The sequence below is a fragment of the Pantoea sp. UBA4549 genome (assembly GCF_002387285.1).
Taxonomy (GTDB): Bacteria; Pseudomonadota; Gammaproteobacteria; order Enterobacterales; family Enterobacteriaceae; genus Pantoea; species Pantoea borealis.
In genome coordinates this window covers 1-41,847 of record NZ_DGLH01000007.1, presented here as the reverse complement: position 1 = coordinate 41,847, position 41,847 = coordinate 1, and the positions used below count along the sequence as shown (strand labels likewise).

The window sequence follows — 41,847 nt, the reverse complement described above, 5'->3', positions numbered from 1 at the left end:
GCGGGGTATCGAACGGGCGTCATCGCGTTCCGCACGCGAATTAACCCAGGGGCGCATGAATGGCGTCATTAGGTTCCGCACGCGAATTAACCCAGGGGCGCATGAATGCGCCCCCTACGGGGGGGATAAATGTAGGGGGCGCATTCATGCGCCCCGGGTTGCGGGATATCAAATGGACGCATTCATGCACCCCGGGTCGCGGGATATCGAATGGGCGCATTAATGCGCCCCGGGCATCCCTAGGGTGCATACCCCTGTGCGGGCAGCGGCTGACCATCCAGCCAGGCCCTGCCGTCGCGCATCACCAGCCGGCCATCCATAAACCAGCCGATCGCCAGCGGGTAGATAGCATGCTCCTGATGCTGCACGCGCGCCGTTATCTCAGCTTCATCATCGCCGGCAAAAATCGGTACCCGCGCCTGCAGGACCACCGGACCACCATCCAGCTCATCGGTGACAAAATGCACCGACGTGCCGTGCTCCTTATCGCCGTTCTCCAGCGCCTGACGATGGGTATGCAGGCCAGGATATTTTGGCAGCAGAGAAGGGTGGATGTTCAGCAGGCGATCGTGGTAGTGCGCAACAAAGGCGCTGCTGAGAATGCGCATATACCCTGCCAGCACCACCAGATCGGGCTCGCAGGCGTCTATCTCCTGCATCAGCTGGCGATCAAAGGCTTCGCGATCGGGGAAGTCGCCGGGCGACAGCGCCAGGCCCGGCACGCTCGCCTGCTGCGCGCGCGTCAGGCCGTAAGCGTGCTCTTTATTACTGAAAACGGCAGCAACGCTGCCGTTGATCCGCCCGCTGGCGCAGGCGTCAAGGATGGACTGAAGATTGCTGCCGTTGCCGGAGATCAGTACAACCAGTTTTTTCATGAATGGATAACCACACGCTCTGCGGAATCAGACGCCTTAATAACGCCGATTTTCCACGCCTGCTCGCCGGCATCCTGCATCAGCTGGACCGCTTTGTCGGCTTCATCCGGGCTAAGGGCAATCACCATGCCGACGCCGCAGTTAAAGGTGCGATACATCTCATGACGGCTGACGTTCCCGGCCTGCTGCAGCCAGCTGAACACCGCCGGCCACTGCCAGCTCTGCTCGTCCAGTACCGCCTGCGTATTATCAGGCAGCACGCGCGGAATGTTTTCCCAGAAGCCGCCGCCGGTAAGGTGGGCAATGGCGTGAACATCCACCTGCTCAATCAGGCTCAGGATATTTTTTACATAGATGCGGGTCGGGGCCAGCAGGTGATCGGCCAGCGACTTACCTTCCAGCTGCTCGCGTTCCGGGTCGGTGGCGCTGACTTCCAGAATTTTGCGTACCAGCGAATAGCCGTTGGAGTGCGGGCCGCTTGCTCCCAGGGCAATCAGCACGTCACCATCCTGGACTTTACTGCCGTCGATGATCTCTGATTTCTCGACCACGCCGACGCAGAAGCCGGCAACATCATAATCTTCGCCGTGATACATGCCCGGCATTTCCGCTGTCTCTCCGCCAACCAGCGCACAGCCTGACTGCAGGCAGCCTTCGGCAATACCGGTAATCACCGCAGAGGCGGTGTCAACGTCCAGCTTGCCGGTTGCATAGTAGTCGAGGAAGAACAGCGGCTCAGCGCCCTGTACCACCAGATCGTTCACACACATTGCGACCAGATCGATACCGATGCTGTCGTGACGCTTGAGATCCATCGCCAGGCGCAGCTTGGTGCCGACGCCATCCGTTCCCGAAACCAGCACCGGCTCGCGATATTTCTGCGGCAGCGCACACAGCGCGCCAAAGCCGCCCAGCCCACCCATCACTTCCGGGCGGCGGGTTTTCTTTACTACGCCTTTAATACGGTCAACCAGATCGTTACCAGCATCAATATCAACACCGGCGTCTTTGTAGCTGAGAGAGGTTTTGTCGGTCACTGCGGAATCCCCACGCGATTGCGATTGGTGGCAAAAATTAAGCGCGGCAATTCTAACAGCGCAGGCAAACGTTTGCGAGTCTGATCTCGCGCCGGATATTCGTTGTGTCAGATTTTCGCAATTCCGCTATTCTCAGGACAGGCAGCCACCCCCCTGCGCAATCCGCTGTGGCGCAAAAGCAAAAAGGCGGTATAATCCGGCGATTTTTTTTAGCTCAACTCAATTCCGGGAGAACAATCATGAAAATCGTGGAAGTCAGACACCCGCTGGTTAAACACAAACTCGGCCTGATGCGTGAGCATGATATCAGCACCAAACGCTTTCGCGAGCTGGCCTCGGAAGTAGGCAGCCTGCTGACCTATGAAGCCACCGCCGATCTCGAAACCGAACGCGTGACGATTGAAGGCTGGAACGGCCCGGTTGATGTTGATCAAATCAAAGGTAAAAAAATTACCGTGGTCCCTATTCTGCGCGCCGGTCTCGGCATGATGGAAGGGGTGCTGGAGCACGTACCAAGCGCGCGTATCAGCGTGGTGGGCGTCTACCGCGATGAAGAGACGCTGGAGCCGGTGCCCTATTTCCAGAAGCTGGTCTCTAACATCGAAGAACGCATGGCGCTGGTCGTCGATCCGATGCTGGCGACCGGTGGCTCCATGATTGCAACCATCGACCTGCTGAAAAAAGCGGGCTGCAGCAGCATCAAGGTGCTGGTACTGGTGGCGGCGCCGGAAGGCATTGCGGCGCTGGAGAAAGCGCATCCGGACGTTGAGCTCTATACCGCGTCAGTCGATCAGGGGCTGAATGAGAAAGGCTATATCATTCCGGGTCTCGGCGATGCCGGTGATAAGATCTTCGGAACGAAATAATGTTTACTCCGGGGTATGTTGCTGGTCACTCTGCCTCCGGGCAGTGCCCGAAACCGTTGCCTGCGCCGGTACGCTCCGGCTGCTGCGCGCTGGCCGTGAACCCATTGCCGCCAGCAACACCCGGCCTGCGCCTGCAGGCAGAATATGCATTAGCATTTTTTAAAGAACAGTATTTGAGCAGCCGACCAGAGAGTCGGTTTTTTTTTAACAAAAAAACAGTAATTAACCGCCTGTAATACAGGAAGGGAAGGGGATACGATGACGAGACGTGCCATTGGGGTGAGCGAACGCCCGCCGCTGCTGCAAACCATTCCACTCAGCCTGCAGCATCTGTTTGCGATGTTTGGCGCCACGGTGCTGGTGCCGATACTGTTTCATATTAACCCGGCGACCGTGCTGCTGTTTAATGGCGTCGGCACGTTACTCTATCTGTTTATCTGCAAAGGTAAAATTCCCGCTTATCTCGGCTCCAGCTTTGCTTTTATTTCACCGGTACTGCTGCTGCTGCCGCTGGGTTACGAAGTGGCGCTGGGCGGCTTTATTCTGTGCGGTCTGCTGTTCTGTATTGTGGCGCTGATTGTGAAAAAAGCGGGCACCGGCTGGCTGGATGTGATGTTTCCACCCGCTGCGATGGGCGCTATCGTGGCCGTTATCGGCCTGGAACTGGCAGGCGTGGCGGCGAACATGGCGGGCCTGCTGCCGGCAGAAGGTACGGCACCGGACAGCACCACCGTGCTGATCTCCATGGTTACGCTGGCGGTCACGGTGTTTGGCTCCGTGCTGTTTCGCGGTTTTCTTGCCATCATCCCAATCCTGATTGGTGTGCTGGTGGGCTACGCACTCTCATCAATGCTGGGGATTGTTGACTGGCGCAGCGTGGAAAACGCCCCCTGGTTTGCGCTGCCGACCTTTTACACGCCGCGCTTTGAGTGGGCAGCCATGCTGACCATTCTGCCTGCCGCGCTGGTGGTGATTGCCGAGCACGTCGGGCACCTGGTGGTGACTGCAAATATTGTGAAGAAAGATCTGATCCGCGATCCGGGGCTGCACCGCTCCATGTTCGCCAACGGCCTCTCCACCATGTTCTCCGGCTTTTTTGGGTCAACGCCCAATACGACCTATGGCGAAAACATCGGTGTGATGGCGATCACCCGCGTTTACAGCACCTGGGTTATTGGCGGAGCAGCCATTTTTGCCATTCTGCTCTCCTGCGTGGGCAAGCTGGCGGCGGCGATTCAGGCGATCCCGGTGCCGGTAATGGGCGGCGTATCGCTGCTGCTGTATGGCGTGATCGGCGCCTCCGGTATTCGCGTGCTGATTGAATCGAAAGTGGACTACAACAAAGCGCAGAACCTGATCCTGACCTCAGTGATCCTGATCATCGGCGTGAGCGGTGCCAAAGTCCATATCGGCGCGGCAGAGCTGAAAGGCATGGCACTGGCTACGCTGGTGGGCGTTGCGCTGGCATTGATTTTCCGGGTTATCAATATCTTACGCCCGGAAGAGGTGGTGCTGGACGCGCAGGAACATCAGGATCGCTAAGCGCGTCCGCCGGGCAGGGACGCCCGGTTCATCTCTGCAGAGGATCGTGATAAACTTGCGCGGTTTTCTGCCCGCTCACTTGCTGAGGTACTTCTGAACACGCCGGCACAGCTCTCACTGCCACTCTACTTACCCGATGATGAAACCTTTGCCAGCTTCTGGCCAGGGGACAATCCGTCGCTGCTTGCCGCACTGCGCGGCGCACTGGCGCAGCAACACGGCAGCTATCTCTATTTCTGGTCACGCGAGGGCGGGGGGCGCAGTCACCTGCTGCACGCGGCGTGCGCTGAAATGTCCGCCCGCGATGAGGCGGTAGGCTATGTACCGCTGGATAAGCGTACCTGGTTTGTGCCGGAAGTACTGGAAGGCATGGAGAATCTGGCGCTGGTCTGCATCGATAACATTGAGTGTATTGCCGGAGAGGCGGAGTGGGAGATGGCGATATTTGACCTCTACAATCGCATTCTGGAAACCGGCAAAACCCGCCTGCTGATCACCGGCGATCGGCCGCCGCGTCAGCTCAATCTTGGCCTGCCGGATCTGGCATCCCGTCTCGACTGGGGGCAAATTTATCGTCTGCAGCCGCTCTCTGATGAGGACAAACTGCAGGCGCTGCAGCTGCGTGCCGGTCTGCGCGGTTTTGAGCTGCCGGAAGATGTCGGGCGCTTTCTGCTGAAGCGCCTCGATCGTGAAATGCGCACGCTGTTTGAAACGCTGGATCGTCTTGACCGCGCCTCTATCAGCGCCCAGCGCAAACTGACGATCCCGTTTGTTAAAGAGACGCTCGGGCTCTGACGTTATCCTTTCTGATACTGGCGGAAACGCCGCTGCAGCTCACGCAGCTGATCGATTCGGGCGTCATACCGTGCCTGCTTCAGACTGCCAAGCGGCACCTGTGCGCTGGCACTGCCCAGCGCGGTAATGGCCTGATCGAGCTGACCGCTGAGCGCCAGGCTCTCTGCCCGTGCCGACAGCTCTTCATCACGTAATCCCTGAGCCGCCGACGCCTGTGCCAGCAGATCCCAGGCGTTAAGGTCGTCCGGGTGGGCAAAGGTATAGCGGTTAAGAATGCGGCTGGCGCTGGCGGGCTGCTTCGCTTCCACATAAGCGTTAGCCAGGTTGAGCTGCAGCACCGGATCGCTGCCGCCGCCGCGGGCGCTGCTCAGCATGGCGATCGCCTGCTGCGGCTGGTTTAGCCCCAGATCGATATCGGTCATCAGATCAAGAAACCAGACGTTATCCGGCTGTTTCGCCAGCAGCGGCGCCAGCGTACGTCTGGCATTCGCAAAATCTTTGGCCTGCAGAAACTGCACCGCTTTGCCATACTGCGCCGCCTGCTGTTCACGCAGATTGCCTTTCGCATACTCATTCAGCAGATCGTCAGTGAGCTGATTGCGGCCGGTCGGATACATGCCCAGTACACGCACTTTCGCCATATAGAAATCCTGCGACGACTGGACCACCACCGGACGCATCTGGTTTGCGCGGTTGCGCGCGTCAGAGAGGCGGCTGTCAGGCAGCGGGTGCGTCAGCAGAATTTCCGGTGGCCGGGAAGAGAAGCGCGTCTGGTCGGCAAGCTTTTCCAGAAAGGCGGGCATCGCCTGCGGATCAAAACCGGCGCGCTGCAGCACCTGAATACCGATGCGATCCGCTTCCTGCTCATTACCCTGCGTAAAGCTGATGATGCCCTGCTGGGTGCCTGCCAGCGTACCGGTCAGAGCGGCCATTCCCGCCTGCGGATTTGCCATCGCCAGCAGAATAGAACCCAGCGCACCGACCCAGGTCAGCGGCGCACTGCGTTTCTGCTCCTCCATGGCGCGCGCCAGATGGCGCTGCGTCACGTGTGAAATCTCGTGCGCCATCACCGAGGCGAGCTGGCTTTCATTGTCGGTATAGCGAAACAGGGAGGCGTGCAGCACCACGTTACCGCCAAAAAAGGCAAAGGCGTTGAGTTCGTCGTTCTGGATCAGGAAAAAGTGAAACGGCGTGCGTACTGAACTGGCGTGCGCCACCAGACGCTGCCCCAGCGCATTAATGTACTGATTCAGCAGCGGATCCTGAATCAGCGGCGCACTGGCCCGCAGCTGGCGCACGTAAAAATCGCCCATCTGCAGTTCCTGATTAATGGATAGCGTGGAACCTGCCGTCGTGCCGATGTCGGGCAGGTTATCACTGAGATCGGCGCGTGCGCTGAAGGCTGGCGTCAGCAGCAGCGCAGGAATGAGGGTAGCCAGTACGGAGATACGCAGTCGGTTTAACATGCCTCGATCCTGATAATGCTCATCTGTCGCCGGACAGAAGAGAGGGTAAATGTTCGATGTGAATCGGATTTTCTGCTCTGCCGTTATCTTAACCGCAGGCCGCCGGGTTGCAAAGAGAGCGGCCACAGAAGCGCATAATGGAGCGTTTAGCAGTGTGAGTCGCTGTTTTGCCGCAAAAAACTGAACAGTAATGCAGCGACAGACGGGCGGATAAGTCACTATGAATTCAAAGTTACGTAAAGTTGCTCAAAAATATTGAATCTGGCATGGATTTTTCCAGGTATTCTCTGAAAAGCAGCGCGGCGCTGACCTCAACTATCACCCTGTTCCATCAGCTTTTTTTATCATCAGCGCCAGATAAAAACCGACCTTAACAGAAATTAATGGTCAGGATTAACCCGCTCGTCAACCCGCCTGGTAAGCATTGGTAAACCTGCTTTCCGGCCAGCCTATTCTGCAGCGCTGACGTCATGACCATCGAATTCCCTGTTTAATCAGCACAGCTAATTATGTTGCGCGCAACTAAAACGCGCTTATGCCGTGTGGGTCGGTCACGCCGTTCCGTATGCGCTGTGGTATAGATAAGGCACTTTTTTCCTTGTGGACTGTTAATACACGTGCCGTGTATGCCGGAGAGTTTGTATGCGTTCAGCAGTAAGCTATGCCCTGATTGCTGTTCTGGGAGGCGTGGTCGGAGCAGGAATAATCAAAGGAGACGACCTCTATCAGCGTGTGGCGAAACATTTTACCGCTGAGCCTGCCGATCCCGAGGGGTTCTGGAGCACGCCCGCCATTGAAGGCTATGGCAAGATTCACTACGAAGCAGATGCGGCCTTTAAGCCGGTGGCCGGCCTGAGCAATAAAGTCATTTTTCAGCTCACCAAAAATGAAGGCGATATCAAACGTCCTAACCTGGGCCTGGAACGGGTTGCGCGCGTGGTGAATCTCTATGTTGCCTCCGGGATCCCTGTCGATCAGCTGGCGTTTGTTGTCTCCATGACCGGCGATGCGACGCCTGCCACGCTGGACAACAGCCACTTCAGGCAATTTTATGGCGTTGATAACCCCAATCTGCCGCTGATCAATGCGCTGAATAAGCTGGGCGTAAAAGTCTCCGTATGCGATCAGTCTGTTGCCTTTCATCACTATCCCAACGCCTGGATCGATCGTTCAGTGATCCATGCGCTCTCCAGCCCGACTACGGTCTCCACGCTGGAAAATCAGGGCTATGCCCTTTTGCAGATGTAATCGTTTCGGTTAAGGAGAAACAGAATGCGTGTAGCGTCTTATATTGTTATCGCCGCGCTGGCAGGGTTTGTCGGCGGCAATGTGTTACAGCTTCCTGAGCTGGTGGATAAAGTCAGCGGTAAATTTGCCGATAAAAAAGCGGAGCCCGCTGACTTCTGGAGTACCCCGGCAATTGCCGGCTACGGCAAAATTCACTTTGTGAATACGCCGGACTACAACCCGGCAATGACGCCCGGGCTGAGCAACAAAATTGTGTTTCAGATCAACCGCAGCGAAGGTGATATTCATCAGCCTAATCTGGGTCTGGAGCGCGTGGCGCGCGTAACCAACCTCTATTACGCTGCGGGTGTGCCGCTTAATCAGCTGAACTTTGTGGTGTCCATTAACAGCGATGCGGTCCCGGCTGCACTGAATAATGAGCAGTTTCACAAGGCGTACGGTTTTGACAACCCGAACCTGAAACTGATTGATGAGCTGAAAAAAGCAGGCGTCAAAGTCACGATTTGCGATCAGTCCGTAGCATTTCACCAGCTGCAGCGTGACTGGATCGATACCCGCGTAACCCATACGCTCTCCAGCGGCACGACGGTCGCTACGCTGCAGAATGAAGGATACGCCTTTTTGATGCTGTGATTTCAGCCGACAGCGGCGCAGGCCGCTGTCACCTCTCTGCTTCAATCCGCAAACCGATCCAGCGTAAAAAAGAGTTCTGTTGCCAGTCCGGCGGGATGATCCGTGCTGAAACGACCTGAGCGGTGTACACTTGTGTGTCTCTCATAACAACAAGTGACCCCCTCAATCACCACAGCGTCAGGCACGTAAATCTATGAAGCAACCTATCCGCGCGGCGGCGTTATGCTGACGCGAATCCGGCCAAAAACTGACCTGCGGACGCTGATCGCGCTGCTGGCAATTATCAGTATTGTCATCACGCTGGCAAACACGCTCTATGCGACCTGGCGCGTGCAGCGCATGGTGCTGATTGAAACCACGCTGGAAGCCAACCGCGCCTACGCGACAAAGCTGGCAACCACCACAGAACTTTTCTTTCAGCAGGCGCAGTCGCAGCTGCACTTCAGCGCTAACCTGCTGGGCCAGGCGTTTGACGATGAGGCGCTCGCGCAGCAGGAAGTCAGCCGCCTGCGTGAGCAGACCAGCAGCTTCAATTCCGTCGCGGTGGTGGACAGTAACGGCATCGTGAAAGCGATCTCGCCGGAATCCCTGACGCTGAAGGGCATGCAGCTTACCAGCCAGGCGTCCCGGGAAGCGCTGACGCAGCGGCAGCCGCTGGTCAGCAGGGCGGTGATCTCAGCCGCGAACAATCTCATCGTGTTTGTTTCATGGCCTGTCTGGAATAGCGAAGGGCGTTATCTGGGTTACGTGGGCGGCACGCTCTATCTGAAGAAGAAAAGTATCCTGAATGCGCTGCTGGGCGAGCAATATTATCGCGACGGGACCCAGATTTTTGTCCTGGATCGTAACAATCAGGTGCTTTATCACCAGAACAGCCAGCTGGTGGGTAAAAGCGTGCCGGCTATTATCAGCGAACGCGAGCGGGAGGAGCGCAGCAGCGGCACCGCACAGATCACGGAGAACAACAGCAACAAGCTGATTGGCTACGCGGTGGTGCCGGGTACCGGCTGGATGGTTGTGGCGCTTAAGCCTGTGGCGGTTACGCTGGCTCCGCTTTCCGGCCTGCTGCTGAACGTGCTGAAGAATTCGGTGCCGTTTGCGCTGCTGACGCTGCTGGTGGCGATCGTGCTGGCCCGGCTGATTGCGCTGCCGCTCTGGCAGCTGTCGCGAAAAGCGAGCCAGATGGATACGCAGGGGGTGTCGGCAGAAATTGGCGGCATCCGCGCGTGGTATTTTGAGGCGGCGCAGGTGAAACGGGCACTGCTGACCGGTATCGGACTGGTACAGGATAAAATCGGGCGCCTTAAGTCAGAAGTGCAAAGCGATCCCCTGACACAGCTGCTCAACCGGCGCGGATTGCACGCCGTGCTCGACTATTTTGATGCGATGCAGCAGCCGTTTGCCGTGCTGGCGCTGGATATCGACCACTTTAAACGGGTCAATGATAATTTTGGCCACAGCGCGGGCGACGACGTGATTAAGCAGGTTGCGCAGACGTTGCGCAGCAACGCCCGTCAGACGGATGTGGTCTGCCGTAACGGTGGCGAAGAGTTTCTGATGCTGCTGCCGGCAACCACTATTGAAGAGGCGCGGGTTATTGCCGAGCGGGTACGCGTCAGCATTGCAGAGCGCTGGATTGATCCGCCCGGCCATATCACGCTCTCAGTGGGCATCGCCTGCTGGCAACCGCAGCAGGGCACGCAGGAGGAGAGTCTCAGGCAGGCGGATGCGGCGCTCTATCAGGCCAAGCACGCCGGACGAAACTGTGTGATGATTGCCGGCCATGACGCGCTGGTCAGCAGCATTATACGCTGATGCGTGCGGGTCGATAAGCGGACGGCTACGTGCCGTTCTGGTGCAGTAAAAGGATAAGGTTGATGTTGTCTTTGTTGTTTCAATGGTACAAGCGTCGCTTCAGCGATCCGCAGGCGATTGGCCTGCTGGTGATTCTGCTGGCGGCGTTCTGCATTCTGTTTTTCTTTAGCGGGTTGCTGGCCCCGCTGCTGATGGCGCTGGTGCTCGCTTATCTGCTTGAGTGGCCTGTGGTCCGGCTGCAGCGTATCGGCTGCAGCCGCAGCTGGGCAACCAGCATCGTGTTAATACTTTTCGCCGGCATTCTGCTGGTTATGGTACTGATAGTGGCGCCGGTTGCCTGGCAGCAGGGCATTAACCTGACGCGCGATCTGCCCAACATGCTTAACAAGCTCTATGTCTCTGCTGCTGCGCTGCCGCAGCGTTTTCCGGCGCTGGTGGATGCAGGCATTATCGATATTATCGTGGAAAATCTGCGCAGCCGCCTGACCGGCCTGGGCGAATCTCTGGTGCGCTATTCGCTGGCTTCGCTGGTTGGCCTGATGACGCTGATGATCTATCTGGTACTGGTGCCGCTGATGGTGTTTTTCCTGCTGAAAGATAAAGATCAGATGCTGAACGCAGTACGGCGCGTGCTGCCGCGTAATCGCGGGCTGGCAGGTACGGTATGGAAAGAGATGAATCAGCAAATCACCAACTATATTCGCGGCAAGGTGCTGGAGATGGTGGTGACCGGCGTCGTCAGCTGGATCGCCTTTCTGCTGCTGGGACTCAATTATGCGCTGCTGCTGGCGGTGCTGGTGGGCGTTTCGGTACTGATCCCTTACGTCGGTGCGCTGGCTGTCACGCTGCCGGTGATCGGCGTCGGACTGTTTCAGTGGGGGCTCAGCAGCGACTTCTGGACGCTGATGGTGGTGTATCTGGTGATTCAGGCACTGGATGGCAACGTACTGGTCCCGGTACTGTTTTCAGAGGCGGTGAACCTGCATCCGCTGGTGATTATTCTGTCAGTGGTTATTTTTGGCGGACTGTGGGGGTTCTGGGGCGTATTTTTTGCTATTCCGCTGGCCACGCTGGTGAAAGCGGTGGTGCGCGCCTGGCCGGAAACCATGCCGGAACGGCAGGTCACAGAGTAAGAGGTAACGGGAAGCGGTGCGCAGCAGAAGCGCACCGCTTGTGATCAGGCAGACTTAACGTAATCCAGCACGATATCGTGATGGTCTGAAGTTTTAAAGCTGTCGAACACCTTCTCCACTTTACCATCCTGACCAATCAGGAAGCTGATGCGGTGAATGCCATCGTAGCTTTTGCCCATAAAGGACTTTTCACCCCAGACGCCAAACTGCTCGCACACCTGGTGATCTTCATCAGAGAGCAGCGTGAAATTCAGCAGCTCTTTCTCAACAAAACGGGACAGTTTTTCCGGCTTGTCGGTGCTGATACCCAGTACCTCAACGCCCGCTTTTTTCAACTCATCCATGTTGTCGCGCAGGCCGCAGGCCTGAGTGGTACAGCCTGGCGTCATCGCTTTCGGGTAGAAATAGACCAGAACACGCTGTCCCTGGAAGTCGGCCAAATTTACTTGTTCGCCGTCCTGATCGGGCAAGCTAAATTTCGGTGCGGTATCACCGGCTTTCAGTGGATTCATCACAACTCTCCGTTTTTTGTTCATGCTGTGGGTATGACACCCGGCATCGCCTGCTGGCCTGCCGGACGTTTACCTCAGGGTTATTTCATAACACGTTATGTTGCCGCAACAGAGTGTGTGGCGAAATAACCCGGAGCCTGATTACAGGACACTGCTGCTGTCGTCGGTGACACTATAGAGGCGAATTGAGCCCTGTGCATGCAGTTCTTCACAGAGCTGATTAAACGCCTGCTCTATGGGCGCGCTGACCCGGTTAGCCGGGCTGTGTGCCGTCATCTGAATATAGAGTACCGGCTGTTCATTGTCCTGAGCCGGGTTGATACGCGATACCAGCTCAGCGATGTTCAGCTGGTGTTTATCAAACAGATCGGTAAAGCGCTCAATAATGCGTGGTGAATCCGGCACTTCTACCTGAACCCGGACCGTCACCGGCATCGGTGGCGTGGCGCGTGCATTCGTTCGCTTCATCACTATCAGCAGCTCCAGCTCAGCCCCTTTCATCGGCAGGGTGGATTCAATCAGCGTGATAGCGTTCCAGCTGCCGGAAAGCAGCATAATAAAGGTGAACTCATCGCCGAGCATGGCCAGACGGCTATCTTCAATATTACAGCCGCAACTGCTGACATGGCGGGTAATAGCGTTAACGATACCTGGACGATCAACGCCAAGGGCAGTGATGACCAGATGATGCGGCTGTGGCTGCGACAAAATGAGTTTTCCTGTACGTTCGCTAATAACTATAAGGTAAACATAAAAAAAACTGCTGACAAGCGCGGGAATGGGCTGGCTCGCTTGCTTTTCTTTCAAGGTAAAACGTAACATGAGGCACTTGTTTGTCGAGGGGATAGCCCATGTTCACCGGAAGTATTGTTGCACTCATTACGCCTATGAATGACCAGGGCCAGGTTTGCCGCCCGAGTCTGAAAAAACTGATTGATTATCATGTCGCCAGCGGAACCGCAGCGATCGTTTCTGTTGGCACCACCGGCGAATCTGCAACGCTCAGCCATGAAGAGCATGGTGATGTGGTTATGCAAACCCTGGAGCTGGCCGATGGCCGTATTCCGGTCATTGCCGGAACGGGCGCTAACGCCACTGCTGAAGGGATCTCTCTGACAAAACGCTTTACCGGCACCGGCGTAGTCGGCTGTCTGACCGTAACGCCTTACTACAATCGTCCGACTCAGGAAGGGCTTTATCAGCACTTCAAAGCGATTGCGGAAAGCACCGACCTGCCGCAGATGCTTTATAACGTCCCGTCACGTACCGGCTGCGACATGCTGCCGGAAACAGTGGCACGCCTGGCGGAAATCAAAAATATTATCGGTATTAAAGAGGCGACCGGGAACTTATCGCGCGTTTCACAGATCCAACAGCTGGTTGGTGACGAGTTCATTATTGTCAGTGGCGATGATGCCACCGCGCTGGATTCCATGCAGCTGGGCGGCAAAGGCGTTATTTCTGTCACCGCCAACATTGCGGCGCGTGAAATGGCTGAACTCTGCGCGCTGGCGCAGGAGGGCAAATTTGCCGACGCGCGCCGCCTGAATCAGCGTCTGATGCATCTGCACCAGACGCTTTTCTGTGAGCCCAATCCTATTCCGGTAAAATGGGCCGCGAAACAGCTGGGATTGATCGCGGATGACACGCTGCGCCTGCCAATGACGCCGCTGACCAGCGCGGGTCAGGAAAAAACAGCGCAGGCACTTATTAAAGCGGGTCTGCGTTAATTTAGGGAGAATCAATGAGTTTTTCAGTTAAGCGTTCGACGCTGGCAACAGTAGCGGGCCTGTCTACCCTGTTGCTGCTGACAGCCTGTTCCAGCGATCAGCGTTACAAGCGCCAGGTGAGCGGCGATGAGTCCTATCTTCAGACGCCTGAACTGCGTGATTTAAACGCGCCGGCAGGAGCAATACTGCCGATACAGAACGGCGACTATGAGGTTCCGCATCGCGTAGCCAATGGCGCACTGGGTAAAGCGCTTGATATTCGTCCGCCGGCGCAGCCGCTGGCGCTGATGAACGGTACCCGGGCGCAGTTCACCGGTAATACCGGCGTACTCGCGCTGGAAAGCAGCCGTGGCTCTATCTGGTCACAGGTGGTCAACGTGGTGCAATCCTATAAATTCCCGATTGCTCAGCGTAATGATGCCGGGCAGCAGCTCACTACCGACTGGGTGCAGTGGAACCGCGCAGATGAAGATAATCAGTATCGCGGGCGCTATCAGATCAGCGTCCAGAACCAGGGGTATCAGCAGGTTCTGACGGTGCGTCTGCTTGAGCTGCAGCAGCAGGGCCAGACGGTGACTTCACCGGCTCAGGTTCAGCGCTATACCGGCCAGATGCTTAACGATCTCAGCACCGGTCTGGATAAGATCGATACCGCCAGTCAGGATGCCGCCGCCGGGCGTGCAACCGGGCAGATCGATGTACAGAGTGGCGCGGATGACACCGGCCTGCCGCTGCTGATCCTGCGTTCGCCGTTTAACGTCACCTGGCAGCGACTGCCGGCGGCGCTGCAGCGTGCAGGCATGGAAGTCACAGATGACAACCGTTCGCAGGGCAGTCTGAAAGTGACCTACAAGCAACCGGGCAGCAGTGCATTTGACGCGATTGGCGCCAAAGATCCGGAGCTGCCGAACGGTGACTATAAGCTGCAGGTCGGCGACCTTGATAACCGCAGTAGTCTGCAGTTTATCGATCCCAAGGGTCACGTGCTGACCCAGGCGCAGAACGATGCGCTGGTCGCCGTCATGCAGGGCGCACTGAATAAATAATTGTGTAAAGGCCGGAGATTCTCCGGCCTTTTTGTTTTGATTTTGGCATAATGGCGCCCGGCGAGGTAAACGATTGCGTCACGCAGTCGTTGCGCGGTGGAACACCGCTGAACACGGGTTATTTCATGTCTGGAGTTAACAAGATGCAAAAGCGAGCTGAGTTGTATCGCGGTAAAGCGAAAACCGTATACAGTACCGACAATCCGGATTTGCTGGTACTTGAGTTCCGCAACGATACATCAGCAGGAGACGGAGCGCGAATCGAACAGTTTGATCGTAAAGGCATGGTAAACAACAAGTTTAACCACTTTATTATGACCAGGCTGCAGGAAGCGGGCATTCCTACTCAGATGGAAGCGCTGCTGTCTGATAACGAAGCGCTGGTGAAAAAGCTGGAGATGGTGCCGGTAGAGTGTGTGATCCGCAACCGCGCGGCCGGATCGCTGGTCAAACGCCTTGGTGTGGAAGAGGGCATGCTGCTCAGTCCGCCGCTGTTTGATCTCTTCCTGAAAGATGACGCCAAACATGATCCGATGGTCAACGAGTCGTACTGCGAAACCTTTGGCTGGGTCAGTAAAGCGAACCTGGCACGTATGCAGGAGCTGACGTATAAAGCCAACGAGGTACTGAGCAAACTGTTTGATGACGCCGGTCTGATTCTGGTGGATTTCAAGCTGGAGTTTGGTCTGTTCAACGGTGAAGTTACCTTGGGCGATGAGTTCTCACCCGACGGCGCGCGCCTGTGGGACAAAGAGACCATGGACAAAATGGATAAAGACCGTTTTCGTCAGAGCCTCGGCGGCGTCGTTGAAGCGTATGAAGCCGTAGCGCAGCGCCTCGGGGTAAAACTCGACTAAACCGCATCACGTGGCAGGTAATATCGGGCCGTCTCTGCAGACGGCCCTTTTTTATATCCGTCATCTGCCGGGCTGCAACGCTGGTGATTATGCCTGGCCCCATCTAAAATCATGCCTATCTGAAGAAAAATAAACAGGAGCAGGCCATGCGCTGGCAAGGGCGTCGTGAAAGCGACAATGTGGAAGATCGTCGCGGCGAATCATCAGGTTTTGGCGGAGGCGGGCGACAGATCCGGCTGCCGCGTGGCAAAGGCGGCATTATCCTGCTGGTGGTGGTAGCGATCGCCGGGTATTACGGTTATGACCTTACCGGACTGCTGGGCGGCGGGGGCGGCGCACCGGTGCAGCAGCGCCAGGTGGACTCCGCGCAGGATAACGAGGCGGCGAAATTTACCTCGGTGATCCTTGCGACCACAGAAGATACCTGGGACAAGCTGTTTAAGCAGATGAACAAACAGTATGTGCCACCAAAGCTAGTGATGTATCGCGGCGTGACGCGCACCCACTGCGGAACCGGCCAGGCGGCGATGGGCCCGTTTTACTGTCCGGCTGACCAGAGTGTCTATATTGATCTTTCGTTCTACGATGAGATGAAAACCAAACTTGGCGCAGGCGGCGACTTTGCGCAGGGCTACGTGATTGCGCATGAAGTAGGGCATCACGTGCAGAAACTGCTGGGTATCGAGCCGAAAGTACGTGAGATGCAGCAGGGCGCCAGCGAGAAACAGGTGAATCAGCTGTCAGTGAAAATGGAGCTGCAGGCCGACTGTTTTGCCGGCGTCTGGGGCCACTATATGCAGCAGCAGAACATTCTGGAAACAGGCGATCTGCAGGAAGCGCTTAACGCGGCAGAAGCGATTGGTGACGACCGCCTGCAGCAGCAGAGCCAGGGGCGCGTGGTGCCGGACAGCTTCACGCACGGCACATCTGAACAGCGTTACACCTGGTTCAAACGCGGTTATGACGGCGGCGATCCGGGCCAGTGTAACACCTTCGCCACAAACTGATGTCCTGTGCAGTGATCACGGCGGCGATGCAGCAGGCAGGCATTCGTCGCTTAGCGGTGATTGCGGGCGATGCACACTGGGTGCGCGAGCAGGCCGGTCTATGGCAGCAGGCGCTGCCGGGTGACTGGATCACGCTGAGCAGCGCCCGCGACCTGACGCCGCACGTTGCCCCGGCCGCGCTGCGTACGCTGCTGGGACGTGAGTTTACGCATGCGCTGTTCGACGCGCGATACGGCTTTCACGCTGAGGCATTTGCCGCGCTGGCGGGCACGCTGCGCGCCGGCAGCTGGCTGCTGCTGCTGACGCCGCCGTGGGAGAGCTGGGCGACAACTGCCGATGCAGACAGCCTGCGCTGGGCCGATGTTGCAGAGCCGATTGTCACGCCCCGCTTTATACATCGCCTGCAGCAGCTGATGCTGGCAGATGATCAGGTGCTGCTGCAGCGTCAGCATCAGCCGGTGCGTCAGCCCGCTGCAGGCGTCTGGCCGCAGTGGCAGTGTCGTGCGCCACAGCAGCAGGCGACTATTCTTGCTCAGCTGCAGGCGCTCACCTCCGGTGTGGCGGTGGTCACGGCCCCGCGCGGGCGCGGTAAGTCGGCGCTGGCCGGCATGCTGGCGCGTACTGTGTCACGCGTGCTGGTCACGGCTCCGGCAAAGGTGTCAACAGACGTGCTGGCGCAGTTTGCCGGCGAGCAGTTTTCCTTTATGGCTCCTGATGCGATCCTGCAGCAGCCGGCTGATCCGCTGCCTGGCTGGCTGATCGTTGATGAGGCTGCCGCGATCCCGGCGCCGCTGCTGCAGCAACTGGTCGCGCGTTTTCCGCGCGTGCTGCTGACCACAACGGTGCAGGGGTATGAGGGCACCGGACGCGGCTTCCTGCTGCGCTTCTGCGCCACCCTGCCTGACGTTCACGCTTTTACGCTGGATGAACCCCTGCGCTGGAGCGCTCAGGATCCGCTGGAGCAGTGGCTTAATCGCGCGCTGCTGTTCGAAGAAGCGGATCAGACTGAACCGGCATCAGAACCAATGCTCTGTAAAGTAACACCGGATGCGCATCCCGCTGCGCTGGAAGCGGGTTATCGTCTGCTGGCGAGTGCGCACTATCGTACCTCGCCGCTCGACCTGCGACGCCTGCTGGACGCGCCGGGGATGCAACTCTGGCTGGCCGGTACGCCGGAGAGCGTGGCCGGTGCGCTGTGGCTGGTTGAAGAGGGCGGGCTGGATACCGCGCTGGCGCAGGCGGTCTGGGCGGGTACGCGTCGCCCGCGCGGTAATCTGGTGGCGCAGTCCCTGGCGGCCCACGCGGGTTTCTGTACGGCGGCCACGCTGCGCTCCCTGCGCATCAGTCGTATTGCGGTCACCGCAGCCTGCCGTCAGCAGGGAGTGGGCCGTGCGCTGGTCGCACAGGCGCGTCAGCAGGCCGACGGCTGCGATTTCCTGTCAGTGAGCTTTGGTTACACGGCGACGCTATGGCGTTTCTGGCACGCCTGCGGCTTCACGCTGGTGCGGGTCGGATCGCAGCGTGAAGCGAGCAGCGGCTGCTATGCCGCGATGGCTATCTGCGCGCTGACGCCGGCCGGAAAATTATTGCAGATGCAGGCGGCACAGCGGCTGGCACGCGACGCCGTCTGGCTGCGCGACCTTATCGATTTACCGCTGCAGGGCGCGACAGCATTGCAGCAGGATCTTAATGAAGAGGATGTGGCATTGCTGGCCGGTTTTGCCTGGGCGCAGCGCCCGTTCGAAGCGAGCTATGCGGTGCTGCAGCGGCTGGTACGCGTACAGCCAAAGCCGTTAACGCAGGCCATACTGCTTCAGCAACAGACGCTGAGTGAGGCGGGCAGCAGCGCCGGTCTCAGCGGCCGCAAAGCGGTGATACAGCGGCTGCGTCAGGAGACGGCCGAGGCGCTTGAACGGCTCGATCCGCAGGCAGCGCAAGCCTGGCAGCAGCAGCTGACGTTGTTGCAATAAATCAGGGTTCTTATTCAAATTTTCCCGGTATCACTCTGCTGGCTGCGGCGTATAGTGATTACAGGAGGTCAGTATGGCTTTACGATATGTTGTTGTTCAGCAGCCGGTGCAGGCTGTACAGCTCTTTCTGCTTTATCACGGCGCGGATGATAACCCTGATGCGATGGCACAGATTGGCAGCTGGTTTGCGCAGGCGTTTCCGGACGCGCAGGTGGTGTCAGTTGGTGCGCCTTATGCGGGTAATGTGCCGCAGGGCCGCCAGTGGTTCATGGATTATCCTGCCCAGGATCGTTCGCCGCAGCAGTGTGTTGATGCGGTCATGCCGGTGTTTATTGAGTCTGTCCGGCACTGGCAGCGCGCCGCTGGCGTCCGGCCGGAAGCGACGGCGCTGGTAGGCTTCTCGCAGGGCAGCACCATGGTACTGGAGGGCGTAAAAGCGCAGCCGGAGCTTGCCGGACGGGTAGTTGCCTTTAGCGGGCGCTATACCACGCTGCCGGAACGGGCCAGCAGGCGTAATACTATTCATCTTATTCATGGCGACGATGACGAGCAGGTACCGCTACAGCATGCTGAAGCGGCAAACCAGCGTCTGACTGAGCTGGGGGGAGATGTGACGCTGGACGTGGTGGACGATCTGCCGCATGCGATAGATGAACGCAGCATGGCGCGGGCGCTGCATCATCTGCAATATACCATACCGCGCCGCTATTTTGATGAAGCGCTGAGCGGGGCAAAGCCAAACGACGACGACGTTGTGATGCTCCTGTAGGAGCGGGCGGCATGAATGCCGCCCCTGCGGGTGCCCGTAGGGGGCGCATTTATGCGCCCCTGGGTATTTACGCGTCCGTTGCCAAATTGCGGCCAGGGCGGCATGAATGCCGCCCCTACAACCAATCCGCCGGGACGGGCGGCATGAATGCCGCCCCTACAATTTTTGTAGGGGGCGCATTTATGCGCCCCTGATGTATTTATGCGCCCCAGGCCTATTTTTTCTTTGGCCAGTCATCTTCATCATCCCACTTATCGTTGAAATCACGATGCGGGGGCAAATCCGGCCGGTTATCCATATATTTCTTGTGATCGATGCGCTTGAGATCTTTATAGACGTTCATCAGCACGCCCACCATCAGCACAATCACCAGTATCCACCAGTACTCTTTTAACCACTCCATGCCCCGTCTCCTTGTTTGTGCGGTCAGGCGATCAGCTGCTCCATAATGCGCTGATACATGCGGCTCAGCAGCTGCAGGTCTGACGCTTTGACGCACTCATTGATTTTATGAATTGTGGCGTTAACCGGACCAAGCTCCACCACCTGCGCGCCCATACGGGCAATAAAGCGTCCGTCGGAGGTGCCACCTGTGGTTAACAGCTGCGGCTTAATTTCATTATAGTGCGTTACGGCGTTTACCACGGCGTCGACCAGCTTGCCGCGTGACGTCAGGAAGGGTTGTCCGGAGACAGTCCACTCCAGCGTATAGCGCAGCTGGTGGCGATCCAGCAGTTCCGTCACGCGATCTTTAATCATCTGATCGGTCAGCTCAGTGCTGAAGCGAAAGTTAAACTGCACAAAAAACTCACCCGGAATAACGTTATTGCTGCCGGTACCCGCCTGCACATTCGCAATCTGCATGCTGGTTGGCGGAAAGAAAGCGTTGCCCTGATCCCACTCGGTGGCCACCAGCTCATTCAGCGCCGGCATCGCACGGTGTACCGGGTTATCTGCCAGGTGCGGGTAGGCGACATGGCCCTGCACGCCGTGCAGCGTCAGGTTTGCGGTCATGGAACCGCGCCGGCCGTTTTTCACCACATCCCCGACAATTTCTGTACTGGAGGGTTCACCCACCAGGCAGTAATCCAGGCGTTCATGACGTGCCATGAGGCGCTCCACCACTTTGACCGTGCCGTTAACCGCGCTGGCTTCTTCATCGGAGGTAATCAGAAACGCCAGGCGGCCCTTGTGCTGCGGATGCGCGGCAACAAACCGTTCAGCGGCGACCACCATCGCTGCCAGCGAGCCCTTCATATCGGCGGCACCGCGTCCAAACAGCATGCCATCCCGGATAGTGGGCTCAAACGGCGGGTTGATCCAGCGATTTGCATCACCGGGCGGCACGACATCTGTGTGTCCGGCAAACGCTAAAGTTTCCCCGTGACCGCGCGTGGCCCAGACGTTCAGCGTGTCATTAATATGCATCTGCTCAATCTGAAAACCGATAGCCTCCAGCCGGGCGATCAGCAAGGCCTGGCAGCCCGCATCATCCGGACTCAGCGAAGGGCGACGGATGAGCTGCTGAGCCAGCTCAATAACCGGACAGAACATGTTATGACTTCTCCTGAATAAAGGCGTGGTAAAGATCGGCACTGTAGCCCGGCAGCAGGCTGCCATCGGGGGCGGCAAGCAGCGGACGTTTAATGATGGCGGGCTGTGCCAGCATCACGGCGCTGGCGCTGGCCGCATCATTAATCGCGGCACGCTCTGCTTCCGGCAGCTTACGCCAGGTCGTTCCACGCGTATTAAGCAGCGCTTCATAACCGAGCCGATCAATGAAGTGCTGCAGCAGCGCGGCATCCAGTCCATCCGCGCGGTAATCGTGAAACCGGTAGTCGATGCCGGACGCGGTTAATGCATTGCGCGCTTTTTTTACGGTGTCGCAATTTTTGATTCCGTACATCACCCACTGCGCTGTCATAGCTGTTTCCCGTTCTGCAAAAAAATCTGCGCGCGAGTTTACCACAGCGGGTTGCCTGCGGTGAGCGCCAGTGGATGTTGCCTGCATTTTTCATCATCTGCAGGCTTTAATCGAAAACGCTAATCAGGACCAGTAAACGCTTTCATTTTGAGCGCAAACTGCGCGCTGCCTGATTATCAGGCTGGTAAGGATTATCTTAATCACGGAATTGTGCTACAGCATGCGAAAAAAATTATTTTTCAGCCTGAACATCAGGTTGCAGGAATGTGCGTCAGGACACAAAAAAGAAAAACTGCAGCTTTTACCTGCTTCTGCCGATAGTGATAAGAGGTGAAAACGTATTCACCTGCAGAAAAAAGCGGCGTACAATTGCCATCACAATAAGAGAGGTTGTTATGGTTGAACATGAACTGGGGAACTGGAAAGAATTTATCGAAGCGATGTTACGTAAGTAACGCGTGACGAGGAAAGCAGGGTATTTCCCCCCTTGCTGTGATTCTGACCACACACATCAATAAAGCCGCCGGGAGCCTCTTCCGGCGGCTTTTTCATGCCGGTTAATCCTGTGGTTTCTCACGCAGCGGAAAGCGACGCCGGACCAGCACAAAGAATAAGGGTACAAAGAAGATAGCCAGCAGCGTGGCGGTCAGCATACCGCCCAGAACGCCGGTACCTACCGCGTGCTGACTGCCTGAACCTGCGCCGCTGCTGATCGCCATCGGCAGGACGCCAAACATAAAGGCCAGCGAAGTCATTAATATCGGGCGCAGGCGCTGACGCGATGCTTCAAGCGTAGCCTGCTTTAGTTCGCGGCCTTTACTGTTGATCTCATTCGCAAACTCCACGATCAGGATCGCGTTTTTCGCAGAGAGGCCGATTACCGTCAGCAGACCCACCTGAAAATAGACGTCGTTTTCCAGCCCGCGCAGCCAGGTTGCCAGCAGGGCACCCACGACGCCCAGCGGCACAACCAGCATCACCGAGAAAGGAATAGACCAGCTTTCATAGAGGGCTGCGAGACACAAAAACACCACCAGCAGCGAAATAGCATAGAGCGCCGGGGCCTGCGCGCCGGATAATCGTTCCTGATAAGATGCGCCGGTCCACTGGAAGCCAGTGCCCAGCGGCAGCTGCGCCACCAGCTTCTCCATCGCATCCATGGCTGTTCCGCTGCTGACGCCGCTGGCCGCTTCGCCAACAATTTCCAGTGATGCATAACCGTTGTAGCGCTCAAGGCGCGGCGAGCCGGTTTCCCAGCGGCTGGTAGCAAAGGCAGAGAAGGGCACCATGCCGCCGCTGCTGTTGCGCACGTACCATTTATTGATATCGCCGGGCAGCATACGAAACTCCGGCGCAGACTGCACATAGACCTTTTTGACCCGGCCGCGATCGAGAAAATCATTCACATAAGTCGAGCCCCAGGCAGTAGAGAGGGTCTGATTGATGGTGTCCAGCGAGACGCCGAGCGCCTGCGCTTTGCGCTGGTCGATATCAATCTGCAGCTGAGGCGTATCGTCCAGGCCATTATGCCGCACGCGCGACAGCGCCGGATCGGCCGACGCCAGCGCCAGCAGCTTATCGCGCATCGCCATCATCTGCGTATGCCCGATGCCGCCGTGATCCTGCAGCTGCAGGTCAAAGCCGGATGAGCTGCCCATACCGCTAATGGCTGGCGGACTGCTGGCGACCACGCGCGCTTCAGCAATGGCGGTAAATGCGCGGGTAGCGCGCTCAATAATGGCAAAAGAGGTGCGGTCGTCACCCGGGCGTTCATCCCAGGGAGTAAGGCGGACAAACAGCCGCGCCACGTTCTGACCGTTGCCGCCAGGCCCGGATCCAATGGTGGCAAACACCGACGTAACGTTCTCTTTTTCTGCCGTGAGGTAGTAATGTTCGACTTTCTCTACCACGCGTGACGTCTGCTGCAGCGTTGAACCTGGCGGCAGCTGAATCTGCGTCATGAATACGCCGCGGTCTTCCAGCGGCAGAAAGGAGGTCGGCAGGCGCAAAAACAGAAAGGCCATCAGGCCGATCAGCGCGGCATAGAGCAGCATCCAGCGGCCACTCTGGCGCAGCAGCCGCGCCACGCCCTGCTCGTAGCGCTGAGTGCCGGCGTTAAATGCGCGGTTAAACCAGCCGAAAAACCCACGCTGACCATGATGTTCGCCCTGTTTCAGTGGCTTAAGCAGCGTGGCGCAGAGCGCGGGCGTCAGGATCATCGCCACCAGCACCGACAGCACCATGGCGGAGACAATCGTGATTGAGAACTGGCGATAAATGGCACCCACCGTGCCGCTAAAAAAGGCCATCGGGATAAAGACCGCGGAGAGAACCAGCGCAATGCCCACCAGCGCGCCCTGTATCTGACCCATCGATTTTCGCGTGGCGGCGCGCGGCGATAATCCCTCCTCACTCATGATGCGCTCAACGTTTTCCACGACCACGATCGCATCATCGACCAGCAGGCCAATCGCCAGCACCACGGCAAACAGGGTCAGGGTGTTAATACTGAAGCCGCAGAGATAGAGCACGGTAAATGTACCCAGCAGCACCACCGGCACTGCGATCGTGGGAATAAGCGTGGCGCGGAAATTCTGCAGAAAGAGATACATCACCAGAAAGACCAGCAGAATGGCTTCCAGCAGTGTTTTAACAACATCTTTAATTGACGCTTTAACAAAAGGCGTGGTTTCAAACGCGATTTTCGCTTCCAGGCCGGGCGGAAAATAGTGCGCCAGCTCCGCGACGCGGGCGCGGACCAGCCGGTCAGTATTCATCTCATTCGCGCCTGAAGCCAGCTTGACGCCCAGGCCTGATGCCGGCTGACCGTTATAGCGGCTCAGATAGTCATATTTCTCTGCGCCCATGGCGATGCTGGCCACATCACCCAGCGTGACAACTGCACCGCTGCTGCTGCTTTTTAAGGTAATGGCGCGAAACTGCTCTGGCGTCTGTAGCATGGATTGCGCATTGACCGTGGCGTTCAGCGCCTGTTTTTCTATGGACGGTAATCCGCCGACCTGGCCTACGGCGACCTGCGTATTCTGTGACGCGATCGCCTGTATGATGTCGGCGGTCGTGAGCGCATAGCGGGTCAGTTTGGCGGGATCGAGCCAGATACGCATGGCGTATTGCGAACCATAGGCATCCACCTGACCGACGCCATCGATGCGGCTAAGCGGATCCTGGATGTTACTGGCAACGTAATCAGCAATATCCTGCTTGTCCATGCTGCCATCGGTGGAGACAAAGGCGATCATCAGAATATTGCTGTCGCCGGTTTTATTGACGTTAACCCCCTGCGCCTGAACGGCGGCCGGAAGTTTGCGCAGGGCGCTCTGCAGCTGGTTCTGTACCTGCTGACGCGCCTCATCGGGATCGGTACCGGCGAGAAAGGTCAGGGTAATCTGCACCTGGCCGGTACTGCTGCTGTTAGAGGACATGTACATCAGGTTATCGATGCCGGTCATATTCTGTTCGATAACCTGCGTCACGGTATTCTCCAGCGTCTGCGCAGAGGCGCCGGGATAATTAGCCGTGATCCGGACATTGGGCGGAGCGAGATCCGGGTACTGTTCAACCGGAAGGGAGGTAATAGCCAGCGTACCGCACAGACAGAGTAACATCGCCAGAACCCAGGCAAAGACCGGGCGGTCGATAAAAAAGTCCGACATAACTCTGTTACTCCTCAGCGGCAGCTTTTCATTATTATGTGAGCCGCGCACGGCAGGCGCGCTGGCAGGCGAGGCGGGTACACTCTGCAGAGACCAGCCTGCTTTACTTTACGCGGTGTAAATCAGAGAAACGTGGAGTAATTATGGAAGAAATGTAAATGTTACGCTGCCGGGCGGGCCAGTCTGAGCAGAACGCTTTCCTGTCGGCCACTCGTTTCCGGCGCGCTGCCTGAGAAAAAACAGCAGATATTCCCGACGGATACCCTCTGTTTTTCTGGCGTCCTCCCGACCGGTCGCGCTGCTGACCTGTTTTTTGTGCGTCACGACCGATTCTTACAAATCAGATCGTGCACCCAGCCAGTATATTTTGCTTCGTTCATGCAGAACGGGTAGGATTCATCGCCGTAATTTCCCGGGTCACCACGCGCATCGTTCCACTGCTCGGGTACCGGTTTTTTACTCCATTTCGCACCGCAGGCGCAAACGATTGGTCAGCCGGTGATTGATGGTCAGGACAAACAGGAAAGCTATGAAACATACTAAAAAAACGCCCGACGAACAGCGTGCTGCGAGAAGGCGCTGGCTGAACTCTCACGATACCGGTTACCACAAAGCGATGGGTAACCGACAGGTACAAATGATCGCCATCGGCGGTGCTATCGGCACCGGTCTGTTCCTCGGCGCTGGCGCCCGCCTGCAGCTGGCAGGTCCGGCGCTGGCACTGGTCTATCTGGTGTGCGGCATCTTCTCTTTCTTTATCCTCCGTGCGCTGGGTGAGCTGGTTCTGCATCGCCCCTCAAGCGGCAGCTTTGTCTCCTATGCGCGTGAATTCCTCGGGGAAAAAGCGTCTTATGTAGCCGGCTGGATGTATTTTGTGAACTGGGCGATGACCGGGATCGTCGATATCACCGCCGTGGCGCTCTATATGCATTACTGGGGCGCGTTTGGCGACGTACCGCAGTGGGTATTCGCGCTCGGCGCGCTGGCTATTGTCGGCACCATGAACATGATTGGCGTGAAGTGGTTTGCCGAAATGGAGTTCTGGTTTGCCCTGGTCAAAGTGCTGGCAATCGTGATCTTCCTGATTGTTGGCGTGGTGTTTCTCGGAACCGGTAAACCGCTCGACGGCAACGCAACCGGCTTCCATCTGATCACTGATAACGGCGGCCTCTTCCCGCATGGCCTGATGGCCGCGCTGGTGCTGGTGCAGGGAGTGGTATTCGCCTTTGCCTCGATTGAGCTGGTGGGAACCGCGGCCGGCGAGTGCAAAGATCCCAAAACCATGCTGCCGAAAGCGATCAACAGCGTGATCTGGCGTATTGGCCTGTTCTATGTGGGCTCCGTGGTGCTGCTGGTACTGCTGCTGCCGTGGAATGCCTACCAGGCGGGACAGAGTCCGTTTGTGACGTTCTTCTCGAAGCTGGGCGTTCCCTATGTCGGCAGTATCATGAACATCGTGGTCCTGAGCGCGGCGCTCTCCAGCCTTAACTCTGGTCTCTATTCAACCGGCCGTATCCTGCGCTCGATGTCGATGGGCGGCTCCGCGCCGGAGTTTATGTCGAAGATGAGCAAGCAGCAGGTGCCGTATGCCGGTATCCTGGTCACGGTAGCGGTTTACATCGTTGGCGTAGTGCTGAACTACTATGTGCCGTCGCAGGTGTTTGAGATTGTCCTGAACGTTGCTTCGCTGGGGATCATCTCCTCATGGGGCTTTATCGTGGTCTGCCAGATGCGCCTGCGCAAAGCGATCAAAGAGGGCAAGGCAGAAGATGTCAGCTTTAAGCTGCCGTGGGCGCCGTTCACCTCCTGGCTGACGCTGCTGTTCTTACTCAGCGTGCTGGTGCTGATGGCATTCGACTACCCGAATGGCACCTACACCATTGCATCCATTCCTCTGATCGCCGTGCTGCTGGTGCTTGGCTGGTTTGGCGTACGTAAACGCGTACAGGCAGAGGCGATGAAAGAGCATGAGGTGCACGCGGATGACAGCAGCGATGCGTCACCGCAGCTGGCGGACGAAAGCGGACGCTAAATCCTTCTCTGTAAAGTAACGGGAGCCTGCGGGCTCCCGTTTTTTTATCTGTTATACCTGTCGCCGCACAGGGAATTCAGATAGTTTTCCCCGCCGCTGCCGCCTATCATTTCAGCTTCTCTCAGCAAAGCAGCGGAGCGCTCATGGCATTCACCATCAACATCATTAAAAATAAAATCCTGTCTGAAAACTGGTTTGTGCTGCGCAATTACACCTACGAACTGACCCGCAGCAATGGCGAAGTGGTACGGCACAAACGTGAGGTCTACGATCGCGGTAACGGCGCAACGATTCTGCTCTACAATCGTGAAAAAAACAGCGTGGTGCTGACCCGTCAGTTTCGCATTGCCACTTATGTTAACGGCAACGAAAGCGGTGAGCTGATTGAAGCCTGCGCCGGACTGCTCGACGATGACACGCCGGAAGATTGCATCCGCAAAGAGGCGATTGAGGAGACGGGCTATCAGGCGGGAAAGGTAGAGAAACTCTTCGCCGCCTATATGTCACCGGGCGGCGTCACGGAACTGATCCACTTCTTTGCCGCAGAATATAGTGAGGCGACGCGCGCGAACAGCGGCGGTGGCGTTGAAGATGAAGCGATCACCGTACTGGAGCTGCCGTTCCCGGAGGCGCTGGCAATGGTAAAAGCGGGGCGCATTTGTGACGGTAAAACCATTATGCTGCTGCAGCATGCGCAGATAGCCGGATGGCTGAAGGCGTAACCGGGGCGCAGCGATGCACCCCGGGTGGCGGACCTCAGCCACTCAGTTACGCCACCGCGTCCTCTATCTCTCCGACCACGCACTCCGGATGCGCCTGCAGTCGCGCCAGCGCCTCTGCATATGAGGGCATGGAGTCGGCTGCGCCGGCGCGTTCGACGCAAAGCGAAGCAAACGCTGCGGCAAACCGCGCTGCCTGCGGCAAATCGTCGCCGGAGGCGAGGCGCGCGGCCAGCGCACCGTTGAACGCGTCACCCGCGCCGGTGGTATCGCGCGGCTGGGCCGGAAAGAGCGGAATACGCAGCTGCCGGTCGGGCGTTGAGAGCAGGGCACCGGCCATGCCCAGCGTAATGATCACCTGGCGCGCGCCCTTGCGATGCAGCACCCCGGCGGCACGACGCGCGCTGGCGAAATCGGTTACCGTTACGCCGCTGAGCTGCGTTGCTTCGGTACTGTTCGGCGTCAGCAGATCAACCTTTGCCAGCAGCGCATCGCCAATCTTCTGCCACGGTGCCGGGTTAAGGATGACAAAGGTGCCGCTGGCGCGGGCGTTATCGATCATGCGCTGGATAGCGCTGAGATTATTCTCCAGCTGCACCAGCAGAATGTCGGCTGCGGCGACCGTAGGCTGGCAGCGCGTCACCTCGGCTGCGGTCACGGTGGTATTGGCACCGGGATAGACTGAAATCATATTCTCTGCGTCATCGCCCGCGACATAGATCAGCGCATTGCCGGTCGGCTTCTCTTTACAGGTAAACAGCGTAATGGCATCAAACCCGGTTTTTTCCAGATGCCGGCGCGCAAACAGGCCAAAATCGTCATTGCCTACTTTGCCGATATAGTGCACCCGCGCACCCGCGCGCAGCGCCGCCGTGGCCTGATTCGCACCTTTGCCGCCTGCGCCCATCATGCTGTGATGCGCGGTCAGCGATTCACCCGGCAGCGGAAAGCGGCGCATCACCGCCACGATGTCGAGATTAAAGGAGCCAAAAACACACACCTTTCCTTTCATCTTACGCTCCTGAACAGGCGTTCTGCGGCCAGACAGGCACCGCGACAGCCCGTGTAGTCGGTTGAGTGACTGAAAATAATCTTCAGGTGTTCACGGGTCACCGGCGGCCGCAGATGCTGCTGGATCTGGCTGCGCAGCTGCGCCAGCGGAAAATCAGCCATCGCCAGTACACCGCCACCGAGGATCAGGTACTCCGGATCGAGAATATTCATTTCGGTTGCGATGAGTTCGGCCAGCCGCCGGACAAACGCCTGCAGTTCCGGCTGTTCGCCGTGGCGGGTAAACAGGGCGGAGATCGGCGTACCGGCGGCATTCTGTGCGGCCCAGCGGCTCAGCCAGTGGCCCGACGTCAGCGTTTCCGCACAGCCGTGGTTACCGCACGGGCAGGGCAGGGTGTTGCCCGCGACCGGAATATGCCCCAGCTCGCCGGCACCGCCATGCTCGCCGTGATAAAAGCCACCGTTCAGCCACAGGCTGTTGCCCATACCGGTGCCGGGATAGAGACCCACGGCGTTGTCCGGCAGCTGCTCCAGCTGCAGCAGATCCCACAGCATCAGATGGTTTACATCTTTGTCCATCGCCACCGGTACGCCGAGCAGCGCAGTGAGGCGCGCCGCGACCGGCTGGCCATCCAGGGCCTGAATAAAGGGCAGCGAAATGACCTGCTGCCGGTCGCGACTGAGAATGCCCGGCAGACCCAGCATAATGCCGCTTACCGGCTGCTGTTCCAGCGTGTCGCGGATGAGCTGAGCGAGCGCCAGCAGCGCGTCGGGCTGCTGCGCCCAGCTGGCGGTAGCGACTTTGCGAAAGCTGCTCCAGACGCCACCCTCTTCCATCAGCTGCAGCCGGGTACCGGTGCCGCCGATATCGATCCCGAGCCAGCGTGGTTTCATGCGGACACCTGCGTCAGCCCCTGGGCTTCATCAATGCTGTCGCGCATCATTTCCCAGGCGGTCGCTAAATCATCATGAATGTTAAACAGGCCGGAGGTGCCGACAATCAGCACTTCTGCACCCGCCCCAATCAGCTGGTTATAGGTGCGGGTGTTGCAGGAGCCGTCAATCTCAACCAGATAGTGATAACCGTGCTGCTGCTTAAGCGTTTTCAGCTCGCGCACTTTCTCCACCATCTCCGGAATAAAAGGCTGACCGGCGTAGCCAGGATCCACCGTCATCACGGTGATTTTATCCAGCAGGTGGATATAGTGCTGGATAAAGGAGACCGGCGTGGCGGGGTTAAGTACCACCCCGACTTTTTTTCCAAAGCTGCGGATCAGATTTATTACGCGGAAGGCATCGCGATTAATGGTTTCTGCGTGCGGGCAGATATAGTCAGCACCCGCTCTGGCGACCGCTTCGATAAAATCGGTCGGCTCTTCCACCATCAGATGTACATCAATGGCGACGCGGGTATAGGGCCGGATCTGCTCAATGAAGAAAGGGGAGAGCGTGATGTTTTTGACGTAGTGACCATCCATAATATCCACGTGAAGAAAGTCAGCGCGCGAATCGAGAACCTGCAGCTGGTGCTTGATCTCCATCAGGTTCATACACATCAGTGACGGGGAGATTTGAATACGCATCATACTTCCTTCTTTTCAGTCAGAGGATTAAGCACCGCGGCCAGCTTGCTGAGCTTTACCGCACGGTGTTCATTGAACCGGGTTTTAAATTGTTTAAAGGCGAGTACCACAATCAGCACTGCCCCCCACATCGCCAGACTGACGTGCTGGCTGATATTCATCAGGTTGAAGCCGGTGGAGAGCACCTGCAGCGCAATCAGCGCCAGCACGACGCCGGTGACGCGGCCAAAACCGCCGTTGGGATCGGTGCCGCCGAGGATAATCGCCAGCACCGTCAGCAGCAGGTATGCGTCGCCGTAGCCCATACGCGCTGAGTTAAAGCGCGCCATCATGATCAGGCCCGCCAGTACGCAGAGCAGGCTGGAGATGACGTAAACCAGCATCACCATGCGATGGGTGTTGATGCCGCTGAACCAGGTCGCGTTAATGTTGCTGCCGCCCATGTAAATACATTTACCGGCGCGGGTTTTACCGAGGAACAGCGCCAGCAGCGCAGCGGCAATCAGAAAGACCCAGAGCGGCAGCGGCATCCCGAGCAGCGTATCGGCGCCCAGCGCCTGCACCACCGGCGGCATGCCGCTGACGGCTGCGCCTTTGGTCAGCCAGATACCGATCCCGTTCAGCGTCATCATCGTTGCCAGCGTCACCAGAATCGGATGCGCTCCGATACGTGTCACCATCAGTCCGGTGATGACGCCAATCGCGGCGGCAATCAGCATGGCGCCGATAATGGCGATAAACAGCCACAGCAGCTGCAGCGCCATCCCGGCACCGGCGGGCAGGGCGCTCATCAGCGTCCAGGCGATAAACAGTGCGGTCAGGTTAGCAGTCGCGATAATGGCGAGATTCAGGCCGCCGCTGAGAATGGCAATAAACATTGCCAGCGTGAGCAACCCCAGCTCCGGCAGCTGAAACGCCATGCTCATAAAGGTTGAGTCGGTCAGGAAGCGGCCCGGCAGCATCAGGGTAAAGGTTGCCAGCGCCAGCGCGATAAGCAGCATCAGACCAAGGTTGGTGCCGTCAGGGCGCAGTGCAGTCAGTGATTTCATCATCAATGCCCTCAGTCACACGAAACTGACATCAGTTTCTTTGCGTTTTTTGTAGTGCGTTACGGCGATCGCAATCATGATGACGCCGCCGACCACGATATTCATGAAGTAGTTCGACACGCCCACCAGGTTAAGACCGTTTTTCAGGATGGCGATCAGGAAGACCCCCATCAGCGTGCCGCTGACCGTGCCTTTACCGCCCATCAGACTGGCGCCGCCCAGCACCGTTGCTGCCAGCACATCAAGCTCGCCGCCAACCAGCGCATTAGGCACGACCTCTCCCATGCGATAGACCTGCACCAGTCCGCCAATCGCCGCCATTGCGCCCAGCCAGCCGTAGGCGAAAACGTGGATCAGACCAACGCGGATCCCGATACGTCGCGCAGACTCTGCGTCGCCACCTACTGCATAAAGCTGGCGTCCGAGGTTGGTTTTGTTCAGCAGCAGTGCGGTCGCCGCGGCAATAATCAGCATGGTGGCGAGCGGTAAGCCGACCTGAAAGCTCTCGCCCTGCCAGCTGAACGGCAGCACGTTACGCAGGGTGATCCACCACTCCGGCAGCGAGTAAAGGCTGCGGCCGCCGGTTACCCACATCAGCAGGCCGAACAGCAGCGACTGCATGCTGATAGTGATGATGATGGAGACCACCCGCAGCGTGGTGATCAGCAGCGCATTGATCACGCCAAACAGCGTGCCGCACATGACCGCCAGCACAATGCTGAGCAGCGCGTTATCAAACTGAAACTGCACAAACAGTGACGCGAGCAGGTACTGCACCACTGAGGCAACGGCGGCAAAAGAGATGTCGATCCCGCCGGTCACCAGCACCACAAAGAGGCCCAGCGCAAAAATGCCGGTTACCGCGTAGCTCTCGGCCAGATCCAGCAGGTTCTGTACGGTAAGAAACTGATCGCTGGTCACAGAGAAAAACAGAATGAACGCCAGCAGCACCCAGGCGAGCCAGCCCTGGCTGGAGTGCGGACGTAAACGGGAAAAATCAGGCATTGATCACCTCCGCCAGCTGCTGCTGCTCGACGCTATCGGGTTGATATTCGGCATGAATGGTGCCATCGCGGAAATGCAGGATACGGTCGCAGTTGTACCAGACCTCCGGCACCTCATCGGAGATCAGGATGATCGACAGTCCCTCTTTCGCCAGCTCATGAATCAGCTGATAGATGCTGGCTTTGGCACCGACGTCTACGCCAACGGTTGGCGAGTCAAGGATCAGGATGCGCGGCTGCGTCAGAACCCACTTTGCCAGCACAATTTTTTGCTGATTGCCGCCGGAGAGGGTGGAGATGGCGAGATTCGGGTCAGCGACGCGCACGCCGAGCTGCTGGATCCACTGCAGGATCAGCTTGTTTTTGCGGTATTCATCGATCAGGTGAAAACGGTTCTGCAGCTTGTCGAGGATCGGCAGCACCATATTGTCAGCCACTGACTGCTGCTGCACCAGACCTAACGTCAGGCGATCCTCCGACACATAGCCGATACCGGCCTTAATCGCATCTTCATGGCCGCGAAAGCGGACCGGTTTGCTGTCGAGCCAGATTTTGCCGCTGTCGGGACGCGTCATGCCAAACAGCGACAGCGCCAGCTCGGTGCGTCCGGATCCGAGCAGACCGCACAGCCCCAGCACTTCACCCTCGTAAAGTTTGAAACTGACATCATGGTACTGACCGGCACGGGTCAGATCGTCTATCTCCAGAATCACGCGCTCGCTGTTACGCGTCGGCGATTTCAGCTGATAGTCGAGCTTCAGGCCGGTCATCAGCTCGGTAAGGTGATGCGGTGTCATCTCCCGGGCGGGCCAGCAGCCCATTTTACGGCCGTCGCGGATCACCGTAACGCGGTCGGAGATCTCCAGCACCTCATCAAGCCGGTGGCTGACAAAGACCACGCAGATATTTTTATCTTTCAGATAGCGCACGGTGCGCAGCAGCTGATTAACCTCGGTGCGGGTCAGCGAGGCGGTTGGCTCATCCATGATCACCAGGCGCGCATCGGCGACCAGCGCGCGGCAGATCGCAACCTGCTGGCGCTGAGCAATCGAGAGCGTCGCCACTTTCGCGTCCAGATCGAGGTCAAAATTCAGCTCGGTTATGATGCCGCGCGCGCTTTCACGCAGGCGCGCGCTGCGGTGCCAGCGCAGCAGACCATTGAGGTTATGCTCAAACGCAATGTTCTCTGCCACGCTCAGATTCGGAAACAGCGACAGATCCTGATAGATCACCTGAATACCGAAGTCACGCGCCTGTTGTGTGGTCAGTCGCGGCAGTGCCGGGCCATCGCCCAGCGTAATGCGGCTGCCGCTGTCCGGGGCGTGCACCCCGGAGATAACTTTGATCAGGGTGCTCTTGCCACAGCCGTTGGTGCCAGCGAGACAGTGCACTTCACCTGCCAGTAAGGTCAGGGAGATATCGCTCAGCGCGCGGTTGCCACCAAATGTTTTCGACAAATTCTCGAGCGCAATTAGCGTCTGTGGAATGACCTCTTGCATATCAGAGCCCCATTTTTACCAGTTTTGGCAGGTTTTCTTTATCCAGACTCTCGGTGTTGTTACCGAGAATGGTATGGGTCGCTTCATCTACTTTGACTTTGCCCAGTCCTTCAATCGTCATACCGTCGGTGATTGGCTCTTTCTTCTGCATCATGTCAGCGATACGGACAAAGACTTCACCTGCGGTCTCCGGATTCCAGATGTAGCCGCCTTTAATGGCGTTACGCTGTACCAGTGAGGCACCCTGGCCCGGACTGAAGGAGCCAATAACGCAGACCTGATCGATTTTTTTACGGTTCATTACGGCGCGTCCGGCACCAATCGGCCCCTGTGAACCAAACGCCATAATGCCTTTCAGATCGGGATATTTAGACATCAGCTCATTGGTGGTACGGATGGAGTCATCCAGCGATTCGCCGACGCCAAATTTGTCGGTGACCAGCTGCATCCTGGGGTAGTGCTCTTTCTGATAATTGAGCGCGGCGTCGGTCCACTGCTGATGCAGCGGTACGGTCAGGCTGCCCACGTACATGGCATATTTGCCCTCGTCGTGCATGCACTTCGCCAGCGCTTTCATGTGATTGATACCGTGGGTGGCGGCGTCAACCAGTTCAAAATCCCAGTTGGCCCCCTGCTGACCGGGCGACTCATGGGTAATGACTTCGATGCCGGCATCCCGCGCCCGTTTCAGCACCGGCTCCAGCACTTTCGGATCGTTGGGCACCACGCCGATGATGTCGACTTTCTGCGCAATCAAATCTTCAATAGCGCGCACCTGCAGCGCCGGATCGGCTGCGGTAGGGCCGACCATCCATGCATCGATGCCGCGCTTCGCCGCCTCACTTTTAATGCCCGCTTCCATGGCGTTAAACCAGGGAATACCACCAATTTTAACGACGATACCCATGCGTAATTTATCAGCGGCCTGCGTACCGGTGGCGGCAAACAGGGCAAGCAAAGAACAGGCAATAAGATGTTTTTTCATACAGACTCCTGGTTAATTTTTAATTAGCTGCATGGACTGATGACGCTGAGAACAGACAATGACGTTAACGCCATTCCACGCCAGTTCCTGTTCCAGCTCTTTATCTTTTAATTGGTCAGTGATCAGAAAATCGACATCACGGTAGTGACAAACACGGGCAAAAGAGGGCCGCATAAATTTACTGCCATCCAGCAGAAGATGTTTTCTTTCAGCGGCCAGTAACATTTGTTGTTTTAAATGCGCGTTATTCTCATTGCCTTCGCGTAAATAACCGTCATTACCTAAACTGCTACAGGAAAAAAATATCTTGTTAATCTGAAATTCACGCAGCGGCTGCTCAGCCACTACGCCGTGAAAATCTTCATCGCGGTCAGAATATTCACCGCCGAGGCAGATAGTACGAATGCTGCCGCGCGCCGCCAGCGTCTGCACGATGCGTAGCGAATTGGTTAGCACGGTTAACTCAATATCGGGCAGCTGTCGCGCCAGATACCAGCAAGTGGTACTGCTATCGAGCAAAATACAGTCACCCGGAGTAATAAAATCGAGCGCGCGCTTGGCAATACTCATTTTTGCATCGACATGCTCGTTAATACGCTGCCGAAAAGATAATTCATTTTCTCTGGACGATCTGTTATTTCCCTGAATGCTGGCACTCTGTCTTTTTACCGGAACAGCACCACCATGACTGCGTTGTAATAATCCACTTTTTTCCAGCTGGCTTAAATCACGCCGTATGGTTTCCTGTGAAACCTGACAAAGCGTGACCAGCTCTGAGACAATTACGCGGCCATTTATATTAAGTTCATTAATAATTTTTTGCTGTCTCTCAATCGGCAACATACTTATCCTCCGATGGCTATAAATTACTGGAAGCGGGCACGGGAAAATGTGGACTGGGCAGGAGTCCACGGTGGTAAAAAAAGAGGCCCGTTATTGAGTGATATAACTTCAATAATTTATGTAATAAACGATAGTTAATTGCATTTAAAGTTGATCTGATTCACATAATTACCCCCTGAAGCGGTACAGTTAAAACAGATCCGATCACCAGCTCATTAATCCATAGCTACCATAGCATGACTGTTTATGACCGTTTGTGTGGTAATGACTGTTTCAGATTGCGCCCTGATAGTCCGAGGAATCTGATTGAGCCGTTGTAAAGCGCAGTGGATGATGGGACTGCAGCGCACAACCTGTCCGTACGATGATGAATCGCTGACTTAATAAGCAGTTAATTCTGCTTTCAGGCCACTTCACACTTCCAGCCTGCTGATAACGCACGCAGTGCGCTATGATTTTCTTTCCAGGAATTCGGGGACCGGGTTGTTAATGTCGTATTGGATGAAGTCACTGCTTTTGAGCGCTCTGGCGGCCAGTGTCAGCGTGCAGGCTGAACCTCTGCAGAAGTCTTTTTCTGACTGGCAGCTCACCTGTAATAATGCGGCTTTTTGCGTGGCGCGCAGCTTTCCCGGGGATAATGGGCTGGTGATGACGCTGTCGCGTCACGCCGGCGTTGACGATCGCCCGCTGCTGCGTATCGATTACGGCAGTGCCTATACCGGCACGCTTCCGGGCGGGCCGCTGAAAGATAATCTGCTGCTGGATCAGCGTCGCCTGAAGCCCGACCTTAAACACTGGACAGTTGAGCCGCATCATCTTGCCACCAGCAACGCCATCGCGATTGATGAGTTCCTGGGTCAGACGCTGGAAGCGAGCACGCTTCAGCTGACGTACCAGGCTAAGGCGGTGGTACCGCTGCGCGGTCTGAAGGCCGCGCTGCTGCTGATGGATGACGTGCAGGGGCGCGTAAACGGGGCCAGCGCATGGGTCAGGCGTGGCGACAGGGTGCAGTGGGATGTCCCGCCCCCGCCGTCGCTGCCGTCGCTGCCATCATTAGCCTCGCCGCCTGCGCCGCTGACGCAGGAGGAGACCAGCGGACTGATTGACTATGGCACCTGGCGCATCACCACCGATAACTGCTCGCTGGATCCGCTCCGGCGGGAGGTCAGCGTCGCGCCGCTGACCGACAGCAAAGCGCTGCTGCTGGTCAGCTGTGAAACCGGTGCCTACAACGTCATCGATCTGGCGTTTGAAGTAACACGCAGCCAGCCCTATGTATCACGCGGGCTGACGCTGACGCTGCCTTTTACGCCCCCGTCGCGCAGTGATACGCAGCTGGAGCTGGTGAACGCAGAGTTTGATGCCAGTAATGGCCTGCTTTATACCTTCAGTAAAAATCGCGGACTGGGCGACTGCGGCACGGCAACACGCTGGCAGTTTGATGGCAGCGCGTTTGTTCTGGCGGAATATGCAGAAGAGCAGATTTGCGACGCCTGGCACAGCAGCGACGACTGGCCCACACTATGGGTCAGCCAGCCGGCGCGCTGAGCGATTATCCGGGGTTCAGGGGATCGCACCGATCATCATTGGTGAGCCAGTCTTATTGCCCGCCAGCTCCGTCAGCAGGTTGTTTACGCCATCGCTCATGGGCGTAAAGCGGCTGAGTGGTGAGCGGGTGACAGCCACAAACACGCCAAGATTATGCTGCGGGATCATCGCCATATAAGTAATGAACCCGCCGGCGCCGCCGGTTTTCTGAATAATACCGGGCCGGCCCGCTTTGGGCGCCATATAGACCCAGCCCATCCCCAGCGCATCGGCACGTCCGGGTACATCCATCCCTTCAACTTTGGTGAGCTGATCGCGCCGGTAGATCAGGGTCTGCAGGCGATCGATTTGCGGCGTGCGATGGCTCACCGCCGAGTCGAGGAACTGCTGCATCCAGCGCGCCATATCATCTGGGGTGGAGTAGACGCCGCCGCTGCCGATCGCCGCCAGCGTATTATTACAGGGGCTGGCACCTTTTTCCGGCACCATCAGGCGCTGGCACTGGTCCGGTGAGGGCGTAAAAGTAGTGTCCTTCATGCCCAGCGGGCGCGTGACCAGACGCTGCAGCAGCGCCGGATAGGGCGTGCCGCCCGCTTTCGCCAGCGCGTCAGCCAGCAGATCAAACCCAAGGTTGGAGTAGGCCGCCTGAGTGCCAGGCGCAGCCTTCAGCGTGGCATTGCCCAGCCACTGCCAGCGATCGCTTTTAGTCGGCCAGACAAACACCGGACGATGGGGTTTACCGCCGGGCTGTTCGCGCGGCAGCGAGCCGGTGTGGGTGGCGAGGTTGATCAGACGGATTGGCTGGCCGTTATGGGCCGGAACGCGTGCACCCGGCGGGGCATAGCGGCTGAGCGGATCGTCCAGACGAATTTGCCCGCGCTCGGCCATTTTCACCATCACTTCACTGGTCATCAGCTTGCTGAGCGATGCGATACGAATAAGCGAATCCTGCTGCGGCCGGATATTATTGCCGGGCCGGGTTTCACCGAAGCTGGTAAAGACGCGCTGATTGCCGTCAATCGCGACCAGCGCCATACCGGTCGCGCCGCTGGCGTAAAAAATATGTTCGGCATAGCGATCAACAATCTGTGATGCCAGCAGGGGATCAGGTGAGACCTGCGCTAGAGCGCTGACAGGCAGCACGGAGACCATCAGGGCCAGTAAAAATGAAGTCGGTTTTTTCAACGGGAATGCGTCCGCTATCAGGATCGGAAGAAAACCTATAGTAATCAGTTTGCGCAGAGCGGGAAGGGGGAGACGCGATTTTTTTCTGTAAAGCGTGATAAAAAACGGCCCTCACCGTTATCGGGTGAGGGCCACAGAGCTTAGGCAGGTTTCAGCAGCGACTCAGCCTGGCTTACCACGTTTTCAACGGTAAAACCAAAGGCCGGGAACAGCTTGCCAGCTGGCGCAGACTCACCGAAGGTGGTCATGCCGACAATTTTGCCGTCAATGCCGACATACTTATACCAGTAGTCAGCAATGCCTGCTTCAACCGCGACGCGGGCGCGCACGGTAGAGGGCAGTACGGATTCGCGGTACGCGCTGTCCTGCTTGTCGAACACATCGGTGCTCGGCAGCGAAACCACCCGGACCTTATGGCCATCTGCGCTGAGTTTCGCTTCGGCCCCCAGGGTGATCTCCACTTCTGAGCCAGTGGCGATCAGAATCACATCCGGCGTGCCGTCGCAATCCTTCAGGACATAGCCGCCGCGCGCAATGTTTTCGACCTGCGTCTGGCTGCGCTCGGGCTGCAGCAGATTCTGACGGGAAAGGATCAGCGCGGTCGGGCCATGATGACGCTCGATGGCTGCTTTCCAGGCCACAGCGGTCTCAACCTGATCGCACGGACGCCAGGTGCTGAAATTAGGCGTCAGGCGCAGGCTGGCCAGCTGCTCTACCGGCTGGTGCGTCGGGCCATCTTCGCCCAGACCGATAGAGTCGTGGGTATAGACCATGATCTGGCGCGCTTTCATCAGTGCTGCCATACGTGCGGCGTTACGCGCGTATTCAACAAACATCAGGAAGGTCGCAGTGTAAGGAACAAAGCCGCCATGATGCGCGATGCCGTTCGCAATGGCAGTCATGCCAAACTCACGCACGCCGTAATGGATATAGTTTCCGGCCGCATCTTCTTTGATCGATTTTGAACCTGACCAGATGGTAAGGTTACTTGGCGCCAGGTCAGCCGACCCGCCAAGGAATTCCGGCAGCATTTTGCCAAAGGCTTCCAGCGTGTTCTGTGACGCTTTGCGGCTGGCGATTTTCTGCGGATTGGCCTGCAGATCGCGGATAAAGTCAGCGGTTTTGCTTTCCCACTCATCCGGCATTTCGCCATTAAGACGACGGCTGAACTCCTGCGCCAGCTGCGGATGCGCCTGCCGGTAGGCAGCAAATTTTTCATCCCAGGCTTTTTCGTGCGCGGAGCCTGCTTCTTTTGCATCCCACTGCTGATAAATATCCTGCGGGATCTCAAACGGCGCATAGTTCCAGCCGAGCTGCTTACGCGTCAGTGCAATCTCTTCATCACCCAGCGCGGCACCGTGCGACTCCTCTTTGCCCGCCTTATTTGGCGAACCGAAGCCGATGGTGGTGCGGCAGATAATCAGTGATGGCTTATCGGTTACGCTCTGCGCTTCCCGGATAGCGGCGGCCACGGCTTCTGCATCGTGACCATCAATGCCTTCAGCGCTGCCGATCACGTGCCAGTTATAAGACTCAAAGCGTTTATGCGTATCGTCGGTAAACCAGCCTTCTGTTTCACCGTCGATAGAAATACCGTTGTGATCGTAGAAACCAATCAGTTTGCCGAGGCCCAGCGTACCCGCCAGCGAACAGACCTCATGCGAGATGCCTTCCATCAGGCAGCCATCACCCATAAATACGTAGGTGAAGTGGTCAATAATATCGTGTCCCGGCTGGTTAAACTGGGCTGCCAGCGTACGCTCAGCAATGGCCAGACCCACCGCATTCGCCAGACCCTGGCCGAGCGGACCGGTGGTGGTTTCCACACCTGGCGTATAGCCAATCTCCGGGTGCCCCGGCGTTTTTGAATGCAGCTGGCGGAAGTTTTTCAGTTCTTCCATTGGCAGATCGTAACCGCTGAGATGCAGCAGGCTATAGAGCAGCATTGAACCGTGACCATTGGACAGGATAAAGCGGTCACGATCGGCCCACGCCGGGTTGGTGGGGTTATGTTTCAGGAAGTCGCGCCATAACACTTCCGCGATATCGGCCATGCCCATTGGCATACCAGGGTGACCGGAATTTGCTTTCTGTACCGCATCCATACTCAACGCGCGAATCGCGTTAGCCAACTCTCTGCGTGAAGACATAGGGTTCTCCCTTATAATTAAGCATCAGCGGGTTCGCTTCGGCTCACCCGCACTCAACGGTGGTGCAATCAGAGGCGCGCGGCCAGCACATCTTCCAGTTTCTGCTGGTCAACGGCGAACTGGCGGATACCTTCAGACAGTTTTTCAACCGCCATTGGATCCTGGTTGTGCTCCCAGCGGAACTCCGCTTCTGACAGCGAGGCTGGCTGATGGAAGCCTTCAGTAGAAGGCTCCAGCTTGCGCTCAACCGGCGCGTCGCTGTTCGCCAGCTCTTCCAGCAGGTTAGGGGAGAGGGTCAGACGATCGCAGCCCGCCAGTGCCAGAATCTGCTCAATTTTGCGGAAGCTCGCCCCCATGATCACCGTGCTGTAGCGATGCTTTTTGTAATAGTCATAGATACGACGCACAGATTTTACGCCGGGATCTTCATCCACAACATACGGGTCCATAGGCTTACGCGTGTTGTACCAGTCGTAAATACGGCCCACGAAAGGCGAGATCAGATAGACGCCCGCTTCAGCGCAGGCGCGCGCCTGCGCAAAGGAGAACAGCAGCGTCAGGTTGCACTTAATGCCGTTTTTTTCCAGCTCTTCAGCCGCCTTGATCCCTTCCCAGGTCGACGCCAGCTTGATGAGGATACGCGAGCGGTCGATACCGTGCTCTTCATACAGGCGTACCAGCTTTTCTGCTTTGGTTACGCACATACCGCGATCGAAAGAGAGACGGGCGTCAACTTCAGTTGAAACGCGGCCCGGCACGCTTTTCAGGATTTCCATGCCGAGGTTCACCGCCACTTTGTCGCTGGCGTTGATAATCTGCGTCTCTTTGCTGCCACCCTGCTTTTTCGCATAGTCGATGGCGTCATCAATCAGGTGTTTGTAAGCGTCAAGACCGGCAGCTTTCAGGATCAGAGAAGGGTTGGTAGTGGCATCTTCCGGGTTGTAATGACGAATAGATTCGATATCGCCACTGTCTGCCACCACGGTGGTGAACTGTTTTAGTGCGTCTAGCTGGTTCATCGCTTAACTCCTTGATTAGCAATATTGTGGGCAAAAGAATGCCGGGCAACCGTCGCCTTGTCTGCGCCCTTTGCTGGGGATAGTGGTTCCACACAGTGCTACAGACGCCCGCTGATTAAAATGCGTTTTCTCTGATTATGGCGTGGCGGAGAGAGAGGCGGCGTAACCGGTTCAGCCATGTTTTGCCATCTTCAAGCATAGCAGCTTGCGCCGGAGATGCAGGCGAGGCGGTAAGTTCGCCGTCAGCGGCGGTGGCAGCCTGTGCCCCGGGACAGGCACCGGTTCCGTTCGCCGTCAGCGGCGGCAGCTGCCTCTGCCCCG

At 57.3% G+C, this 41,847-nt stretch carries 38 protein-coding genes; 17 read left to right on the top strand and 21 right to left on the bottom strand.

What is annotated here, in order from left to right; genetic code table 11:
- Window positions 1–239: 239 nt before the first annotated feature.
- Window positions 240–875, bottom strand: a complete 636-nt coding sequence (gene purN / locus B3041_RS05160) for a phosphoribosylglycinamide formyltransferase (protein ID WP_065648705.1) — start codon at window positions 873–875, stop codon at window positions 240–242.
- Window positions 872–1,912, bottom strand: coding sequence for a phosphoribosylformylglycinamidine cyclo-ligase (gene purM / locus B3041_RS05155; RefSeq protein WP_065648706.1), 1,041 nt, complete (start codon window positions 1,910–1,912; stop codon window positions 872–874). Before purM ends, purN begins: the two co-directional genes overlap by 4 nt.
- A gap of 239 nt (window positions 1,913–2,151) precedes the next feature.
- Here purM and upp point away from each other — a divergent pair, with 239 nt between their 5' ends.
- The 3 genes from upp to hda all read left to right on the top strand — a co-directional run bounded on the left by upp (window position 2,152) and on the right by hda (window position 5,115).
- On the top strand, window positions 2,152–2,778 hold the full coding sequence (gene upp, locus B3041_RS05150) for a uracil phosphoribosyltransferase (RefSeq protein WP_039379551.1): 627 nt from the start codon (window positions 2,152–2,154) through the stop codon (window positions 2,776–2,778).
- 258 nt (window positions 2,779–3,036) lie between these two features.
- Window positions 3,037–4,320 carry a uracil permease gene (gene uraA, locus B3041_RS05145; protein ID WP_292969891.1) on the top strand — a complete coding sequence of 428 codons (1,284 nt, stop codon included), beginning with the start codon at window positions 3,037–3,039 and terminating at the stop codon, window positions 4,318–4,320.
- A gap of 93 nt (window positions 4,321–4,413) precedes the next feature.
- Entirely contained in the window at window positions 4,414–5,115 is a 702-nt protein-coding gene (gene hda / locus B3041_RS05140) for a DnaA inactivator Hda (protein ID WP_240484896.1), read from the top strand.
- Between the two features lie 2 nt (window positions 5,116–5,117).
- Here hda and B3041_RS05135 read toward each other — a convergent pair whose 3' ends face one another.
- Window positions 5,118–6,581 (bottom strand): tetratricopeptide repeat protein, encoded by a 1,464-nt coding sequence (locus tag B3041_RS05135; RefSeq protein WP_065648710.1) that lies wholly within the window; start codon window positions 6,579–6,581, stop codon window positions 5,118–5,120.
- A gap of 642 nt (window positions 6,582–7,223) precedes the next feature.
- Here B3041_RS05135 and B3041_RS05130 point away from each other — a divergent pair.
- The 4 genes from B3041_RS05130 to B3041_RS05115 all read left to right on the top strand — a co-directional run bounded on the left by B3041_RS05130 (window position 7,224) and on the right by B3041_RS05115 (window position 11,410).
- Window positions 7,224–7,829 (top strand): DsrE family protein, encoded by a 606-nt coding sequence (locus tag B3041_RS05130; RefSeq protein ID WP_292969888.1) that lies wholly within the window; start codon window positions 7,224–7,226, stop codon window positions 7,827–7,829.
- A gap of 24 nt (window positions 7,830–7,853) precedes the next feature.
- Entirely contained in the window at window positions 7,854–8,462 is a 609-nt protein-coding gene (locus B3041_RS05125) for a DsrE family protein (protein WP_065648712.1), read from the top strand.
- Window positions 8,463–8,684: 222 nt separating this feature from the next.
- Complete coding sequence (locus tag B3041_RS05120) at window positions 8,685–10,277, top strand: sensor domain-containing diguanylate cyclase (protein ID WP_065648713.1); 1,593 nt, start codon at window positions 8,685–8,687, stop codon at window positions 10,275–10,277.
- Between the two features lie 62 nt (window positions 10,278–10,339).
- Window positions 10,340–11,410, top strand: coding sequence for an AI-2E family transporter (locus B3041_RS05115; protein WP_292969884.1), 1,071 nt, complete (start codon window positions 10,340–10,342; stop codon window positions 11,408–11,410).
- Window positions 11,411–11,454: 44 nt separating this feature from the next.
- Here B3041_RS05115 and bcp read toward each other — a convergent pair whose 3' ends face one another.
- Window positions 11,455–11,922 (bottom strand): thioredoxin-dependent thiol peroxidase, encoded by a 468-nt coding sequence (gene bcp / locus B3041_RS05110; RefSeq protein WP_065648715.1) that lies wholly within the window; start codon window positions 11,920–11,922, stop codon window positions 11,455–11,457.
- A 141-nt stretch (window positions 11,923–12,063) separates the two neighbouring features.
- Window positions 12,064–12,630 (bottom strand): glycine cleavage system transcriptional repressor, encoded by a 567-nt coding sequence (locus B3041_RS05105; protein WP_065648716.1) that lies wholly within the window; start codon window positions 12,628–12,630, stop codon window positions 12,064–12,066.
- Window positions 12,631–12,773: 143 nt separating this feature from the next.
- On the opposite strand from B3041_RS05105, the gene dapA reads away from it, so the two are divergent.
- The 6 genes from dapA to ypfH all read left to right on the top strand — a co-directional run bounded on the left by dapA (window position 12,774) and on the right by ypfH (window position 19,301).
- On the top strand, window positions 12,774–13,652 hold the full coding sequence (gene dapA, locus B3041_RS05100; protein ID WP_065648717.1) for a 4-hydroxy-tetrahydrodipicolinate synthase: 879 nt from the start codon (window positions 12,774–12,776) through the stop codon (window positions 13,650–13,652).
- Between the two features lie 14 nt (window positions 13,653–13,666).
- Entirely contained in the window at window positions 13,667–14,698 is a 1,032-nt protein-coding gene (gene bamC / locus B3041_RS05095; RefSeq protein ID WP_065648718.1) for an outer membrane protein assembly factor BamC, read from the top strand.
- Between the two features lie 143 nt (window positions 14,699–14,841).
- Window positions 14,842–15,555, top strand: coding sequence for a phosphoribosylaminoimidazolesuccinocarboxamide synthase (gene purC, locus B3041_RS05090; RefSeq protein ID WP_065648719.1), 714 nt, complete (start codon window positions 14,842–14,844; stop codon window positions 15,553–15,555).
- A 146-nt stretch (window positions 15,556–15,701) separates the two neighbouring features.
- Entirely contained in the window at window positions 15,702–16,562 is an 861-nt protein-coding gene (gene ypfJ / locus B3041_RS05085; RefSeq protein ID WP_292969879.1) for a KPN_02809 family neutral zinc metallopeptidase, read from the top strand.
- Window positions 16,562–18,532, top strand: coding sequence for a tRNA(Met) cytidine acetyltransferase TmcA (locus B3041_RS05080; RefSeq protein ID WP_292969877.1), 1,971 nt, complete (start codon window positions 16,562–16,564; stop codon window positions 18,530–18,532). Before ypfJ ends, B3041_RS05080 begins: the two co-directional genes overlap by 1 nt.
- A 73-nt stretch (window positions 18,533–18,605) precedes the next feature.
- A complete protein-coding gene (gene ypfH, locus B3041_RS05075) occupies window positions 18,606–19,301 on the top strand; it encodes an esterase (RefSeq protein ID WP_292969875.1) in 696 nt (231 codons plus the stop codon).
- Between the two features lie 214 nt (window positions 19,302–19,515).
- On the opposite strand, the gene B3041_RS05070 is transcribed toward ypfH, so the two are convergent.
- The 3 genes from B3041_RS05070 to B3041_RS05060 are packed head-to-tail and all read right to left on the bottom strand — an operon-like array spanning window position 19,516 to window position 21,225.
- Window positions 19,516–19,704: a YpfN family protein gene (locus tag B3041_RS05070; RefSeq protein ID WP_039379517.1), complete on the bottom strand. Its 189-nt coding sequence runs from the start codon at window positions 19,702–19,704 to the stop codon at window positions 19,516–19,518.
- A 23-nt stretch (window positions 19,705–19,727) separates the two neighbouring features.
- On the bottom strand, window positions 19,728–20,855 hold the full coding sequence (gene dapE, locus B3041_RS05065; RefSeq protein WP_065648723.1) for a succinyl-diaminopimelate desuccinylase: 1,128 nt from the start codon (window positions 20,853–20,855) through the stop codon (window positions 19,728–19,730).
- A gap of 1 nt (window position 20,856) precedes the next feature.
- Window positions 20,857–21,225, bottom strand: coding sequence for an ArsC family reductase (locus tag B3041_RS05060; RefSeq protein ID WP_292969868.1), 369 nt, complete (start codon window positions 21,223–21,225; stop codon window positions 20,857–20,859).
- Window positions 21,226–21,620: 395 nt separating this feature from the next.
- Here B3041_RS05060 and ypfM point away from each other — a divergent pair, with 395 nt between their 5' ends.
- Window positions 21,621–21,680, top strand: coding sequence for a protein YpfM (gene ypfM, locus B3041_RS16885; RefSeq protein WP_104085366.1), 60 nt, complete (start codon window positions 21,621–21,623; stop codon window positions 21,678–21,680).
- Window positions 21,681–21,782: 102 nt separating this feature from the next.
- Here the strand turns inward: ypfM and acrD are convergent, their stop codons facing one another.
- Window positions 21,783–24,899 carry a multidrug efflux RND transporter permease AcrD gene (gene acrD, locus B3041_RS05055; RefSeq protein ID WP_065648724.1) on the bottom strand — a complete coding sequence of 1,039 codons (3,117 nt, stop codon included), beginning with the start codon at window positions 24,897–24,899 and terminating at the stop codon, window positions 21,783–21,785.
- A 529-nt stretch (window positions 24,900–25,428) separates the two neighbouring features.
- On the opposite strand from acrD, the gene ansP reads away from it, so the two are divergent.
- Together ansP and nudK are read left to right on the top strand one after the other, a co-directional pair.
- Window positions 25,429–26,931 carry an L-asparagine permease gene (gene ansP / locus B3041_RS05050; protein ID WP_065648725.1) on the top strand — a complete coding sequence of 501 codons (1,503 nt, stop codon included), beginning with the start codon at window positions 25,429–25,431 and terminating at the stop codon, window positions 26,929–26,931.
- A 143-nt stretch (window positions 26,932–27,074) separates the two neighbouring features.
- Window positions 27,075–27,653 carry a GDP-mannose pyrophosphatase NudK gene (gene nudK / locus B3041_RS05045; RefSeq protein WP_065648726.1) on the top strand — a complete coding sequence of 193 codons (579 nt, stop codon included), beginning with the start codon at window positions 27,075–27,077 and terminating at the stop codon, window positions 27,651–27,653.
- Between the two features lie 46 nt (window positions 27,654–27,699).
- Here the strand turns inward: nudK and B3041_RS05040 are convergent, their stop codons facing one another.
- From B3041_RS05040 to B3041_RS05005, 8 genes are read right to left on the bottom strand one after another with little or no spacing between them, the layout of a single operon-like run.
- Window positions 27,700–28,662: a ribokinase gene (locus tag B3041_RS05040; protein WP_065648727.1), complete on the bottom strand. Its 963-nt coding sequence runs from the start codon at window positions 28,660–28,662 to the stop codon at window positions 27,700–27,702.
- The gene (alsK, locus tag B3041_RS05035; protein ID WP_292969862.1) at window positions 28,659–29,555 is read right to left on the bottom strand and encodes an allose kinase; all 897 of its coding nucleotides are present in this window, start codon (window positions 29,553–29,555) and stop codon (window positions 28,659–28,661) included. The genes B3041_RS05040 and alsK overlap by 4 nt, the downstream gene beginning before the upstream one ends.
- The gene (gene alsE / locus B3041_RS05030; protein ID WP_065648729.1) at window positions 29,552–30,244 is read right to left on the bottom strand and encodes a D-allulose 6-phosphate 3-epimerase; all 693 of its coding nucleotides are present in this window, start codon (window positions 30,242–30,244) and stop codon (window positions 29,552–29,554) included. Before alsE ends, alsK begins: the two co-directional genes overlap by 4 nt.
- A complete protein-coding gene (locus tag B3041_RS05025; RefSeq protein WP_065650432.1) occupies window positions 30,244–31,293 on the bottom strand; it encodes an ABC transporter permease in 1,050 nt (349 codons plus the stop codon). The genes alsE and B3041_RS05025 overlap by 1 nt, the downstream gene beginning before the upstream one ends.
- Before the next feature lie 15 nt (window positions 31,294–31,308).
- A complete protein-coding gene (locus B3041_RS05020; protein ID WP_065648730.1) occupies window positions 31,309–32,298 on the bottom strand; it encodes an ABC transporter permease in 990 nt (329 codons plus the stop codon).
- A complete protein-coding gene (locus B3041_RS05015; RefSeq protein ID WP_065648731.1) occupies window positions 32,291–33,796 on the bottom strand; it encodes a sugar ABC transporter ATP-binding protein in 1,506 nt (501 codons plus the stop codon). Before B3041_RS05015 ends, B3041_RS05020 begins: the two co-directional genes overlap by 8 nt.
- A gap of 1 nt (window position 33,797) precedes the next feature.
- Window positions 33,798–34,781 carry a substrate-binding domain-containing protein gene (locus B3041_RS05010; RefSeq protein ID WP_292969859.1) on the bottom strand — a complete coding sequence of 328 codons (984 nt, stop codon included), beginning with the start codon at window positions 34,779–34,781 and terminating at the stop codon, window positions 33,798–33,800.
- Between the two features lie 12 nt (window positions 34,782–34,793).
- A complete protein-coding gene (locus tag B3041_RS05005) occupies window positions 34,794–35,624 on the bottom strand; it encodes a DeoR/GlpR family DNA-binding transcription regulator (protein WP_065648733.1) in 831 nt (276 codons plus the stop codon).
- 489 nt (window positions 35,625–36,113) lie between these two features.
- Here B3041_RS05005 and B3041_RS05000 point away from each other — a divergent pair, with 489 nt between their 5' ends.
- Complete coding sequence (locus tag B3041_RS05000) at window positions 36,114–37,172, top strand: DUF1176 domain-containing protein (protein ID WP_065648734.1); 1,059 nt, start codon at window positions 36,114–36,116, stop codon at window positions 37,170–37,172.
- Between the two features lie 15 nt (window positions 37,173–37,187).
- Here B3041_RS05000 and ampH read toward each other — a convergent pair whose 3' ends face one another.
- From ampH to B3041_RS04980, 4 genes are all read right to left on the bottom strand, one after another.
- On the bottom strand, window positions 37,188–38,357 hold the full coding sequence (gene ampH / locus B3041_RS04995; protein WP_065648735.1) for a D-alanyl-D-alanine-carboxypeptidase/endopeptidase AmpH: 1,170 nt from the start codon (window positions 38,355–38,357) through the stop codon (window positions 37,188–37,190).
- Between the two features lie 140 nt (window positions 38,358–38,497).
- Window positions 38,498–40,507: a transketolase gene (tkt, locus tag B3041_RS04990; protein ID WP_065648736.1), complete on the bottom strand. Its 2,010-nt coding sequence runs from the start codon at window positions 40,505–40,507 to the stop codon at window positions 38,498–38,500.
- A gap of 68 nt (window positions 40,508–40,575) precedes the next feature.
- Window positions 40,576–41,526 carry a transaldolase gene (gene tal, locus B3041_RS04985; RefSeq protein WP_065648737.1) on the bottom strand — a complete coding sequence of 317 codons (951 nt, stop codon included), beginning with the start codon at window positions 41,524–41,526 and terminating at the stop codon, window positions 40,576–40,578.
- Between the two features lie 115 nt (window positions 41,527–41,641).
- Window positions 41,642–41,847, bottom strand: a 206-nt coding sequence (locus tag B3041_RS04980; protein WP_292969855.1) for a hypothetical protein, incomplete at its 5' end; no start/stop codon positions are given.

Excerpts from the sequence above, each read along its gene's own strand:
- bamC (WP_065648718.1), top strand. The coding sequence starts at position 13,667 with ATGAGTTTTTCAGTTAAGCGTTCGACGCTGGCAACAGTAGCGGGCCTG.
- bcp (WP_065648715.1), bottom strand. The coding sequence starts at position 11,922 with ATGAATCCACTGAAAGCCGGTGATACCGCACCGAAATTTAGCTTGCCC.
- dapA (WP_065648717.1), top strand. The coding sequence starts at position 12,774 with ATGTTCACCGGAAGTATTGTTGCACTCATTACGCCTATGAATGACCAG.
- B3041_RS05115 (WP_292969884.1), top strand. The coding sequence starts at position 10,340 with ATGTTGTCTTTGTTGTTTCAATGGTACAAGCGTCGCTTCAGCGATCCG.
- purN (WP_065648705.1), bottom strand. The coding sequence starts at position 875 with ATGAAAAAACTGGTTGTACTGATCTCCGGCAACGGCAGCAATCTTCAG.
- B3041_RS05070 (WP_039379517.1), bottom strand. The coding sequence starts at position 19,704 with ATGGAGTGGTTAAAAGAGTACTGGTGGATACTGGTGATTGTGCTGATG.
- B3041_RS05130 (WP_292969888.1), top strand. The coding sequence starts at position 7,224 with ATGCGTTCAGCAGTAAGCTATGCCCTGATTGCTGTTCTGGGAGGCGTG.
- B3041_RS05015 (WP_065648731.1), bottom strand. The coding sequence starts at position 33,796 with ATGCAAGAGGTCATTCCACAGACGCTAATTGCGCTCGAGAATTTGTCG.
- ansP (WP_065648725.1), top strand. The coding sequence starts at position 25,429 with ATGAAACATACTAAAAAAACGCCCGACGAACAGCGTGCTGCGAGAAGG.
- nudK (WP_065648726.1), top strand. The coding sequence starts at position 27,075 with ATGGCATTCACCATCAACATCATTAAAAATAAAATCCTGTCTGAAAAC.
- dapE (WP_065648723.1), bottom strand. The coding sequence starts at position 20,855 with ATGTTCTGTCCGGTTATTGAGCTGGCTCAGCAGCTCATCCGTCGCCCT.
- B3041_RS05120 (WP_065648713.1), top strand. The coding sequence starts at position 8,685 with ATGCTGACGCGAATCCGGCCAAAAACTGACCTGCGGACGCTGATCGCG.
- B3041_RS05040 (WP_065648727.1), bottom strand. The coding sequence starts at position 28,662 with ATGAAAGGAAAGGTGTGTGTTTTTGGCTCCTTTAATCTCGACATCGTG.
- B3041_RS05025 (WP_065650432.1), bottom strand. The coding sequence starts at position 31,293 with ATGAAATCACTGACTGCACTGCGCCCTGACGGCACCAACCTTGGTCTG.
- B3041_RS05000 (WP_065648734.1), top strand. The coding sequence starts at position 36,114 with ATGTCGTATTGGATGAAGTCACTGCTTTTGAGCGCTCTGGCGGCCAGT.
- B3041_RS05080 (WP_292969877.1), top strand. The coding sequence starts at position 16,562 with ATGTCCTGTGCAGTGATCACGGCGGCGATGCAGCAGGCAGGCATTCGT.
- tkt (WP_065648736.1), bottom strand. The coding sequence starts at position 40,507 with ATGTCTTCACGCAGAGAGTTGGCTAACGCGATTCGCGCGTTGAGTATG.
- ypfJ (WP_292969879.1), top strand. The coding sequence starts at position 15,702 with ATGCGCTGGCAAGGGCGTCGTGAAAGCGACAATGTGGAAGATCGTCGC.
- ypfH (WP_292969875.1), top strand. The coding sequence starts at position 18,606 with ATGGCTTTACGATATGTTGTTGTTCAGCAGCCGGTGCAGGCTGTACAG.
- tal (WP_065648737.1), bottom strand. The coding sequence starts at position 41,526 with ATGAACCAGCTAGACGCACTAAAACAGTTCACCACCGTGGTGGCAGAC.
- B3041_RS05060 (WP_292969868.1), bottom strand. The coding sequence starts at position 21,225 with ATGACAGCGCAGTGGGTGATGTACGGAATCAAAAATTGCGACACCGTA.
- B3041_RS05005 (WP_065648733.1), bottom strand. The coding sequence starts at position 35,624 with ATGTTGCCGATTGAGAGACAGCAAAAAATTATTAATGAACTTAATATA.
- B3041_RS05010 (WP_292969859.1), bottom strand. The coding sequence starts at position 34,781 with ATGAAAAAACATCTTATTGCCTGTTCTTTGCTTGCCCTGTTTGCCGCC.
- B3041_RS05125 (WP_065648712.1), top strand. The coding sequence starts at position 7,854 with ATGCGTGTAGCGTCTTATATTGTTATCGCCGCGCTGGCAGGGTTTGTC.
- upp (WP_039379551.1), top strand. The coding sequence starts at position 2,152 with ATGAAAATCGTGGAAGTCAGACACCCGCTGGTTAAACACAAACTCGGC.
- acrD (WP_065648724.1), bottom strand. The coding sequence starts at position 24,899 with ATGTCGGACTTTTTTATCGACCGCCCGGTCTTTGCCTGGGTTCTGGCG.
- alsE (WP_065648729.1), bottom strand. The coding sequence starts at position 30,244 with ATGCGTATTCAAATCTCCCCGTCACTGATGTGTATGAACCTGATGGAG.
- alsK (WP_292969862.1), bottom strand. The coding sequence starts at position 29,555 with ATGAAACCACGCTGGCTCGGGATCGATATCGGCGGCACCGGTACCCGG.
- uraA (WP_292969891.1), top strand. The coding sequence starts at position 3,037 with ATGACGAGACGTGCCATTGGGGTGAGCGAACGCCCGCCGCTGCTGCAA.
- B3041_RS05020 (WP_065648730.1), bottom strand. The coding sequence starts at position 32,298 with ATGCCTGATTTTTCCCGTTTACGTCCGCACTCCAGCCAGGGCTGGCTC.
- purC (WP_065648719.1), top strand. The coding sequence starts at position 14,842 with ATGCAAAAGCGAGCTGAGTTGTATCGCGGTAAAGCGAAAACCGTATAC.
- B3041_RS05135 (WP_065648710.1), bottom strand. The coding sequence starts at position 6,581 with ATGTTAAACCGACTGCGTATCTCCGTACTGGCTACCCTCATTCCTGCG.